We start from the raw sequence: 52,623 nt of genomic DNA on the forward strand, positions 1-52,623 counted from the left end.
TAATAAGATACCTGCATTATCTCCAGCCTCACCTCTATCTAAGATTTGACGGAACATTTCAATACCAGTAACTGTAGAAGCTAACTTCTCAGTACCCATACCGATAATATCTACAGCATCACCAGAATTGATGATCCCTGTTTCAATACGACCAGTTGCAACAGTACCACGACCAGTAATAGAAAATACATCTTCAATCGGCATTAAGAAATCCTTTTCAGTTTCTCTTAAAGGCTCTTCAATCCAAGCATCAACAGCAGCCATTAATTCTAAAACAGTGTTAACCCATTTTTCTTCACCATTTAAAGCTCCTAAAGCTGAACCTGAAACTACAGGACCATTATCTCCATCATATTCATAGAAAGATAATAATTCTCTTACTTCCATTTCTACTAACTCAAGTAACTCCTCATCATCAACCATGTCAACTTTATTCAAGAAAACAACCATACGAGGAATACCTACTTGACGACCTAATAAGATGTGCTCACGTGTTTGTGGCATAGGACCATCAGTTGCAGCTACTACTAAAATAGCTCCATCCATTTGAGCAGCACCTGTTACCATGTTCTTTACGTAATCCGCGTGACCTGGACAGTCTACGTGCGCGTAGTGACGGTTTTGAGTTGCATATTCAACGTGAGAAGAGTTAATTGTAATACCTCTCTCTTTTTCTTCTGGTGCATTATCGATTTGATCAAAATCTCTAGCTTCAGAGAATCCTGCATCAGCTAATACTTTTGTGATAGCAGCAGTTAATGTAGTTTTACCGTGATCTACGTGACCAATAGTTCCAACGTTTAAGTGGGGCTTCGAACGATCGTAAGTTTCTTTTGCCATGATATTAATTTTAATTCTTTAGTTAAATATTTAGTGTTACTTTAAATCTTTTTTCAAAAAAACTCTAAAAAAGAGCCAATGATCGGATTTGAACCGATGACCTCATCCCTACCAAGGATGCGCTCTACCAACTGAGCTACACCGGCGTAGTTTTAGAGCGAAAGACCAGGTTCGAACTGGCGACATTCAGCTTGGAAGGCTGACGCTCTACCAACTGAGCTACTTTCGCGTATTTTTAAAACCTTTCATCAATAATCAAAAGTTGAAGCTTAACTATTGACTAATCAGTTTTAAAAAAGTGGGGAGAGCAGGATTCGAACCTGCGAAGTCGTAAGACAACGGAGTTACAGTCCGTCCCAGTTGGCCGCTTTGGTATCTCCCCTATTTTTTTTTGGTACTTAATAAATAATGAACTTTTGTTTTATTGAGCCAATGGAGGGACTCGAACCCACGACCTGCTGATTACAAATCAGCTGCTCTAGCCAGCTGAGCTACATCGGCTTTTAATTGTCAATAAAAACAATCCGCTATTTCTAACGGATTGCAAATGTATAAAGTATTTTCTATATTTTAAAACTTTTTTGAAGTTTTTTTTAAAAAACTTTTATTTTTTTATTCAACCAAGGTGCTTCTTTGCTTCTCTTTTGACTTTTTTAAGCTTCTTTTTAAAGAGTCAATAGCAATGTTTACGCCCTCTTCAAAGGTTTTGGTTTGTTTTTTAACCATAAATTCATCACCTGGTATGTTTATTTTTATCTCCGTGATTTTATTTTCCTTCTCGCTAGCTTTTTGTACTTTTAAATATACTTCTGCATCAACTATTTTATCATGGAACTTTTCTAAACCTTCAATTTTCTTTTCAATATAATCGATTAAACTTTTATCTGCTGTAAAGTTTACTGACTGTGTGAATACTTTCATAATTTTCCAATCTTTATTTTGACTCTCTAGGATGAGCCTTATTATACACTTTTTTTATTTGCTCCAAGCTGCTATGCGTATACACTTGGGTCGAGGCTAAACTTGAATGTCCTAGTAATTCTTTAACCGAATTTAACGACGCACCGTTGTTTAATAGGTGTGTAGCAAAAGCATGCCTTAATATATGTGGGCTTTTTTTTGCTTTCGTAGACACTTTACTAAAGTACACATTTATTATTCGGTACACAAGTTTTTCGTAAATTTTAGCACCTCTTTCAGTTATCAAAAGTGCTTCTTCCCCTGCTACCTCGTATGTTTTCTTTAAAATTAAATACTCCTTTAACGTTTTTAGTACTGTTGAAAGCAGCATTACATAGCGTTCTTTATTTCTTTTACCTAGTACTTTTATGGCTTGTTTGCTAAAATCGATGTCTTTTTCTTTAATATTAATCATTTCAATTCGCCTCATTCCTGTGGAGTAGAGCAATTCTACAATTAATTTATTTCTTACCGATTCAAAATTATCAGGTTCACTTAAAAGCGCAATTACTTCCTGTATTTCATCAACATCAAAAGGTGTTTGTATTTTTTTTTGAACTTTTAATGCTTTGTGTTTTGCCATTGGATTGTTTTCAATGGCGGCTATTTTTTGCAAAAAAGTATAAAATGTTTTTAAAGAACTCATTTTTCGATTTACACTTCTGTTTGATATTTGAGCATCAATAAGTGAAACGATCCAGGTTCTTATTTGATTGTAATGAATAGTTGCCAAATCTTCTTGGTCAAATTCGGTGATGCAAAAATCTTTAAAACCAAGTAAATCTATCCGATAGGCATTAATCGTGTTTTTTGAATAGTTTTTTTCGTGTTCTAGGTAGTCTAAGAAAGCTGTTAGTAGCATAAAGCCTATTTTAATATTTTAATGCTGCTACTCTAACAGCTTTTGAAAAATAAAGGTACAAAAAAAACCTGCATTGAAATTAATCAATACAGGTTCTGTAAATTAATAAACTATTTCTAGCTTACTTCTTCTTTAGTTCTTAGTCCTTGAACGTAAGACGCTTTCTTCATTTGAGCACGTTTAACAACAGACGGTTTATTGAACTGTTTTTTATCACGTAGTTGTCTTAAGATTTTTACATCTCTAAACTTTCGTTTGTAACGTTTTAACGCTCTATCGATATTCTCTCCCTCTTTAATTGGAATAATTAACATATATTAGCACCTCCCTTCATTGTAGTCTCTAAATTTTTATTTTTAGGACTGCAAATGTACTGAGTCTTATTTTAATCTACAATTATTTTTATACTTATTTTAAAGTTGGTTACCGCATTAGCGATTGAAACGGCATCCTTTTTTATTTTTTATAAAAAAGATATAGTGGAAAGCGCGACCTGCAAGGGAATGCCCAAAACATCTTTTTTATAGTAATTCAAAAATTAGGTTACCGGCTTATACTCTTTTTTATCGATAATCATTTTAGCGATAATCTCTTTTAGAATTTCTGAAGTTCCGCCACCAATAGGACCTAAACGGCTATCGCGTAACAAACGTGCCAACGGATATTCTTCCATATACCCATAACCACCCAATAATTGCAAGGCATCATAAATTACTTCATCCGCCATTTTAGTAGATAGCATTTTACTCATACTCGCCTCTTTTACTACGTAAACGCCATCGTTGAGTCTTTTTGTAATCGAATAATTATATTCTCGACACATATCAACTTTTGATGCCATTTCTGCCACCTTATGACGCAGCGCCTGAAACTTGTCTAAAGTTTTACCAAAAGCCTGCCTTTCACTCATATATTGCAACACATAATCAACCGCATATTCGGCTCTTGCATGGGCGTTAATTGCCATAATTAAACGCTCTAAAGCGAAATGTTGCATAATATAAGGAAATCCTTTTCCTTCTTCGCCCATTAAATTTTGAGCAGGAATTACCACGTTATCAAAGGCAATTTCGGCGGTGTCGGATGCTCTCCATCCTAGTTTGTCTAATTTAGTTGCTGATATTCCTGGAGTATCTCTATCAACAATAAAAATACTCATTCCTTTATGTTTTTCCTGCGGATTTGTTTTAGCAGCAACCACCAAATAATCGGAATATATTCCGTTGGTAATAAATGTTTTTGAACCGTTAATTACATAGGTATCGTCTTTTTTAACAGCCGTAGTACGCATTCCTGCAACATCGCTTCCGCCAAAAGGTTCTGAAATACATAGACAGCCAATTTTATCGCCGTTAATACTTGGTGTTAAATAGTCTTTTTTTATACGAGCGTCTCCTTCTTTATTTAAATGTGTCATTGCCAAGTAAGCGTGTGCCCACATTGCAGCGGCAAAACCTCCTGAGTTTACTTTCTGTAATTCTTCTAAAAAAATTACGGTATAAAAAAGATCTAAACCTAAACCGCCATGTTCTTCTGGCTGATTTAATCCGAAATAACCCATTTCACCAAATTTCTTCCAAATAAAACGTTCTACAGCTCCATCTTTTTCCCATTTATTTATATGAGGAACTACTTCTTTTTGTAAAAAGCTTTTAAAACTTTCACGAAAAGATTCGTGCTCTTCAGTAAAGTACATATTGTTCATAATTGTATATGCGTTTATTGTTTGTTTATTCTGCTTTCAAATATAAAACTATTCTATCATATTTATCAATTGGAAATTGAGCGATATTTTTTATTTCTGATATATCTTGAAGTTCTGCAACTTCTTCTCGGTATTCCATAATTTTTTTACAAAGCTGGTAATTAATATGAGGGATTTTTAATATTTGTTTAAATGAAGCAGTATTTATATTGATTTTAACGATTCGTTTTGCTGTTTTTGATGCAGCTTTCTCTGAAAAATTTACAGTAGAAAAATCAGAATAATTTGAAGTGCGTCTTTTTTTTGCTGCTTCTTTTTTGCGTTTTAGTACCCAATCTGGGAATTTAAAATACGGCGAAATTTTACCGAGTAAACTATCTGATACTTTTGTTATTTGTTGAAATTCTTTTGCTGAATTCACAAATTTACCTTGTTTTCTGTACGCGTGTAATTTATCAATTTCTAGCAGACTCATACCTAATTTACTTCCTTTAAAATCGGTAATATAATTGGGATTAAAAGGGTATGTTTTTGGTTTTTTAGCTGCTAAAGCAATTGTTTTTAAACTGTCTATTTTTTGTTGAAAAGCACGTATTTCTGTTGAAGTTGTAGCTGTTTTTTTATCCGAAGAAAAATAAAGGTAAAAATAGATAATCTGAAGGATAAAAAGGATAAGGCATAAAAAGAAAATCCCATTTCTTTGGCGTTTGTGATACCAGAAATGGGATTTAAATAATTTCATTTTTATGTTTTTTTAGCTGTAATAAAAACGCTTTAAAATCTTATAAATTCTATAAGTTTTTTGCCTTAATCGCATCTAAATAAATGGTTAATTCTTCTTTTACCTTTGGATATAAGAAAAACAATCCAATTACGTTTGGTACTGCCATGGCAAAAATCATTGCATCAGAAAAATCTGTTACCGCTCCTAAACTTGCTGCTGAACCAATAATTACGAATAAACAAAATAATATTTTATAAGTATAATCGGCTGCTTTTGAACGACCAAATAAGAACATCCATCCTTGTAATCCGTAGTAAGACCATGATAACATGGTTGAAAAAGCAAACAATACTACCGCCATTGTTAATACGTAAGGAAACCAAGGAATTACCGAAGCAAATGCTTTTGAGGTTGCCAAAACACCGTCTGGAGATTTTGTTCCGTAGGTCATAATACTTCCATCACTATTGGTAATAATAATTACTAAAGCGGTCATGGTACACACCACAACGGTATCAATAAAAGGCTCTAATAAAGCCACTAAACCTTCTGATGCTGGATATTTTGTTCTTACTGCTGAATGGGCAATTGCTGCCGACCCAACTCCTGCTTCGTTTGAAAATGCTGCTCTTTGAAAACCAATAATTAACACTCCTAATATACCTCCTGAAATTCCTTTTGCATTAAAAGCGCCATCCCAAATTTGACCGAAAGCGTTTCCTATTAACGAAAACTTAGCAACTAAAATAATTATAGCAGCTAACACATAAATTCCTACCATAAAAGGTACGATTTTTTCTGTAATATTTCCAATTCTTTTAATTCCTCCGATAATTACAACACCTACTAAAACAGACATTACAATACCGAATGTTAAAGCAGTTGATAAATCTGTTGAACCAATCATACTACCAAATTGCTGTGCTGCTTGGTTTGCTTGAAACATGTTTCCTCCTCCAAAAGAACCACCAACAACCATAATAGCGAAAATAACGGCTAATATTTTACCTAAAGTACTTTTACCTACATCGGCTAATCCTTTTCTTAAATAATACATCGGTCCACCGTAAATGGTACCATCTTCGCCTACATCTCTATATTTTACTCCTAAAGTACACTCTACGAATTTTGATGACATTCCTATTAAACCTGCTATAACCATCCAAAAAGTTGCTCCTGGTCCTCCTAATGATAACGCCACCGCTACCCCTGCAATATTACCTAAACCAACAGTTCCTGAAAGTGCTGCTGTTAACGCTTGAAAGTGAGATACTTCTCCTTCTGTTCCTTCTACTCTAATGGTTTCAATCGCATCACCTCCTGGTGTTGGATCTCCTTCCATAACATCTGTTGTTACATGGTCAATTTCGTCATACTTTCCACTAACAATGTTTATAGAAGTTGGAAATAATCGGATATTTACAAATTTGAATAATATTGTAAATATTAACCCCGACATTAATAACATTATTATTACTAGAGGCATTTTTACTCCTCCTCCTAATTCTATTGAGTAAAAAACAAAACCACCCCAAGCATCAGCAACAGGTTTAAACCCTTCATTTATCTTTTCAGCTAAACCTTTTTCTTGTGCGAACGTGAACATCGGTATTATTAATAATAACAATGTAAGAAGTCTTTTATTCATATAAATATGTTTATTTTTAGTTTGTAATTCGCAATATCATAAAAAATTGTACTTTCAACAAGTTTTTGTGCGTTAAATATACTCTTTAAGTTAGTTTTTCTTTAAATTTCTGTAAATTTTCTTGGAATGATTTTGGATAAAATTGCAATACTTCAGTAGTCTTTTTTAGGTTAAAACCTGTTTTAGAGGGTCTTGTTGCCGCCTGCTGTAATTCACTTGTTTTTATAGGCTTAATTAGGCTTTTATCTAACTGAAAAACTACTGCTATTTGCTGGGCTATTTCATAAATACTCAACAATGTGTTTGATGAAATATTAAAAATTCCTGTGGCTTTTTTATCGAGTGCTAATTTACAGGCAAGTGCCAAATCATCTACATAGGTTGGCATGCGGTACTGATCATTAACAATGGTAATTTCTTTTTTATCTTCTAATGATTTTTTTACCCAAAGCACAATATTAATTCGCGACATATCAAAAACTTTTCCATACACTAAAACAGTTCTAAGAATGGTGTAATCTATGTTTGATTGGGTTAAAATTTGCTCTGCTTTTAATTTTGATATTCCATAATAATTAACAGGATTTGGTGCATCAGTTTCTTTATAAAAGCCTTTTTTACCGTCAAATATAAAATCGGTAGATATGTGAATCAAGTGTGTGTTATTAGCTGATGAAAAAAAACTCAAAGTATCAACGACATCAATATTTAAAAGATCGCAGGCTGTTTTATTGGTTTCACAAGCATCAACGTTTGTCATTGCAGCGGTATTTATAATAACATCTGGTTGATATTCTTCTAAATTTTTTAATAGGTTTTTTTTATCTGTAATATCAATAGAACTATATTCAAAATCGGTTCTTCCGCTTCTATTTTTTCCTTTCGAAAAACCAATTACTTGATATTTTTGTGGTTCTTCTAATAATAAATTAACCAAACTTTGCCCTAACAATCCATTACTTCCTGTAATAACTACTTTTTTCATTTTACTTTTCATTAAAATAACTCCCTTAGCTTAATAATTTGCTCAGGACGACCTAACACAATTAAACTTCCCCCAGCTTTAAGACTTAAAGAGGCTTCCGGATTAATAATATACTCCTTGTTCTTTCTGCGATATCCGATAACGGTACAGCCTGTTTTTTTTCGTATATCTAAATCTAAAATTGTTCTATTTAAATATTCTGTAGGCAGGTTATCAATCTGTATTTCTTCCAAATTAGCCGTCGTGTCGCCTTCTATAGTTAACCGATCTACAAATTCAATAACATCAGGAGTTACCACTAATGACGCCATGTGTGCACCGCCTAATTTATCGGGCATAATTACATTATCGGCCCCTGCAATTTTAAGTTTACTGCAAGATGACTCTTCCGAAGCTCTGCTAATTATTTTACATTTTTTATTTAACTGACTAGCGGTTAATACCACAAATAAATTGTCGGCATCTGAAGGTAAAACCGTTATTAAATAATCGGCATTTAAAATCCCTGCCTTTAGCAATGCTTCATCGGTAGTAGCATCGCCTTGAATATTTAAAATTTCATGTTCGTCTAATTCTTTAATAATATCGTCATACTTTTCAATAACTACTAATTTTTGATTGTAGCTATGTAATTTTGAAATAGCTTGTTTTCCGTTTCTTCCATACCCGCAAACAATGGTATGCCCTTGTAATTTTTCAATTTTTTTTTGCACTTTTTTTGTTTTTAATTGATCAAAAAATTGCCCACTTATTAAATATTCTGAAAATAACGAAACGGCATATCCGAAGGTAAATAAACTCGATACTATTAAACCGATCGTAAATATTTTTTCGCCAGTTCCGAACGGATGAACTTCACCAAAACCAATAGTGGTAATGGTAATTATAGTCATGTATAAAGCATCAATAAAAGAATACTTAAATAGCCACATATACCCGACTATTCCTATTAGTAAAATAAGTAACGAGAATAAAACCGCCTTATATAATTTTGATTTAAAGAGGCTCTTTATCATAAATCAAAAACAGAGGTTCGTTTGGTGTAAATCATATCTTTTAATCGCAATAAAAAAGCGAGCGTTAAATACACGCCAAACGATAAACCGATGGTTACAAATGATATGTAAATAAAAAATAACCGCACATTGGTGGCACGCATTCCTAATTTATCGGCAAAGCGAGAAGATACCGCAAAACCATGGCGTTCAAAAAAATGACGCACCGCATGAATGAGTTTCATATTAACTTGTTTTAACTGCAAGATACCAATTTACAGCCATTTGTTTATAACATCGGCTTTAAAATAAATTTGGTTTCTGTAACTTTGCTTCTTTGGTTTAAATTAGGGTTTAATTTGGGCTTAATTTAGTAAAAACAGCACTTTTGAAAAAACAAGAATATATTGAAGTTTACGGAGCTAGGGTTCACAACTTAAAAAACATTGACGTTAAAATTCCTCGTGAAAAACTCGTGGTTATTACTGGGCTAAGCGGTAGCGGGAAATCATCGCTTGCTTTTGATACTATTTATGCCGAAGGACAGCGCCGATATATTGAAACTTTTTCGGCATATGCACGGCAGTTTTTAGGCGGATTAGAACGCCCCGATGTTGATAAAATTGATGGTTTATCGCCCGTAATTGCTATCGAACAAAAAACTACGAATAAAAGCCCGCGCTCAACAGTAGGAACAATTACTGAAATTTATGATTTTTTACGATTGTTATTTTCTCGTGCCTCGGATGCTTACTCGTATAATACCAACGAAAAAATGGTCAGTTATTCTGATGAACAAATCAGACAATTGATTTTAAAAGATTTTAACGAAAAACGCATTGCTGTTTTAGCGCCTTTAATTAGAAGTAGAAAAGGACATTATCGCGAGCTTTTTGAGCAAATTGCCAAGCAAGGTTTTGTTAGAGTTCGTGTAGATGGTCAAATAAAAGAGCTTGAAAAAGGCATGAAACTTGACCGTTACAAAAACCACGATATTGAAGTGGTTATTGATCGGTTGGTGGTTAATGAAAAATCAGAAAAACGCTTAGAAGAGACTATTAAAACTGCTTTATATGCAGGTGATAATATTTTAATGGTAATTGATGTTGATGCTGATGATAAACCTCGTTATTTTAGTCGTGAATTAATGTGTCCAACCTCAGGGATTGCCTACCCGAACCCCGAACCAAATTCATTTTCTTTTAACTCCCCAAAAGGAGCTTGTTTAAAGTGTAACGGCTTAGGAATTACCGATCAAATTAATATAAAAAAATTAATTCCTGATGATAATATCTCTATCAAAAATGGTGGGATTATTCCGTTAGGAACTCAAAAAAGTAGTTGGATTTTTAAACAAATCCAAACCATTGCCGACAGGCATAATTTTAAATTGACCGATCCAATAAATAAAATTCCAGCAACAGCGATCGACATTATTTTACATGGAGGAAATGAAAAATTCGAAATAAATTCGAAAGAACTTGGTGTAACTCGAAATTATGAAATTGATTTTGAAGGAATTATCGCTTTTATAGAAAATCAATATAAAAATGCCGAAAGTGCGACTATAAAACGCTGGGCAAAAGATTTTATGGATGAAGTTACTTGCTCAGATTGCGAGGGAAAAAGATTAAAAAAAGAAGCGCTTCATTTTAAAGTTACCGATAAAAATATCAGCGATTTAGCACAAATGGATATTACCGAGCTTGCCCTTTGGTTTGAAAATATTGAGGATGATTTATCAGAAAAACAACGCTTAATTGCTTCTGAAATAATCAAAGAAATTCGCACAAGAATTCAGTTTTTATTAGATGTTGGCTTGGATTATTTAACCTTAGATAGAACCTCAAAATCATTATCGGGTGGTGAAGCGCAACGCATTCGATTAGCTACTCAAATTGGGTCGCAATTGGTGGGTGTTTTGTATATTTTAGATGAACCAAGTATCGGTTTACATCAACGAGATAACGAAAAATTGATAAAATCGCTTATAAAACTTCGTGATATTGGAAATTCTGTTTTAGTGGTCGAACATGATAAAGATATGATTGAACAGGCCGATTTTGTACTAGATATTGGCGCAGGAGCAGGAATTTTTGGAGGCGAAATTGTCAGCCAAGGAACCTATCAAGATTTAAAAAAACAAGCTACTTTAACAGCTGATTATCTAACAGGGAAAAAGAAAATTGCCGTACCTAAAGAACGTAGAAAAGGCAACGGAAACTTTATTAAACTTTCGGGAGCTTCGGGGAATAACCTAAAAAATGTTACGGTACAATTTCCTTTAGGACAAATGATTTGCGTTACCGGAGTTTCTGGTAGTGGAAAATCGACCTTAATTAATGAAACTTTATATCCTATTTTAAATGCACATATTTATAATGGTGTAAAAAAACCAATGCCCTACAAAAAAATTGAAGGCTTAGCACATATTGATAAAATAATTGCCATCGACCAATCGCCAATTGGTAGAACGCCACGTTCAAACCCCGCAACTTATACGGCAACGTTCACCGAAATTAGAAGTTTATTTGCTAAAACTCCCGAAGCATTAATTAGAGGCTACAAACCTGGGCGTTTTAGTTTTAATGTAAAAGGCGGACGTTGTGAAACCTGTCAAGGTGGTGGTGTTCGTGTTATTGAAATGAATTTTTTACCCGATGTTCAGGTGGAATGTGAAACCTGTCAAGGGAAGCGTTTTAATAGAGAAACTTTAGAAATTCGCTATAAAGGAAAATCAATTGCTGATGTTTTAAATATGACCATCGATCAAGCAACTGATTTTTTTGAGTTGATTCCTAAAATACATCGAAAATTAAAAACCATTAAAGATGTCGGCTTAGGATATATCACTTTAGGGCAGCAATCCACCACGCTTTCTGGTGGTGAGGCGCAACGTATTAAATTGGCTTCCGAATTATCAAAAAGAGATACAGGAAACACCTTTTATATTTTAGATGAACCTACCACGGGCTTGCATTTTGAAGATATTCGGGTGTTAATGAATGTTTTAAATAAACTTACTGATAAAGGAAATACGGTGTTAATTATTGAGCATAATATGGATGTTATCAAGCTTGCCGATACTATTATTGACATCGGTATGGAAGGTGGTAAAAATGGTGGCGAAGTGTTAGCTATTGGTTCTCCTGAAGAAGTTTCCAAACATAAAACGAGTTATACTGCGAAGTTTTTGAACAAGGAATTAAACCAACCAATAATATAAATGTATAAAACATCAAAAAAACAATGAAAAAGTTAATTTTAGAAATAGAAAAAAAATTACCAAGCAATATAAATGTATATATATTTTTATCTTGTACTATTCTGGGGATGTTAATCGGTGTTTATTTTTCTGTTCTATTTTTTTTCATATGAAATTTAAAATCACTATAAAACAACACGATATTTCTTACAAACTAATTTGCTCGTTGCAAGTTAATTGCAGTGAACACAGTTATGTTTGTGGTATCAAAACAAATAAATAGGTGCACATATATAATTTGAATTGATATCGATTGTTATTAATTAAAAAAATACAATCAAAAAAAGAAATAGTAATTTTATGAAAAATTTAAATGATTTTGGAGTTTTAGAAATAAGTAAATCTGAGCAACAGATAATTGATGGAGGAGAATGGATTTCTGAAGCTTGGAAGGTACTAAAAGAAATCGACAAAGGATGGGATGATTTCAAAGATAGATTAGGTAATGGTTGGGATTCTTATGGAGACTGTGCTTGTTAAATATTTAAAATTATAAAAAATGAAAAATTTAGATTTTTGTAAAGAGTTAAGTTCAGTAGAATTAGTTGAGATAAATGGAGGTGGTTTAGTAGAGGATATCGGTTACGCAGCTCATGCAGTTAGTGATGGTATATGTACTGCTGGTAGATGGGTTGCAGATAGGGCATCTGATGCTTGGGATTGGTGTTGTAACTAAAAACAAAAGGCTCTTTTGTTATAATAACAAAAGAGCCTTTCTTCTAATTTATAAATTATGTTTTCTTTTAAAGATAAAAATATTCAGTTTGATTTTATTTATTTATTTATATTTGTTTTTACTTTCAACATGTTAATTTTGAAAATTATTAATCATATATATAAAAAACCTTTTATAGATGAAGATGATTTTTCAAAATTAACTATTGGCATTTTTGTAACATATGTTTTTTTGATTCCTTTAATAGAAGAGTTGTGTTTTAGAGGTGTTTTAAGTTTATCAAAAAAAATATTTTTTGTATCGCTTGTAGCGATTTTAATTGTCCTTTTATGTTTTTTTAAGTTCAATTTTATTTCATTATCAATTATTAGTTTAATAATTATTTTAGGTATTCTAACTTTAGTTAATAATGATTTAATTTTCCGAATTAAACGTTTCGTTGATGAAAATATTATTATTGTAATAATAATAACTGCTATATTGTTTTCTATTGCTCATCTTAAAAATTATGAAAGTATAAACGTAGAAGCTTACTTAAAAATTATACCAAAATTTACTGGAGGTCTTTATTTAGGGTATATTGCTTATAAATATGGAATATCTAGGTCGTATATTCTTCATGGAATAAATAATTTAATTCCTTTTATTATTATTCTAATTGTAAAATATTTTAGGTTTTGATTATTTAAACTAGAAAAAACTCTTCCCTGCAAATAAATTGCAGTAAACAAAGCTTTCTTTGTCGTTCTTAAATTGAAAAAGAATGGCAAAAATCACTATAAAATAACACGATATTACCGATTGCGGGGCAGCATGTTTAGCATCTATTTCGGCACATTATAACTTACAACTTCCTATTGCACGTATTCGCCAATATGCAGGTACTGATAAAAAAGGAACGAATGTATTAGGCTTAATAGAAGCATCAGAAAAATTAGGTTTTGAAGCAAAAGGTGTGCGTGGTGAAACCTGCCAAGGAAAGTCAATTTCTGATGTTTTAAATATGACCATCGATCAGGCGACCCATTTCTTTGAATTAACACCAAAAATACATCGAAAATTAAAAACCATAAAAGATCTTGACTTAGGAATATCACTTTAGGGCAGAAATCCACCACGCTTTCTGGTGGCGAAGTTTTAGTAACAGGAACTCCCGAAAAAGCAGCCAACTACACAACACCTTAAAAAACAATAAATTAAGCAATAAAACTACCTTTAAAAAAACTAAAAGCCCCTATTTATGTTAATGAAATGTTAACAAAAATAGGGTTAACCCTATTTCAATTAGGGTTAACCCTAAAGCTCAATTAGGGGTATTGGGTATTGACAGGAGCTTTTTTAAAATTTACTTTTACAAAAACTTATCAGAAAAAAAACAATCTTATTTTAAAACAAAACTATATTCCTTTACCCACAGTATCTGTAAAAAGCAGAAAACTTTCTTTAAATTAAAAAATTGTTAGGCAAAAAAAATATGAAACAAATATTTCCAAAAGAGATTATAGAAAACAGTGTTGAAGTACATCAATTCAAACATTCTAAAAAAAGCAAAATTGTTTACAATGTAATATTGCTAGCAATACTATTGGCTTTAATATCATTACCTTTTATTAAAATTACAATTTACAACACTTCTCAAGGATTGATAAGGTCAGATAAAGAGAGAATGGCAATACAAAGTAGTACTAGTGGAAATGTTTTTTTTCATCAACTTAAAAATAATTTAAAGGTACAAAAAGGAGATACCTTGTTGATTATTGATAATATAGCGATGAATCATAAAATTGAAAATACTACAAGTCAATTAAATGAAACCAAGGTTTTTATTGAAGATTTAAAATTATTATTTAGCCCTAAAAAAAACAGAATTAAATTACAATCTTTAAAATATCAACAAGAATATAGCTTTTATCAACAAAAGTTAAGTGAATTTAATACTCGTTTTTTTAAAATTAAGCAGGATTATCAGCGTAATCAAAAATTATTTAAAAAAGGTGTTATTGCTAAAGTAACGCTTAATGATAGTAAACTACTATATGATTTAGCTTTAAACGCAACTACGCAACATAAAAAACAACAATTTAGTACTTGGCAAAATCAGTTAGTAAACTCTCAGAATCAATTAAAAGAATTAGAAAATAATCAAATTCAATTGAAAGAAAGTAGTAATTTATCCATAATAAAAGCCCCGATTACAGGTACTTTATTAAATGTGAAAGGAATTGAAAAAGGAAGTTTTATTCCTAACGGATTACAATTAGCCGACATTTCACCGCAATCAGATTTAATCGTAGAATGCTATATAAACCCTACGGATATTGGTTTATTAAAGAAAGGAAACAAAGTAAAGTTTCAAGTAACTGCTTTTAATTATAACCAATGGGGTTTGGCTACTGGCAGTATCACTGCAATTGGTAATGATGTAGAAATGGTTAATAATACACCAATGTTTAAAGTTTTATGTTCGTTAAATCAAGATTTTTTACAACTTAAAAATGGTTTTAAAGGACATTTAAAAAAAGGAATGTTTGCTAATGCTCGTTTTGAACTTACAGAACGCACACTTTTTGACCTACTCTACGATAAAATGGATGATTGGTTAAATCCTATTACATAATTATTACCATTTTTTTAATCGAAAAATCGAAAATTATTTCATCTATAAACTTACATGAAATAATCAAGTTTCAAAAAATCCTTCTATGAAAAATTTAAAAAATTTAGAACGCTTACAACAATTACATAATTTAATTACCAATCAAAATACAGGTACACCAAAAGAACTCGCTAACTTACTTCAAATAAGCCAGCGTTCTGTATATTTATTGGTAGAACAACTGAAAGATTACAATGCGAATATTTGTTATAGTAGAAGTAGAAAAACCTATCATTATTGTAATGATTTTGATTTAAAAGTATCTATTTCAGTAAGTGTATTAACAAATAACGAGGTTACTAAAATTTTTGGAGGTAGTTATTTTTTACAAACTAATTTATTCGTTGCAAGTTAATTGCAGTGAACACGGTTATGTTTGTGGTATCAAAACAAATAGGTGCACATATAATTTGTTTTGATGCCGATTGTTATTAATTAAAAAAAATACAATCAAAAAAAGAAATAGTAATTTATAAAAATGTAATTTTATGAAAAATTTAAATGATTTTGGGGTTCAGGAATTGAGTGCTAATGAAATGGAAAATATCGATGGAGGAATTTTACCTCTTTTATTTATAGCTGCAGATATTTTTATATATTCAACAACAGCTAGTTATATCTATCATAAATATATACAAAACTAAGCTATGGAAAATTTAATTGAATTATCAGAAAAAGAATTAAAGGAAATTAATGGAGGAAGATTACCTTTCCCTACTTTGAATAGATTCAACTTTTTTTGGGATGTAGCCAAAGCTGGTTGGAGTTTTGGAAAATATTTAGCAGGATAATAATACTTTTAGGCTTTTAAACTCCATCATTTTCGGTTTTCAGACTAAAATGATGGAGTTTAAAAGCCTTCATTAGAAAATTACAGGTAAAAAAACTTTTAAATAATCTGTTTTTTGTGAATTTTAGAAATATGAAAAAAAAAATCCGTATTATAGTATTAGGAGTAATTTTAATATTAGGAATAATTTTTGGTAAATTACTAGCAACTTAAATTTATGATAATAAATAGTTTTCATTCAGAGGGAATTGATTTACATAAAAAGAAAATAAAAGAAGAGTTAGATTTGCTAATTTTTCAAACTAAAATGTCTAATCTATTTTCTCAAGAAATAAAAGATAAAAAAATTCTTGACTTAAAAAAAGAATATAAAAGAAAAATTACAGATATTGATTTTTATTTTTTCTAATTTACCTTTTAAGAGCCTGTTTAAATTTTAAAGGAAATGTTTTTCTAAAGAGATAAACGTCGTGCTGAATTTATTTCAGCATCGCATCAAAAGGAGAACTACGGCAAATCAGGATGCGAACCTAAAATAATTTTAGGTTAACAATGCGATTTCTTATTTTTCTGTTATATTTTTTTTCAGATGAAATTTAAACAGCCTCTAAATAAAAAAAAAATAAGAATTTGAAATAATAAATTTTGCAATCACCTTTATTAATGGTTATTAGCTATATTAATATATATTCTTCTGGTTATACAATTTTACACTAATTAGTTAATAGACCAAATAATCAATAACACTATTATAATTCCCCTTCCCTGCAAATAAATTGCAGTAAACAAAGCTTTCTTTGTCGTTCTTAAATTGAAAAAGAATGGCAAAAATCACTATAAAACAACACGATATTACCGATTGCGGGGCAGCATGTTTAGCATCTATTTCGGCACATTATAACTTACAACTTCCTATTGCACGTATTCGCCAATATGCAGGTACTGATAAAAAAGGAACGAATGTATTAGGTTTAATAGAAGCATCAGAAAAATTAGGTTTTGAAGCAAAAGGTGTCCGTGGTGAATTAGATAGTTTGTTTAAAATACCAAAACCAGCCATAGCCCATATAATCGTTAAAGAACAATTACAACATTATGTGGTTATTTACGAAGTTACTAAAGAGTATATAAAAATTATGGACCCAGGAGATGGGAAAATCCATAAAAAAACACATTCAGCATTTTTAAAGGAATGGACAGGCGTTTTGGTATTGCTTTTACCAAAAGAAGATTTTGTTATAGGTAATGAAAAAGTATCTGTTTTAAAGCGGTTTTGGTTTTTATTAAAACCTCATAAATTTGTGTTATTACAAGCTTTCGTAGGTGCTGTTATTTATACTTTATTGGGGTTTTCAATGTCTATTTATATACAGAAAATTACCGACCACGTATTAATAGGCGGTAACACTAAGCTTTTAAATTTGTTGAGTATAATAATGCTTGCATTGCTTGTACTTCGTATAATAATTGGTGTTTTTAAAGATGTATTTTTGATTAAAAGTGGGCAACAAATAGATGCTCGTTTAATTTTAGGATATTATAAACATTTACTAAAATTACCACAGCAGTTTTTTGATACCATGCGAGTAGGAGAAATTATTTCTCGTATTAACGATGCCGTTAAAATAAGAACATTTATTAATGATGTTTCTTTAAGTTTAACGGTTAATGTGCTTATTTTGTTCTTCTCTTTTGGTATTATGTTTATGTATTATTGGAAGTTAGCATTAATTATGTTGCTGGTTATTCCATTATATTTAGTCATTTATTTAATTATAAATAAGCTAAATAAAAAAACAGAACGTAAAATAATGGAAAGCTCTGCCGATTTAGAAAGTCAGTTAGTAGAATCTTTAAATTCCGTAGGAACTATTAAACGTTTTGGTTTAGAAAGTTTTGCAAATGTAAAAACAGAAACACGATTTATCAGTTTGTTAAATGTTGGATATAAATCGGCTTTAAACTCCGTTTTTTCGGGAACATCTACTACTTTTATAGCTCAATTATTTACGATTATTTTACTTTGGAGTGGTTCTTATTTTGTAATTGAAAGAGAAATCACCACAGGAGAATTAATGTCTTTTTATGCTATTATTGGATATTTTATGAATCCTGTGGCAAGTTTAATTGGTGCTAATAAACAAATACAAAGTGCTTTAATTGCAGCAGATCGTTTGTTTGAAATAATGGATTTAGAGCGTGAAGAGAACTCGGAAAAAGTAGTGCTTACAAAAGAAAAAATTGATGATATTGAATTTAAAAATGTCGCTTTTAGATACGGTACAAGAGTACAAGTTTTTACTGATTTTAATTTAAAACTTAAAAAAGGAACTATTACCGCTATTATTGGCGAAAGTGGTTCAGGAAAATCGACTTTAATTTCGTTATTACAAAATATATACCCGATACAAAAAGGGGGAATTACTATCGGAAATTTAGATTTGAAATATATTCAACATGAAAGTTTGCGTGAATTAGTAAGTGTCGTTCCTCAAAAAATAGATTTATTTGCAGGAAATGTTATTGATAATATTGCTGTTGGAAGTTTTGCTCCTAATATGGAATTAATCATTGATATTTGTAAATCAATAGGAATTTTAGACTTTATAGAAAGTTTACCAAACGGATTTAATACCTATTTAGGTGAAAATGGCGCAACATTATCAGGAGGGCAAAAACAACGAATCGCTATTGCACATGCTTTGTACAAGCAACCCGAAGTTTTAGTTTTAGATGAAGCAACTTCTTCGTTAGACTCGACCTCTGAAAATTATATTCAAAAAGCGATAGAAAAACTACGTAAAGAAAATAAAACAATTATAATTATCGCTCATAGATTAAGTACAGTAATTAATGCCGATGAAATAGTCGTTTTAGAAAAGGGAAAAGTATTAGAACAAGGAAATCATGCGGTTTTATATGCTAAAAAAGGACATTATTATAATTTATGGCAACAACAAATTCCGAAGATAATTTTATAAGAAACTTCCTCTGCGTATTTCTCTATCAAAAAAACAGTTTTAAGTTAAAAAATAAATTCTTTTTTAAAAAAAATCATTTTTTTATTGCTATTCTCATTAAAAAAAGTACATTAGTAAGCTTGCTAAAAAAGTAATTTTAGCAGTGTTACTTAGTACATAAATTATAAAAAACGAGAATATGAGCCCGAATGATGATAGAAAAATTAAAGAAAAATTACAACCAAAAACCTGGAACGAAATAAAAACAAACGACTCTTGGGCTATTTTTAAAATTATGGCTGAGTTTGTAGAAGGATATGAAAAATTAAGTAAAATTGGTCCTTGTGTGTCTATTTTTGGTTCTGCAAGAACAAAACCTGAAGATAAATACTACAAACTAGCTGAAGAAGTTGCTTTTAAATTAACACAAAATGGTTTTGGGGTAATTACTGGTGGAGGTCCAGGAATTATGGAAGCTGGTAATAAAGGCGCACATCGAGGTAAAGGAGTTTCCGTAGGTTTAAATATTGAATTACCTTTCGAACAGCACGACAATCCTTGGATTGACCAAGGAAAAAGTTTAGATTTCGATTACTTTTTTGTTCGTAAAGTAATGTTCGTAAAATACTCACAAGGTTTTGTGGTAATGCCTGGAGGTTTTGGTACTATGGATGAATTATTTGAAGCAATTACCTTAATTCAAACTAAAAAAATTGGACGTTTTCCGATTGTTTTAGTAGGTAAAAAATTCTGGGGTGGTTTATTAGATTGGATCAAAAACACCTTAATTGAAGAAGGAAATATTAGCGAAAAAGACCTAAATTTATTTAGAGTTGTCGATACTGCCGATGAAGCGATTGATCACTTAAATAAATTTTATGCGAAACATCAATTAAAACCAAATTTCTAAAAATACCAAAAGCTCGTTGTACTAAAATTCAACGAGCTTTTTAATTTTCACTTTTAAATTATTTTTAAATTTGAAACACCCATTACACCTTTTTATACAACTCCTATTTTTGTACTGTTATACACTAACGGCACAAACAAATTCTATTGAAATAAAAGCAAAGCTAGAGGTTACAAAAAACCTACTTTATATTCAGCAGAAAATCGTTTTCTATAATAATTCACCCGATAACCTTAGGGCTGTTTTTTTACACAACTGGGCAAATAGTTTTAAAAATAATGACACTCCTTTAGCAAAACGTTTTATTAATAATGATAATAAAAACTTTTATTTCGCTAAAGAAAAAGAGAAAGGAAATACTCATTTTTTTAGCATCAATGTAAATTATCAGCAAGTGCTATTAAAAGAAACAGCAGCAGATATAATTGAAGTTGTTTTAAATAAAACCTTAAAACCAAAAGATAGTATATTAATTTCAGCCACCTATATTGTAAAAATTCCGAACGCTAAATTTACCCGATACGGAAAAACAAAAAATGGGTATCATTTACGATTTTGGCACCTCACCCCTGCTGTTTACAACAATAAATGGCATTTAATGAGTAATTTAAATATTGATGATTTATATGAAAACCCCACCAATTATAGTATCAATATTGATATTCCTAAAAAATACACGCTTGAAAGTAATTTATATCAGCAGAAAACAACTCTAAAAAAACGACATAATTATTATTTAATCGGAAAACAGAAAAAAGATATTATTATTCATATTGACACTATTAATAATTTCACTTCTTTTAAAGCAAAAAATAAAGAAATAAAAACAGATGCTTATCTACATAAAATCTCTTATAAAACAACCTCAAAAATTATCAACAAACAAATTGAGTTTATTGAAAAATTACTAGGAAAGCATCCGCATTCAAAAATTTTTGTTGATGCTAGTACCGTTACTAAAAATTCACTCCATGAAATTTACAAGCTTCCACGTTGGTTAGATCCATTTCCTAAAAATTTTAAGTGGGAAATTAACTTTTTTAAAGCACTTACCCGAAAATACATTGAAGATGTTTTGCTATTAAATAAACGCAATGATTATTGGCTAACCGATGGTTTAGAAACTTTTTTAATGATAAAATATATGAAAGAATATTATCCTGAAGTAACTGTTTTAGGTAAATATTCTAATTATTGGCCTTTAAAAACATATAATATAGCTAAATTAAAACAGTTAGAAAAACATGCTTTTGTGTATCAACTTAATGCCCGAAAATTTCATGATCAAACCTTAAATACACCTGCCGATTCTCTTTCAAACTTCAATCGTAAAATTGTTAATAAATACAAAGCGGGCTTAGGATTATTATATCTTCAAGATTTTATCGGTGGAAATACTTTAGTGAAATCAATACAGGAATTTTATGAGAAAAAGCAATTAAAATTAAGTACAACACGGCAGTTTCAAAAAATACTTCAAAAAAATACCTCAAAAAATTTAGATTGGTTTTTTAATGAATATATTAAAACAACGAAAAAAATTGATTACAAAATTACCAAAATAAAAAGCAGCAAAAGTAACGATTCTTTAGAGATTACTATAAAAAATAACCGAAATTACGCGGCGCCAATTGCCCTATACGGATTACAAAAAAAGGACATAAAATTAAAAAAATGGCTTACAGGAACAAATACTATAAAAACAATTAAAATTAAAAAAGGCAATTTTGATAAATTGGCTTTAAATTTTGAAAAAATATATCCTGAATACAACTATTTAAATAATTTTAGAAAAATAAACAATCATTTAATTAATAAGCCGCTACAATTTCGGTTTTTTCAAGATATAGAAAACCCTTATTATCATCAATTATTTTATTATCCTAGTTTTAATTACAATTTATATGATGGAGCTATACTGGGAATTAAAATTAACAATCAATCACTACTTACTAAAAATTTTGAATATAGCCTCAAACCTAATTATAGCACAAAAAGTAATAATTTAACAGGTTCTTATTCCTTTTCTTATAATCATTTTATAAAAGATGCACGTATTTACAAAATACATTACAGCTTTAGCGGTAGTCGATTTCATTACGCTCCAGAACTTGAATACACTACTTTTTCACCTGCTGTAAGCGTAATTTTTAAGCAAAATGTACTTCGTAAAAATAATTTTAAACTAATACATGCAAAATTAATTAGCATAGATAAAGACCCTGAAATTAACAAACCTAAAAAAGAGCAAGACAAATACAATATTGTAAGTTTAAAATACATTTACGCATATTCTAACGCCATTACAAGCACTACTCACGCTATTAATACAGAGTTTAATTCAAAATTCAGTAAAATAACAACCGATTTTAGATACCGTACATTTTTTACAGAAAACAAAAGCTACGAGCTGCGTTTTTTCGGAGGTTACTTTTTACACAATATATTGAAAAGTAATTATTATAATTTTGCATTAAATAATGGTTCTGATTATTTATTTGAACAAAAATTATTCGGTCGTTCAGAAAGTCAAGGTTTTTTTAGCCAGCAATACATTGTAGATCAAGGCGGTTTTAAATCTAAGTTTAAAAACCCTCAATTTTCAAATGAATTAATCACTGCTATAAACACTAGTATTTCTGTTTTTAAATGGACTGAAATTTATACTAATTTTGCCCTATTAAAAAATAAAAATACTGCGCCAAAATATTATTACGAAAATGGCATCCGACTAAATTTTATTCCAAATTTTCTTGAATTTCACTTCCCTATTTACACAAATCAAGGCTTTGAAATAACAAAACAAGCCTATCCTACAAAAATAAGATTCGTAATTACAACGAGTATTGATAAAATTTACAACTTTATAAGTAGGGATTTTTTATAAACAATTCTGTCAGTTCGAGCGGTTTTTTTGTTTATAAAAAAATTACGCCTCTAAAAACCCGAACTCTTTTTAGCAGCTAAACACAAACTGACAAGAATAAATAATTGAAGTATTTATAAAACAACTGTATTGTCCATCGTTTTAAATTAAAAAAAGTATTAAAGGCATTACATAACTTTGTTTTTTACAGATAATTCAATAATTTTATTAAAAAAACATATTAAAATGAATAATAGTCAATAAATGCGTAAATTTTTAAATTTAGACTAAAAAAGCTATCTTTGTAACCAGACCAAAAAATAGATAATTATGACGCAAAAAACCGAAATAGCCAGTACAAAACAACTTTCTTTTGAAGATTTTAAAAACGATGTTTTAAACGATTATCGAATTGCACGCTTGAGTAGAGAATGTAGTTTGTTAGGGCGTAGAGAAGTTTTGACAGGTAAAGCAAAATTCGGAATTTTTGGTGATGGTAAAGAAGTGCCTCAATTGGCAATGGCTAAGGCGTTTAAAAATGGTGATTTCAGATCAGGGTATTACCGTGATCAAACCTTTATGATGGCGATTAACGAACTAACTCCGCAACAATTTTTTGCAGGTTTATACGGGCATAATAGCATCGAGGTTGAGCCAATGTCGGCAGGTAGACAAATGGGTGGTCATTTTGCTACACATTCGTTAGATGAAAACGGAAAATGGAAAAACTTAACGGCTCAAAAAAATTCATCATCAGATATTTCACCAACCGCAGGACAAATGCCTCGTTTATTAGGTTTGGCACAGGCTTCTAAAATTTATCGAAATGTAAAAGGTTTAGAACATTTTACTGATTTTTCTGATAAAGGAAACGAAGTTGCTTGGGGAACTATCGGAAATGCAAGTACTTCAGAAGGCTTGTTTTTTGAAACAATTAATGCTGCCGGTGTTTTACAAGTGCCAATGGTAATGAATGTTTGGGATGATGAATACGGTATTTCGGTACATGCAAAATATCAAACAACCAAAGAAAGTATTTCTGAAATTTTAAAAGGATTTCAAAAAGAAAACGATACCAATGGTTATGAAATTTTTGTGGTAAACGGTTGGGATTATGTACAGTTAATTGACATCTATAATAAAGCAGGAAAAATTGCTAGAGAACAGCATATTCCTGTATTAATTCATGTAAAAGAATTAACACAGCCTCAAGGACATTCAACTTCAGGGTCGCATGAGCGTTATAAATCGACAGAAAGATTGCAGTGGGAACAAGAGTTTGACTGTATTTCTCAAATGCGAAAATGGATTTTAGAATTTGAATTAAAAGATGAAAATGGGGCTATTTTAAAATTTGTTAATTCTGAAGAAGAGTTAATGGATATCGAAAAACAAGCTAAAAAACAAGTAAGCAAAGCAAAACGTGATGCTTGGAGCGCTTATACAAACGAAATAAAAGCGGAAGTTGTCATGGCTGTTTCTTTACTAGAAACCGTTGCTGAAAAAAGTAACAATGGCTCTTTTATTACCAAATATAAAAATGATTTAGCAAGTGTTGTTGAACCAATTAGAAAAGATATTTTAATTGCAACGCGTAAAAGTTTACGTTATTTAAAAGACGAAGATTTTGCCGAAAAGAAAATACTTCAAAAATTTATTAAAGATGCTATTGATAATGCGGCTGTTAAGTTTTCGTCACATTTACTAAGCGAAACCACTTTTTCTCCTGAAAAAATAGCCGCGGAAGCGCCTAAATATGCCGCTGAAGAGAATTTAGTAGATGCGCGTCTTATTATGCGTGATAATTTTGATGCTATTTTCAAAAAATATCCTGAAGCCTTAATTTTTGGTGAAGATGCTGGTTATATTGGTGATGTAAATCAAGGTTTAGAAGGTTTACAGGAAAAATATGGCGAGCTAAGAGTTTCAGACACAGGAATTCGTGAAGCTACTATTTTAGGACAAGGTATTGGAATGGCAATGCGTGGTTTACGCCCAATTGCTGAAATTCAATATTTAGATTACCTATTATATGCCTTACAAATTATGAGTGACGATTTGGCAACACTTCGTTACCGTACTTTTGGAAAGCAAAAAGCGCCGTTAATTATTAGAACTCGTGGGCATCGTTTAGAAGGAATTTGGCATTCAGGTTCTCCAATGGGTGGAATTATAAATAATATTCGTGGAATTCACGTTTTAGTGCCTAGGAACATGACCAAAGCAGCTGGTTTTTACAATACTTTATTACAAGGTGATGACCCAGCTTTAGTTGTAGAATGTTTAAATGGATACCGATTAAAAGAAGAATTACCAATTAATTTAGGTGATTTTAAAACGCCAATCGGTATAGTGGAAATCATTAAAGAAGGAACTGATATGACGGTAATTTCTTACGGTTCTACCTTGCGAATTGTAGAAGAAGCAGCAAAAGAATTAGCCCAAGTTGGTATTGATATCGAAATTATTGATGCCCAAAGTTTACTTCCTTTTGATATCAATCATGACACGGTAAAATCGGTAGCAAAAACAAATCGTTTGTTAGTAGTTGATGAAGATTTACCTGGTGGAGCATCGGCGTATTTATTACAAGAAATTGTAGAAAATCAAAATGGATATAAACATTTAGATAGCAAGCCACAAACCTTAACAGCAAAGGCACACAGACCTGCTTATGGTACCGATGGTGATTATTTTTCAAAACCATCTGCTGAAGATATTTTTGAAAAAATATATGCTATTATGAATGAAGCAAATCCTAGTAAATATAAGAGTTTATATTAAATTTTTTCTTTTAAGAAACAAAAAAGATGTAACATCAATGTTACATCTTTTTTGTTTATAGATACTACGAATTAATTATTCCGAAACCTCTATATTATTATCTATCTTTTGATTTTTAGCTTTGTAATCCTCTATTTTTGCTTGTAATACAGCTATAAGACTTGATGATGAAAAATCAGCATTATTAGTAATTTTCTCTAATGCTTTTATTTTATCGGTCATTGATCCTGAAGCTATTGCTAGTCCTGCAAATTTAGCAACAGCAACATCTACTGAAGCTTCAGATAAATTTCCTGATTTAATCCAAGCCTCTTCAATATACTGTCCTTCAGCTCTTTTACCTTTAACATGCATCCAATCATCTTGCGTTTTTAAAACAGCAATAATATCCATTGCACTATATTTTTTATTCGTTTTAGTTAATAAATCAGGTCTTTTATAAACATTTGCTTCTTTAAGTAATGTTGAAACCTTACCATTAACAGCTAAAAAAGTTGCTCTAGTCCAACCTTCTTTTCCATCAATTAACCTAACCTTGTAATATAATTTTTTAGAAACAGAATCAGTCACTTCCTCCCCTGTAAATTCAATTTTTTCCCCTAAACTCATCGAGGTAATCCATTTTCCTTTTGATTTAGGAGTAACTCTTACTGAAAGCTTTTCTAGCAAACAAACAGCAGGTGTTAAAACTTCTTTTTTTTGCGATTCCACAATTGTTTCTCCATTTTGAGAATTCGTTGTTTCCTTATCATTTTTACAACTTAATAAAACAAAAGCTGCCGAAATTACAGTAATAAATATTTTTTTCATAATAATAATTTATAACAAATATATACTCTTTATTACTCATTTTGAAGCTTAAAACATTTTAGTTGATTTTTCTGATGTCATTATTTTTTCTACCGCTTCTTTTTTCACTCTTTTTTTAAGCAGTTTATTTCCCCTTTAAACCACTTTAAACTGCGTTACAAAATCATCCGTAATATCTTTATAACTATTGGTACAATAAATATGATTGATATTTTCTTTTAACTCATCAAAACCATAATTAAACTGTCCGTGTGTTACATATAAAAATACTTTAGTAGCTCCTTGATTTTTCAATTCCTTGGCTAAAAAATTAAACGTTCTTCCGCCATCGGCTAAATCATCCACAATTAAACATTCTTTATTTTTAACAGCTCCTTGAATTGTTATTTTTGGTGCTCCCGCTATTCGTACTTTATTTGACGGAATTAAATCTGCTTCTAATTTTTCTGCTATTTCGTGCGTTGTTTTGTATGCTCCTGCGTCTGGGCTTATCAATACGGGGTTTCCAATAGCATGATAGGCTTTTTTTACATATTCATAACTTTTTAATTCTACAGAATTATCAATCAACGCTAAACTTATTGAACTGTGCGGATGTAAAATTTCCACTTTATCAAAACCCATTGAATTTATAAAATTAGCAATTACTTTTAAATCAAAAGATTCTTTTTCATTAAACCGTCTGTCAGAACGCTGCCCTATCAAACAATACATCGTTAGTATCGCTGTGGCTGTTTTATGTAAACGATTCTCGGCATCCCAAGCTTCTTTTATCGATGCAATACGGAATAAATCTTCATAAGTATTTCCTCTTATTTTAACATGTAAATTTCCTTTTTCAAGGATTTTAGCAGTTACCTGCCCGTCATTAAATTTCTTTATTTCGTAATTCATAACTTATTTTTAAACTAAAACAGTACTATTTATATTTTGATTGATGCGTTCTCTAATTTCATTTAAGGTTGTAGTATTATAAAATTGACCGTCTTTGTAAATTTCTTTTAACTCACCTTCATTTTCTTGAGCTACTGAAACTTGGTCAATTAAATTATATTCTCCATTTTCTATAACAACTTTAACCAAACCTTTTGCTGATTTTTTAATTCCATCATCCGTAATTGGATCTTTAAATATTTCTCTTCTTTCGCCATTAACAACAACCGAAGTCGCTTTCATTGCAAAACCAAAAGTATCTCTAGTATTATATTGATAGGTAAATGAACCGATTCCTAACACAATATTTGTCGAAGCAAAACCTTTATCGTGTAATTGTTTACAGATCTGTTCGGCGCTGTCAGTAGTGATGCTATCGCCATAAATAGCGCCAATATGAGTATCTAATACTTTAAAACCTTGTGCATTTACTAAAAATAAAAAAATTATCACTGTAAATCAATTAATTGTGTTTTTTAAATAAAGGTAATAAACTCTTTAAATACTTTTTTTGAGTTGTGTAACAATCATGTCGGTGTTAGCAACTAGATTTAATTGTCTTTAACCCTAGAGATTAAGTCTGATACCATTTGTAAATCTTTATCATAATCTTCTTTTGATTGTATATGATAACCACTATTATCCCATTTTATGTAGAATAGTTTTATGTTATTTTTGGTTGTAAATTCAATAAACCGTTTATCTGCAAAATTGGATAGATTTTTTCTTGAAACTATTATTGCTTTTAAACTATTTCCAATATTTAAATAGGTTTCTGAATTTGAAAAAGAAATAAAACGGTATTCATTTTCGCCAGAATAATCTTTATGTTTTAAAAAACTTACGTTTTTAATTTTTTCTAGGATATCTCTACAATATTCATTTAATCCAATCTTATAAAGATTATTTAAGTCAATACTTATATTACTCCTAAAGAACTCTTCATAATTAATATATTCGATGTCATTTGAATAAGTATCTGGGTTATTTTCTTTTAGTATTTTTTTATCGAAAACTAAACAAACACCATTATATTTATCTCCGTATTGATCCCACATTCTTGGTTTAAGAAAACCATAATATTCAGAAGGTAATATCATGAATTTTTGCAATTCAGGATTATCATTGTTTTTGCAAAAACATAATTGTTTACAGTTATTAATCTTTTCTAAAATATATTTAGAAACTTTATCTGCTGTTTCATTGTCTGCTTTTTTAGTATCTAAATAACCATAAGAACTTTTAACGATACATCTATCTATTACATTTTCTATTGGGTCATTTGAGGTTTTTCTATCTGAAAGTCTTAATTTTTTAGTATGTAATATGTGTTCATACACAGTTTGTGTTTTAGTATAATGATAGATTATTTCATCTGAAATAAAAATGTCATCAATTTTATTTTTCATATCTTTTTGTGATTGCTTATTGCTAACAAACCAATAACAAAACCTGTTCCTTTTGGATATTGTTGATGATGCCCTGTTTTGTAACCGTCCGTTAATAATAATCCGTTCATAGCCTACATTTTTAGCGTTATTTTGCGTAATTATGACACAAATATATTTCATATTATTATATCTCACAACTAATTTGCGTAAAAACAACACTAACTATGTTTTTAACTGTTTAAATATCGAAGATAATTCCTTCTTTTTTTAGTTGAAAAAAACGTTTTTCATTAAATTGAAACAGTTTAGCGGGTCGTCCTGAGCCTTTTGATGTTTTTTCATCCAATTCATCTAAAATATTCAAGTTCTTTATTTTTTTTCGAAAATTACGTCTATCAACCGCTCTTCCTAAAAGTGTTGCGTAGAGTTTTTCTAAATCTGAAAAAGGAAATTTACTTTCTAATAGTTCAAAACCAATCGGTTCATAGGTTATTTTTGCTCGTAAACGATTTATTGCTTTGTCTAAAATATCTTGATGATCGAAAGATAATTCTGGCAATTTATCAATAGAAAACCATTGGGCTTGCTCAGCATCAGTACTGGCTTTTAGTTTAAAACAATTTGGTTTTACAAGCCCAAAATAAGCAACAGTTACCACTCTTTTTCTAGGATCTCTTTCTGGGTTTCCAAAAGTATATAACTGCTCTAAATAATTAATTTTAACACCTGTTTCTTCTAATAATTCTCTTTCAACAGCGGTTTCTAACGATTCGTCAGCAAGTATAAAACCCCCTGGAATTGCCCATTTTCCTTTAAAAGGTTCGTATTTTCTTTTTATCAATAATATAGAAATATTCCCCGCTTCATAGCCAAAAACTACGGCATCTACAGCTAATTTTATTTCTTGTTTTAGTATCATTATTATTAGGTGTTATTTGTACGCAAAAATACATTATTTCGATAATAAATGATTTAACTATTAATCTGTTTAAATTTTAAAAAAGTATTTTTCAAAACAGATAAACGTTAATAAATTCAGGTTGACGGATTCGGTTTTTTAGCTATAAAATGTTTTTAAATAAAATTAAAAAACAACTATAAATATTAAATAAATTCAACTATTAATTTTTATAATACTCAAATACTAATTTTCCTAAAAAGCAATTGTATTTTTGCCTGATAAATAAATTCAAAAAAATGAATAGTATAGAAAATTTAAAATGGCGATATGCTGTTAAAAAATTTGACGAAAATAAAACACTTTCAAACACACAAATAACAACCTTAAAAGAGGCTTTTAATTTAACGGCAACTTCTTTCGGATTGCAGCCTCTTAAAATGCTGGTTATTCAAAATAAAGAAATCCAACAAAAATTAGTAGCCCATTCTTGGAATCAGCCACAAATAGCACAAGCTTCTCATGTATTGGTTTTATGTATTCCAAAAAAATATGAGGTATCGGAAGTGGAGGCTTATTTTTCATTGGTAAAAAAAGTAAGAAACACGCCTGATGAAATTTTAGCACCGTTTAAAAAAATGCTAACAGATACTATTAGCAGTAAAACTCAAGAAGAATTAACCATCTGGAATAAAAATCAAGCCTATATTGCCTTAGGAAATTTAATGACCGTTGCGGCAAACCAGCAAATAGATTCTTGCCCAATGGAAGGTTTTATCCCTAAAAAATACGATGAAATTTTAGGTTTAGACAAGCATAATTTAACATCAGTATTAGTATTACCTGTTGGTTTTAGAGCCGAAGATGATTATATGAAAGATCTAAAAAAAGTGCGTAAAAACACTGCCGAAGTTATTATCGAAATGTAATTTTATCGGTATAAGTTATGAATTACGATGCACAAAATTAGTACTTTCGTAATTCATAATTTTTTAATTAAATTACATGCAACCACTACATATATTGCTTCTTATTATTGCCTATTTTGGGGTTTTAATGCTCATTTCATACTTTACAGGTAAATCGGCAAATAATGCTACTTTTTTTAAGGCTGATAATTCCTCGCCTTGGTATTTAGTTGCCTTCGGGATGATTGGCGCTTCACTCTCTGGCGTTACTTTTATTTCCGTTCCAGGCTGGGTTGAAGGGCAGCAAATGAGTTATATGCAAATGGTTTTTGGCTATGTGGTAGGGTATGCCGTAATTGGTTTGGTGTTACTTCCGCTTTATTATCGCTTAAATTTAACCTCTATTTACACCTATTTAGAAACTCGTTTTGGGCGATATTCTTATAAAACTGGTGCTTCTTTTTTCTTATTATCAAGAACTATTGGTGCGGCTTTCAGGTTGTTTTTAGTAGCCAATGTTTTACAATTAATTTTGTTTGATGCCTACGGAATTCCATTTTGGCTAACCGTAACAATTACCATTTTATTAATTTGGTTATACACTTTTAAGGCAGGAATCAAAACCATCGTTTGGACCGATACTTTACAAACATTATTCATGCTAATTTCGGTAGGTATTTGTATCATCATGATTAAAGACAGCCTACAAATTGACAGTTTATTTAGCTATATATCTGAAAGTAAATCGGCTAAAATGTTCTTTTTTGAGGATATAAAAGCAGGAAATTATTTTTGGAATCGGTTTTTATCAGGGGCATTTATAGCCATTGTAATGACAGGATTAGACCAAGATATGATGCAAAAAAACTTAACCTGTCGTAATTTAAAAGATGCTCAAAAAAATATGTTTTGGTTTACGATTGTTTTAGTAATCGTTAATTTTTTCTTTTTAGCTTTGGGTGTTTTACTGACAGATTATGCCAATATTAACGGATTAGACGCACATAAAGACCAATTATTTCCGATGATTGCCATGAGTGGCGATTTAGGTTTAGTAACTTCTTTATTCTTTTTATTAGGATTAATTGCCGCCGCCTATTCAAGTGCCGATAGTGCTTTAACCTCCTTAACCACCTCTTTTAGTATTGATATTTTAGAGATTGATAAAAAAGAAGATCATCAGCAACAAGAAAAAACCCGTAAGAAAATACATGTTTTATTTTCATTTGTACTTATCGCAACTATTTTAGTTTTTAAATATTTTATTGCAGATGCCAGTGTAATTGCTAAAATATTTCAATTTGCAGGCTATACTTATGGTCCTTTATTGGGGTTATATGCCTTCGGATTATTTACAAAACTGAATATAAAAGATAAATTAGTTCCTATCATTTGTATTGCATCGCCTATTCTTACTTTTTTAATAAGCCACTTTAGTAAAACACAATTCAATTTCGACTTCGGATTTTTCGTATTAGTTTTAAACGGAATCCTTACTTTCTTCGGATTATTAATGATAAAATCATCAAAATAAATTAAAATATTTCTTTTAAAAAAAACATATAAAATATAAAATGCCTAAAAAAGGAAAAGCCAAAAACACGGCAAACAAAGCAAAACATACCCGTTTAATGAAGCAAAAATTAAACAAGGTGAAATTAGAGAAATTACAAAATAAAGAGCGTTTAAAAGCTTTGGTTAGAAAGATGAATGAGCAGAAGAGTGTGGAGGAATAAAAAAATATTGCATACATGAAATTTAAAATATCTGACTACCCTAGTTCTTATTTAGGAATTGAATTTGAAAAAAACGAAAAACTAATTGCAGAAAAAGGAACTCTAATTTATTGTGATGGAGAATATTCGCTTAACAGTAAAATTGAAGCTAAAAATTATAAAAACTGGATCGCTAAAATATTTGGCGGAAAAAGTTTAACCTATAACGTTTATACCGCCAAGGAAAACCTAAAACTAGCTTTATCAACAAAAGATAGCGCTGAAATTTTCAGTATTGATATTTTAGAAGACAGCCCTATTTTAATTGAGCCTAATTTACATTTCGCAAGAACCATAGGATTAGAATTTATCCTCGAAAAAAAAGATTGGAAAACCACATTAAATGATGGCTTAAAGCTAAAAACGATCGGTAATGGAACATTGTTTCTAAAAGGTTATGGAAAAATTATTGAACAAGAAATTAATTCTGAAAAACCAATTTTTATTGATGAAGATGCCCTAATTGCTTTTGAAGATAGTTTAGAGGTGAAAACTATTTCAAAAAACCTTAAAGAATTTATAACAAGTGGTGAGGGTTTATTATTTGAGATAAAAGGAAGTGGTAAAATTTGGATTCAAACAAGAAAAAAAAACGAACACGCAAGTAGTGGTGGAATATTAGATGGGATATTTAATTTTATGAAATAGAAAGCTATTTAAGAATAAACCTCTAAAGTAAATCAGCCTAATTTTTTTATGAATTTCAAAATTAAACGACTTAAAAATATTTCTGACACTTATTTTCCAGAAGCTTGGAAACTTTATCAAGAAGCTTTTCCTATAGAAGAACGGCGTTTATTAGAGGCTCAAATTAACATTTTAAAAAATTCAATATATCATTTTGATGTGATACTTCATCAAAATAAATTCATTGGTTTTTTACTCTGGTGGAATTTTGAAACTTTAAATTTTATAGATCATTTTGCTACCGTTTCAGCGCATCGAAATAAAGGTTTTGGTAAAAAAAATATTGAAAATTTCATAAAAAACAATCAAAAATTAGTTTTATTAGAAGTCGAATTACCCGATACTGAAATCAATAAACGTAGAATACAATTTTATGAAAGAGTTGGTTTTCATCTAAATTCACATTATTATGAAACACCTGATTTATCAAATAATCAAAAAGCTTTTCAATTACTTTTAATGTCTTATCCTAAAGAACTTACCTTTAAAAATATAGAACAGTTTACAACAATATATCAACCGATTATTTTTAATAAATAGCTAAAAAAACCTGCTTTAACAAAAAAATCCCAAGCCATACAGCTCGGGATTTATTATCTTTTAAACAATAGTATTATTTATCAATAGATCCTAAAACACGCTTCATAAAAGTATTCAACGCTTCTTTTTTAGGAGTACCGTCTTTTATCATTTTATCAACCTCGATAGCTCCGTACATATTGGAAATTAACTCACCAATAACGTCTAATTCTTCATCTTTTAAAGATGAAACCTCTGTTAAAGCCTCTAATGTTTCAATAGTTTCTAGTACGTAATCTTGATCGTTTTGCTCAATAAAAGAAGTCAAATGTTTTATTACTGGTAATTTCATAATGCTATTTTTAATTTAAAACTATATAACTTCTTTTACTTCTTTAACCTGACTAATTAACTCTTTTAAAGAATCAAATTTATTGGTTTGTACTTGATTTACAAATTTACCATCTACAAAAGTTGCAAAAGTAGGTAAGTTACTTACATCGGCTAATTTTCTGCTTTCTGGAAACTTTTCCGCATCAACAACTACAAAAGTAATTTCTTCATTTTCCGAAGCTAATTTTTTAAATTTTGGCTTCATTATACGACAATTACCACACCAAGTTGCTGAAAATTGTACCGCTACTTTTTTGTTGTTTGCTACTAAATTTTCTAAATTATCTTGACTTAATTCTTGTACCATAATTATAAGTTTTTAAGAGAAAGGAGTTCGTGCATATAATCCCCCAATCAGTACACGAACTAAGCCCTTTCATTATATTGTATTAGTGAGATGCTAAATATGCAGCAGTTCCTTTTGCATTTGGTTTCATAGCATCTTTACCTTCTTCCCAGTTTGCAGGACAAACTTCTCCGTTTGTTTGAACGTGTGCATACGCATCAATTAAACGTAAAAATTCGTTTACATTACGCCCAACTGGCATGTGGTTAATTCCTTCATGAAATACCGTTCCTTCTTCATCGATTAAATAAGTAGCTCTGTAAGTTACGTTATCACCAACTACTTGTACCGTTTGAGTTGCTTCGTCAAAAACCTCATCAGTAATATCTAAAATACCTAAGATTGATGATAAATTACGGTTACTATCTGCTAATAAAGGATACGTTACACCTTCAATACCTCCGTTATCTTTTGGCTGATTTAACCATGCAAAATGAACCTCAGGAGTATCACAAGAAGCACCAATTACAACCGTGTTTCTGTTTTCGAACTCACCTAAAGCAGCTTGAAAAGCGTGTAATTCGGTAGGGCACACAAATGTAAAATCTTTTGGATACCAAAATAACAATACTTTTTTCTTGTTCTTTACAGCCTCTTCTAATACATTTACTTTAAATGTATCACCCATTTCGTTCATTGCATCTACACTTAAACCTGGAAACTTTTTACCTACAATTGTTGACATTTTTTTATTTTTTTATTGATTATTATTCGTTTTCACAAGTACAAATATACCAAGCAAAACAACTATAAAATAAAAAACTTGATCCTAATTTTTTATATCATCATCAATTTTTCTTATACTTAATTAGTTTATAATTGCTTTATCTTATTTACTAGCAAATAATTTTACATCCTTTTCAGAAATTTCTTTTTCACCTAAAATAATTAAACGTTCTACGACATTTCTAAGCTCACGAATATTCCCTGTCCAGTCATATTCTTGTAATAATTTAATTGCTTGTTTTGAAAATGCTTTTTTAGGAGTTCCTTGTTCATCAGAAATTTTTGAAGTAAAAAAATCTATTAATAAAGGAATATCTGTTCTTCTATCGTTTAACGAAGGGACTTTAATTAAAATAACGGCTAAACGGTGGTATAAATCTTCTCTAAAACGTCCTTCGGATATTTCTTTTTTCAAATCTTTATTCGTTGCCGCTACAATTCGCACATTTACTTTGATGTCTTTATCAGAACCAACACGTTGTATTTTATTCTCTTGCAAAGCTCTTAATACTTTAGCTTGTGCCGATAAACTCATATCGCCAATTTCATCTAAAAAAATAGTTCCACCATTTGCAGCTTCAAATTTTCCTGCTCTGTCTTTATTTGCTCCTGTAAAAGAACCTTTTACATGTCCAAATAACTCACTTTCTATGAGTTCCGATGGAATAGCTGCACAATTTACTTCAATCATTGACGCTTTTACCCTGTCTGATTTTTCGTGTAACCAATGCGCTACTAATTCCTTCCCTGTTCCGTTAGGTCCGGTAATTAAAACACGAGCATCGGTTGTTGCTACTTTTTCAATAATTTCTTTAATATGGGTAATAGCATCACTATCGCCAATCATTTGGTAGTTTTTACTTACCTTCTTTTTTAAGCGTTTATTTTCAACAACAAGCGCTGTTTTATCTAACGCATTACGAACAGTATTTAATAAACGGTTTAAATCTGGTGGTTTTGAAATATAATCAAACGCCCCCAAACGCATGGTATTTACTGCGGTATCTAAATCGCCATGACCAGAAATCATGACCATTGCTGTTTCAGGCTTTATTTTTTTAGCCCTTTCTAATACCTCAACACCATCCATTTTTGGCATTTTAATATCACATAAAACCAAATCGTAGTCGTTATTTTTAATCATTTCAAGACCAATTAAGCCATCTTGGGCTTCCGATACTTGATAGGCATCATTTTCTTCTGAAATAATTTTCGTTAAAACTCTACGGATTGCCGCTTCATCTTCTATTATTAATATTTTGCTCATATTTTTCATTTTCTGCGCTACTATTGCCATACAATAATCACGCCATCTAATTTATTGTACTGTCTTTACTTTATAATATGAATATCTCGCTGTGGAAACGGAATTGAAATATGGTGTTCTCTAAATAGTTCATCAATTTTAAAACGCAAATCACTTTTAGGTATTTGCGCCTGAAAACTATCATTTAAGGTAAATATTAATTTAAAATCTAACGAGCTGTCTCCAAAATTTTCAAAAATTACTAAAGGAGCAGGACGCTGATATACCTTCGGATGTTCGGTTGCTGCTTTTAATAATAATTCTTTTACCAATTGAACATCGCTACCATAAGCAACCCCTACTTTTACACTTTCACGCGTTGTAGTACCGTTTTGCGTCCAATTATACAGGCTACTTGTTAAATATTTATGATTCGGAATTACCAGCACTTTATTATCAATAGTAACGGCACGAGTGGTTCTTAATTTTATCTCTTCTACCCTACCTACTTTATCATCTAACTCAATAATATCGCCTACATGCACACTTTGATCTACAATAATAAAAATACCTGATATTATATCTTGAAAAAAAGTTTGCAATGCCAAACCAACTCCAATTAATAAGGCTGCTGAAGCTGCAAATATAGCCGTTACATTTACGCCTAATGAATTTAAGGTGGTTAAGAAAATAATAATATATAACAACCAACTAGCAAAAGAAAAAACAGTGCTAAACTTATTTTCGTCTTCATTTTGAAGTCTTTTTTTAACAAATTTCTCAAAATATTTTAATAAAAAAGATGCCAAAATTAGTATAACGATTAGCATTAAAACTGCTTTAATACTAATGCCTATTTCTTTGTTAAATTGAAGCGTATAGTTCAATATTTTATTCAATTCTTTCATGGAACTAAAATTATAATAAATTGTTCATTTTAGCCACAAAAAAAGCAGTTATTTTAATAATAACTGCTTTTCATATTTAATTAATTTAGTACATCGATTTTAACTACCGTAACGCATCCATTTCCATAAATCTTTATAGGTTGGTTTTTTACCATACATTAAAATACCTACTCGGTAAATTTTTGCAGCAACCCACACAATTGCTATAAAACTAAGGACTAACAATAGCATTGACAACGCAATTTCCCACCAAGCAACACCAAAAGGCACACGCATTAGCATTACAATTGGCGATGTTAACGGAATGTAAGAAAAAATTACAGAAACAGGACCATGTGGGTCATTAACTACCGTAAAAGCACCCACATAAACAGCTAACATTAAAGGAAGCATAATTGGCGTCATAAATTGTTGGGTATCGGTTTCGTTATCTACTGCTGCTCCAACGGCTGCAAATAAAGAACTGTACAGCATATATCCTCCTAAAAAGTAAAATATAAATAAGAAAAATAAGGTAAACCAAGGTAATTTTCTGATTTCTAAAAATAACTCGGCTTTATTTCCCATTAATGCTTGCATTTTTGCCGCTTGATTGGCATCAATATCTTGCGAAAAAACCTGTGAAGTATCAATTCCTATAAATAAAGAAACGACGACAGCTCCAAGTAATAATAAAACTCCCCATATAAAAAACTGTAACAATCCTGCGGCTCCGTTTCCTACAATTTTACCCAACATTAATTGAAAAGGCTTTACTGATGATACAATTACCTCTACAATTCTACTGGTTTTCTCTTCAATAACACTACGCATTACCGATGTTCCGTACAAAATCATAAACATCATTAATAAATAACCAGCAATGGTTCCTACACCAATTTTCATGTTATTAATCATTTTTGATGATTTTTCACCCGAAAAATTATACATTTTTATATCCGAAGAAATTTTAGCGGCTTTTATTTTTTCTAAATTAATGCCTAATTCCTTCATCTTTAAATTTCGTAAATGCGTATTTACGTTGCGTTCTATGTTTTCTATGGTATTTAAACCTGGCGTATCTTTTGAATAAAATTCTACTGAATTTGCCAGCAATTCTAAACTATCTTGTTTGGAGATAATTAAAACACCAAAATGATCGCCTGCTTCTACCTTCTTTTTAGTTTCTTCGATGCCAAAAGTGGTAAAATCTTTGTATTTTATGGTTTCGGTATCTTTAAAATTATCTTTTGAAAAAATACCTGAATTATCGACATATACAATGTCTTTAATTTTCTGATCGTTTTGTTTCATCAAAAAAACAATCAACGCCATCATGGCAATCATTATTACTGGGCTTAAAAAAGTCATCATAATAAATGACTTATTTTTAACCTTCGCTTTAAATTCTCTTGCTATTATTAATTGTAACTTACTCATTTTCTTTTAACTATTTTTACGTATTGACTCAATAAAGATATCGTTGGCAGTTGGTATTAATTCTACAAAATGTTGCACCTGTCCTTGGGTGGTTAAAAATGACAACAAATCGTTTGCTGAATTTCCTTGGGTTAATTGTATTTTTAATTTCAAACCGTCATTTAACAATTTAAAATCGGCAGGTAAAACCTTAAAGTTTTCTTTTAATTTTGCTTCTACTTCGGATGGATTTGCCGTATTTACACCTACTTGAAAGGTATTTGTTCTAAATTGACGCTTAATATCGTGTAATTTACCGTCTAATATTTTGTTTGATTTATGAATCAAGGCAATTTCATCACACATTTCTTCTACCGATTCCATTCTATGGGTCGAAAAAATAATCGTTGCCCCTTCGTCACGCAATTGCAAAATTTCTTTGGCGATTAGTTGCGCATTTATCGGGTCGAAACCAGAAAAAGGCTCATCAAAAATTAATAATTTAGGCTGATGCAATACTGTAACAATAAATTGTACTTTTTGCGCCATTCCTTTTGATAGCTCTTCTAATTTTTTATCCCACCAACTACTTATTTCAAATTTATCGAACCAATATTTAAGGCGTTTTTTTGCTTCGGATTTAGTCATCCCTTTTAACTGTGCCAAATATAAAGCCTGCTCGCCTACTTTCATCGATTTGTATAAACCACGCTCTTCAGGTAAATATCCGATGTGCTCTATATGATGTGGTGCTAATTTTTCGCCATCTAAAATAACTTCACCACTATCGGGCATGGTAATTTGATTGATAATTCGAATCAACGATGTTTTTCCTGCTCCATTAGGACCCAATAAACCGAAAACACTTCCTTTTTCAATACTAAGCGATACATTATTTAACGCCGTATAATCGCCATAACGCTTTACTACATTTTTAATTTCTAATAAATTACCCATTCTTTTTATCGTGATTTTTTTTTAGTTATTTTTTTAAGCTTGTAACACAAACTTACATATTTTTATACGGATTAGTCATAAGTTTACGCCAAACGTTACACTTTACGTAAATGTTAAATTTACTATGCACGCATAATTTTTACAAAAAAATACTATGCACGCATAATAAATTTCTGTATCTTTGGACGAACATGGATAAAAATAAATCAATCGATCATCAATTAAGAGCCACTTGGCAAGCTGTTGCAAAAATGTACAATGAGCAAGCTGCAAAGCATGACAGTACCATGGCAACTGCTTTTGTATTATTAAATATCGATTTTGAAACAGGAACTCCTTCCACCGCACTAGGTCCTTTAATGGGCATGGAACCAACAAGCCTTTCTCGCTTATTAAAAACAATGGAAGACAAAGGCGTTATCTGCCGAGAAAAAAATCCCAATGACGGAAGAAGCGTAATTATTAAGCTGACCGATCATGGTAAGGAGATGCGTAAAATTTCAAAAGGACATGTCTATCAGTTTAACAATCAAGTAAAAAAACATATTACTGAAGAAGAACTAAACCTTTTCTTTAAAGTAACATCAACCATAAACAAACTTATTACAGAAAAGAAGGTGTATATTGATGCCAACAATAAAACTGTATAAAAAAACCTAAAAACAAATGACAAGAAGAATTAAAAAAGTAGCAATTATCGGTTCGGGTATTATGGGAAGCGGTATTGCATGTCATTTTGCCAACATTGGCGTTGAAGTCTTATTATTAGACATCGTTCCTAGAGAACTTAACGACAAAGAAAAAGCAAAAGGACTTACGTTAGAAGATAAAGCTGTTCGTAATCGTTTGGTTAATGACGCTTTAACGGCTTCTTTAAAATCGAAACCATCGCCAATTTATGCTAAAAAATTTGCTAGTAGAATTACTACAGGTAATTTAGAAGACGATATCGCCAAAGTTGCCGATGTTGATTGGATTATGGAAGTTGTTGTTGAACGATTAGATATTAAAAAAATCGTTTTTGAAAAATTAGAAAAATACCGTACTCCTGGTACGATTATTTCGTCAAACACTTCAGGGATTCCTATCAAATTTATGAACGAAGGACGAAGCGAAGATTTTCAAAAGCATTTTGCGGTAACTCACTTTTTTAATCCTCCACGTTATTTAAAATTATTTGAAGTTGTTCCTGGTCCTGACTGTAAACAAGAAGTTACTGATTTCTTAATGGATTATGGTTCTAAATTTTTAGGAAAAACTTCGGTTTTAGCTAAAGATACGCCTGCTTTTATTGGTAACAGAATTGGAATCTTCGGGATTCAATCTTTATTTCATCAAGTAAAAGAATTAGGTTTAACCGTTGAAGAAGTTGATAAATTAACAGGCCCTGTAATTGGTCGCCCAAAATCGGCAACTTTTAGAACTGTTGATGTTGTAGGTTTAGATACTTTAGTACATGTTGCGAACGGTATTTACGAAAACTGCCCGAACGACGAAGCACACGATTTATTCAAATTACCAGGTTTCATCAACACTATGATGGAAAATAAATGGTTAGGAAGTAAAACAAAACAAGGTTTTTATAAAAAAGTAGTAAACGCTGAAGGAAAGAAAGAAATTTTGACCTTAGATTTAGAAACGATGGAATATCGCTCTAAAAAACGTGCGAAATTTGCTACTTTAGAATTAACAAAAACTATTGATAAACCAATTGACAGATTTAAAGTGTTGGTTGGCGGAAAAGATAAAGCGGGAGAATTTTACCGTAAAAACTTCGCAGCAATGTTTGCGTATGTTCAAAATAGAATTCCAGAAATTTCTGACGAATTGTATAAAATTGACGATGCCATGAAAGCTGGTTTCGGTTGGGAAAACGGGCCTTTCGAAATTTGGGATGCCGTTGGTATCGAAAAAGGTATCGAATTGATGAAAGCCGAAGGAAACCAACCTGCTGCTTGGATTAGCGAAATGGTTGCAAATGGGCAAAAATCTTTTTATTCTGTTAAAGAAGGAGCTACTTATTTTTATGATGTTTCTGCAAAAGCACAACTAAAAAAACCAGGGCAAGATGCTTTTATCATTTTAGATAATATCAGAAAAACAAAAGAAGTCTTTAAAAATTCTGGCGTTGTTATTGAAGATTTAGGTGATGGTATTTTAAACTGTGAATTCCAATCTAAAATGAACACCATTGGTGGCGATGTTTTAGCGGGATTAAATAAAGCAATTGATTTAGCTGAAAAAGATTTCCAAGGATTAGTTGTTGGTAATCAAGGCGCAAATTTCTCGGTTGGCGCAAATATCGGAATGATATTTATGATGGCTGTTGAACAAGAATATGACGAATTAAACATGGCTATCAAGTATTTTCAAGATACCATGATGCGTATGCGTTATTCTTCAATTCCTACTATTGCTGCGCCTCACGGAATGTCGTTAGGTGGTGGATGTGAATTATCATTACATGCCGATAAAGTTGTTGCCGCTGCTGAAACTTACATGGGATTAGTAGAATTTGGTGTTGGCGTTATCCCTGGTGGTGGTGGTTCAAAAGAAATGGCGTTGCGTGCTTCCGATACGTTCCGTACAGGAGATGTTCAATTAAACGTATTGCAAGAATATTTCTTAACTATTGGTATGGCTAAAGTAAGTACTTCGGCACATGAAGCTTTCGATTTAGGCTTATTACAAAAAGGAAAAGATGTGGTGGTTGTAAACAGAGAGCGTCAAATTGCACAAGCTAAAAAACACGCCGTATTAATGGCAGAAGCTGGTTATACACAACCTGTAAAACGTGAAGATGTTTTAGTTTTAGGAAAGCAAGCCTTAGGTGCTTTTATGGTCGCTACCGATTCTATGCATGCAAGTAGATTTATATCAGAACACGATCAAAAAATCGCTAATAAACTAGCGTATGTAATGGCTGGTGGAGATTTATCAGAACCAACAAAAGTTTCTGAACAGTATTTATTAAACCTAGAGCGTGAAGCATTTTTAAGCTTAACAACAGAGCGTAAATCATTAGAACGTATTCAGCAAATGTTGAAAACAGGAAAACCATTACGTAACTAAGATTCACTCTAAAACATCTACAGAAAAATGAAAACAGCATATATAGTACAAGGATATAGAACCGCTATCGGAAAATCAAAAAAAGGGGCATTTCGCTTTAAAAGAGCCGATGAATTAGCAGCCGAAACCATTGAATATTTAATGGAAAAGTTACCTGATTTCGATAAAACTCGTATTGACGATGTTATTGTTGGTAACGCAATGCCTGAGGGTTCGCAAGGATTAAATATGGCACGTTTAATTTCTTTAATGGGATTAAAAATTGATGACGTTCCGGGAGTAACAGTAAATCGTTTTTGTTCATCAGGATTAGAAACTATCGGTATGGCAGTGGCTAAAATTCAGTCAGGAATGGCAGAATGTATTATCGCTGGTGGTGCCGAAAGCATGAGTTCTGTACCAATGACAGGTTTTAAACCTGAATTAAATTATGATGTAGTTGCCGATGGGCATGCTGATTATTATTGGGGAATGGGAAATACTGCCGAAGCGGTTGCTGAAAAGTATAATATTTCTCGTAAAGACCAAGATGAATTTGCGTTAAATTCACATTTAAAAGCATTAAGAGCGCAAGCTGAAAATCGTTTTCAAGACCAAATAGTTCCTATTGAAGTTGAAGAAACGTATGTAGATGCAAACGGAAAAAAAGCGACAAGAAAATATACGGTAACAAAAGATGAAGGACCTCGTAAAGGTTCAAATATTGCTGGTTTAGAGCGTTTACGCCCTGTATTTGCTACCAACGGAAGTGTTACCGCTGGAAATTCATCGCAAACAAGTGATGGAGCAGCATTTGTAATGGTGATGAGTGAAGATATGGTTAAAGAATTAAACATCAAACCAATTGCTCGTATGGTAAGTTATGCCGCTGCTGGTGTACCGCCAAAAATTATGGGGATTGGTCCTGTTGCAGCTATTCCAAAAGCATTAAAGCAAGCAGGATTAAAGCAAGAAGACATCAGTTTAATTGAATTAAACGAAGCTTTTGCATCGCAATCATTAGCGGTAATTCGTGAGTTAAGTTTAGATGCCGACATTATTAACGTAAATGGAGGTGCTATCGCTTTAGGACATCCTTTAGGTTGTACAGGTGCTAAATTATCGGTACAATTATTCGATGAAATGCGCAAACGTAACATGCAAGGAAAATACGGAATGGTAACTATGTGTGTAGGAACTGGGCAGGGTGCTGCTGGTATTTTCGAATTCTTAAACTAAACTAACAATTAAAACAAAACAAAAAATGGCAGATTTATTAAGAGGAGGTCAATTCCTTGTTAGAGAAACAAAGTGTGAAGACGTTTTTACTCCTGAGGATTTTACCGAAGAGCAAAAAATGATGAAAGAAGCGGTTGGTGAATTTAACGACCGTGAAATTATCCCTCATAAAGCACGTTTTGAAAAGAAAGATTACGCATTAACCGAAGAAACCATGCGTAAAGCTGGTGAATTAGGGTTTTTAGGTATTTCTGTTCCTGAGGCTTACGGCGGATTAGGAATGGGCTTTGTTTCTACCATGTTAACCTGTGATTATATTTCAAGCGGAACAGGTTCTTTTAGTACTGCTTTCGGAGCGCATACAGGTATTGGAACGATGCCAATTACTTTATACGGAACCGAAGCTCAAAAACAAAAATATGTTCCAAAATTAGCAACAGGAGAATGGTTTGGTGCTTACTGTTTAACAGAACCAGGTGCTGGATCGGATGCTAATTCAGGAAAAACAACTGCTACCCTATCGCAAGATGGAACGCATTATAAATTAAACGGACAAAAAATGTGGATTTCAAACGCAGGTTTTTGTAACGTTATGATTGTGTTTGCTCGTATTGAAGATGATAAAAATATTACTGGTTTTATCGTTGAATATGACAAAGACAACAACAATGGTATTGTTTTAGGTGAAGAAGAGCATAAATTAGGAATTCGTGCTTCTTCTACCCGTCAGGTATTTTATAATGATACTATTGTACCTATTGAAAATATGTTATCAGCAAGAGGAAATGGTTTTAAAATTGCCATGAATGCCTTAAATGTTGGGCGTATTAAATTAGCTGCTGCTTGTTTAGATTCTCAAAGAAGAATTACCACTACGGCAATTAATTACGCAAATGAGCGTAAGCAATTTAAAACGGCTATTTCAGAATTTGGTGCTATCAAAATGAAATTAGCCGATATGGCAACTAATGCCTATGTAGGAGAATCAGCATCATACAGAGCTGCTAAAAATATTGAAGACCGTATTGCGTTACGTGAAGCCGAAGGAAATACGCATCAAGAAGCGGAATTGAAAGGTGTGGAAGAATATGCTATTGAATGTTCTATTTTAAAAGTAGCTGTTTCTGAAGATGTACAAGCGTGTGCTGATGAAGGAATTCAAATTTTTGGTGGAATGGGATTCTCAGAAGAAACTCCTATGGAATCGGCTTGGAGAGATGCTCGTATTGCTCGTATTTACGAAGGAACAAACGAAATTAACAGATTACTTTCTGTTGGAATGTTGGTTAAAAAAGCCATGAAAGGTCATGTAGATTTATTAAATCCTGCAATGGCTGTTGGCGAAGAATTATTAGGTATTCCTTCTTTTGATACGCCTGATTATTCTGAATTATTTGCGGAAGAAAAAGAAATGGTTGCTAAATTAAAGAAAGTTTTCTTAATGGTTGCAGGGTCTGCAATTCAGAAATTTGGTACAGAATTAGAGCAGCATCAACAATTATTAACGGCGGCTTCTAATATTTTAATTGAAACATATATGGCAGAATCTGCTATTTTGAGAACTGAAAAGAACGCCAAACGTTTTGGTAAAGATGCTCAAAAAGAACAGATTGCAATGACGCAATTATATTTATATAATGCGGTAGATATCATCATTAAAAACGCTAAAGAAGGTATTGTTTCTTTTGCCGAAGGTGATGAGCAACGTATGATGTTAATGGGCTTAAAACGTTTTACAAAATACGCAAATCAGCCAAACGTAATTGGATTACGTAACATGATTGCTGAAAAATTAAAAGCAGAAAATAAATACTGTTTCTAAATAAATAAGATATCAGGCAGTAACTGTTTTGATATCTTATATAAAAAATCTTCTAAAACTCTTCATAATAAGTTTTAGAATTTAGTTGTTTGTTTAAAAGGTCGTCAATTTATTTTGACGACCTTTTTTTTGTTGAAGGAATTAAAATTTCTTAATTATTTTTTAAACGATAAGAAAAGGAATATAATTATACTAATTAGTTAGATTTACACTACAAAAAACATTTTATAAGCTATTTTTTACACTAATTTTTATACACTTGTAAAAATATAATTTTTATGTGAGCGCTTTTTTACATAGTTTTCCTAATCAAATAAAAAGAGATAAACAACCACTCAACTGCATCAAATAAATGAAAAAAAATATTATTTTATTAATTATAGGAGTCACATTAATTTTAATTGGATACGGTCAAAAAAATGAAAAAATTTCTAATTTTAAAGAAAATAAAACTAGTATTATAATTATAGATTTATCAAAAGAAAAAACAAATTACTTTAATTATTATTTAATTTCAGGAATGTTATTTATTGCAAGCAGTGTACTTTTTTCAAATAATATCTTTAAAGAAAAACCTACCGTAAAAGAAAAAAAAGAAACGGTAGATCTCCTTGAAAAATTAACAAACCAAGAAAAAAAAGTTGTTCATTTAATAAACCAAACAAAAAGCAATAAAGAAATTGCTGCTCAATTGGCTATTAGTTTAAGTACCTTAAAAACTCACATAAATAATATTTATAAAAAACTAGACATAAAATCGAGGGCTGAATTGTTAAATTCTCTTAAAAATAAGGGGACTAGTACCAAAATCAACCCATAAAAAATAGTTTATTGCTTTAAAAGTGGTTGATTTGCAAAAAATAAATAAAACATGAATAAATTATTCGCAATAACATTACTCTTTTTTTTCACTCAAATTATTTCTGCACAAAATATAAATAAACACCAAAAAATAGCAGATACAACAATTAAAGCCATTAATAATAACCAAGATACCGACACAATTAACTTACTTGCGAATAAAAAAAATGATAAAAACATTATAGAAATCCCTTTTGAACTTGCAGGGAAATTAATAGCTGTAGACCTTTTATTAAACGGAACGAAACGAAAATTTATTTTAGACACCGGAGCTCCTTTTGTTATATTAAATTCCGCATATATTATAGCCGACACCACTAAAACAAGTAGCACTTCTATTAAAGGTGTTAATGGAAATATTTCGAGTATTGGTTTTAAAAAGACTAAATCAATTAATTTTAGTGGGTTAAAAATGAATAATCAAGATATTATGACCATGAATTTAGCCCATTTAGAAAAATCTTTAGACTATAAATTCTATGGATTAATAGGTTATGATTTAATTAAAGAATATGATATCATGTTTGATTATCGAAAAAAAATAATCACCTTAATAAACCCGGATATTTTTGATGATTATAAGAAACATAATTTATTAAATAATAGCTTAGAAACAATTCCTGTTAAATTAAACAAGCATATCCCTGTCGTTGATGTAAAAATTAATAACAAAATTTTAAAACTAGGAATTGACTCAGGAGCTTCAAGTAATTTAATTGATAATGATTTATTTAGCAATCTAAAAAAAGAAATACGTAAAATTAAAACAGATAAATTAGAAGGTGCTGATAAACATAGTCAACAAGTAAAAAAAGGTAAAATTAAAAAAGTGCGCATTGGAAATAAATTGTTTAAAAGAGTAAAAACTTCTTTTAGTGATATTTCTCATTTAAATAGAGACCCTAATATTAACATTGATGGTTTAATTGGCTACCCTATTTTATCTAAACAAAGAACATTAATTTCTTTTCTGCGAAAAGAAATTATCTTCATTAAATAACAACAAAAATTCCCACAAAAAAAGCCTCCGTCAAACGGAGGCTTTTTTCATCTATATAAAACACTTTTAGTTAATAATTAAAAGTACCAAACTCACTATTTATAGTTAATTTTTTAGTTTCTGATGCCTCTACCCTACCTACAATTTGAGCATTTACATTGTACGATTTTGAGATCGCTATAATATCGTCAGCAACCTCTGGCGATACATAAATTTCCATTCTATGCCCACAGTTAAATACCTGATACATTTCTTTCCAATCTGTTTTAGATTGCTCTTGTATCAACTTAAATAAAGGCGGAACAGCAAACATAGTATCTTTTATAATATGTAACTCATCAACAAAATGTAAAATTTTAGTTTGCGCGCCACCAGAACAATGAATCATTCCGTGAACCGTATCAGCATTAAATTTCGATAAAATCTCTTTAATAATTGGTGCGTATGTTCTTGTTGGCGATAACACTAACTTACCTGCATCGATTGGCGAATTTTCAACAGCATCTGTTAATTTTGCTTTTCCAGAATATACTAAATCCGCAGGAACAGCAGCATCATAACTTTCAGGATATTTAGCTGCTAAATAGTTATCAAAAACATCATGACGAGCAGATGTTAATCCATTAGAACCCATTCCACCATTATACTGTGTTTCATAAGTTGCCTGCCCAAAAGATTCTAAACCTACAATTACATCGCCAGCTTTAATGTTTGCGTTGTCAATAACATCGCTACGTTTCATACGAGCTGTTACGGTAGAATCTACAATAATAGTACGTACTAAATCACCAACATCGGCAGTTTCACCACCTGTTGAATGAATAGTTACACCAAAACCTTTTAAATCGTCGATTAACTCTTCAGTTCCGTTGATAATTGCTGATAAAACCTCTCCAGGGATTTTACTTTTGTTACGTCCAATTGTGCTAGAAAGTAGTATGTTATCGGTTGCTCCAACGCATAATAAATCATCAATATTCATGATTAACGCATCTTGTGCAATTCCTTTCCAAACAGAAATATCGCCTGTTTCTTTCCAATACATATAGGCTAATGATGATTTTGTTCCTGCACCATCGGCGTGCATTATTAAACAATAATCTTCATCATTGGTTAAATAATCAGGTACAATTTTACAAAAAGCCTTTGGAAATAACCCTTTGTCAATATTTTTTATAGCATTATGAACATCTTCTTTAGATGCCGATACGCCTCGTTGTGCGTAGCGTTTAGATACTTCGTTACTCATGTGTTATGTTGTTGTTGACTGCAAATTTAACAGAATTCAAAAGGGTTTCCTATTTAATTTTTAGTTAATTGTTTTTATTGTTTTATCTGATAAATAATAATTCTCTATATTTTGTTAAAGGCCATAAATTATCATCTACCAATAATTCTAACTTATCACAATGATAACGGATTTCATCAAAAAACGGTTTTACTTTATTACAATAATTATCGGCATTTTTTTGCCCAAAAAATTTGTTCGTTTTTTTACGTTCTTCGGTCATTTTTTCAATTTTAGAATTGATTTCAGCAAGATGCCCCGATATTTTTTTAATTAAATCAAGCTGCTCTTTAGCGTATTGCTCAAAGCCGTTTCCAAAAATTTCTTTCAAGCCTTTTACATTTTCGATTAAGGTGTTTTGATATTGAATAGCCGTAGGAATTACATGATTCCTGGCAACATCTGCTAAAACTCTACTTTCAATTTGAATTCGTTTTGAATACTCTTCTAATTCAATTTCATGACGAGCCACCACCTCTATTTTATTCATCACATTCATCTCTTCAAAAAGTGAAATTGATTTTTCAGAAACTTTTGCTTTCAGAGCCTCAGGTGTTGTTTTATGATTGCTTAATCCGCGTTTTTCAGCTTCTTTTTCCCATTTAATTCCGTAGCCATCGCCTTCAAATCTAATTTTTTTAGACGCCTTTATATACTCTCTTAATACATTAAAAATAGCCTCATCTTTTTTCAAGCTTTTTGCCTCTATTAAGGTATCTACCTCAATTTTAAATTCTTTTAGCTGTTTTGCTATAATCGTATTTAAAACCGTCATCGGTCCTGCACAATTAGCCCACGAACCAACGGCACGTAATTCGAATTTATTTCCTGTAAAAGCAAAAGGAGATGTTCGGTTTCTATCGGTATTATCTAATAATATTTCTGGAATTTTACCGACAATATTTAATTTTAAATCTGTTTTTTCTTGAGGCGATAATTTTCCTTTGGTAACGTTTTCTAATTCGTCTAATACTTCGGATAATTGCGAGCCAATAAACACCGAAATAATTGCTGGTGGCGCTTCATTTGCTCCTAACCTGTGGTCATTACTAGCACTTGCCATCGATGCTCTAATTAATGCTTCATAATCATGAACTGCTTTAATGGTATTTACAAAAAAGGTTAAAAACTGTAAATTTTTCATCGGAGTTTTTCCTGGGCTCAATAAATTAACACCTGTATTTGTTTCTAAAGACCAGTTATTATGTTTCCCTGAACCGTTAATTCCTTCAAAAGGTTTTTCATGAAATAATACTTTAAACTGATGACGTTGCGATACTTTTTCCATCACATCCATTAATAATGAATTGTGGTCAACCGCTAAATTAGCTTCTTCAAAAATAGGCGCTAACTCAAACTGATTCGGTGCTACTTCATTATGACGGGTTTTTACAGGAACACCTAATAACATACATTCTTGCTCTAAATCGCGCATAAAACTCAGTACTCTATCAGGAATTGACCCAAAATAATGGTCATCTAATTGCTGTCCTTTTGCAGGAGAATGCCCTAAAAGCGTTCTTCCTGTCATCATTAAATCAGGGCGGGCAGCAGCTAACGCAGTATCAATTAAAAAATACTCTTGCTCCCAACCTAAAGTTGCACTTACTTTTGATACGTTTTTATCAAAATATTTGCAAACTGCGGTTGCCGATGTATCAACAGCTTGTAAGGCCTTTAATAAAGGCGCTTTATTATCTAAAGATTCGCCAGTATAAGCAACAAAAACCGTTGGAATACACAACGTTGTACCATACACAAATGCTGGCGATGTAGGATCCCAAGCCGTATAACCACGGGCTTCAAAGGTGTTTCTTATCCCGCCATGCGGAAAACTAGACGCATCAGGTTCTTGCTGTACCAATTGCCCACCATCAAAACGCTCCATAGCGCCACCGCCTTCAATAGTTTCAAAAAAAGCATCGTGTTTTTCCGCCGTTGCCCCCGTTAATGGCTGAAACCAATGCGTATAATGAGTCGCATTTTTAGACAGCGCCCAATCTTTCATACTTACCGCAATTTGATCGGCAATTTTTCTGTCAATTTTAGTTCCAAATTCAATGGCGTTCATCACACTTTTATACGCATCTTTTGTCATGTACTGACGCATTGCTTGTTCGTTAAAAACATTTTTCCCAAACAATTCTGAACGACGCCCTTTTTGTTCTATAAAAACAGGTTTTCTGTGTAAAGTTTCTTTTAAAGCGCTAAATCTTAAAGTTGACATAATATAAGGTGTGAATTTGAGGTCAAAAATACATAAATTTATCAAAATTAAAGAACACCCCCTAAAAAAACAGGGGTTGCACAGGTAAAAACTAATATTAAATATTTTACCCCTATAAATTTTAGCATATAATATAAATTATTTATTTTTGCTTTGAATTCAATTCTAAATAATAGATTCTAGTATCATGGCAAAAATTAAGTTAGAGTATATCTGGTTAGATGGTTACAAACCGACTCAAAACCTACGAAGTAAAACAAAGGTTGAAGAGCATGAAAATTTTCAAGGAACTTTAGAAGAGCTAAAAAATTGGTCTTTTGACGGGTCTTCTACAAAACAAGCTTCAGGAGGCGCTTCTGACTGTGTTTTAAAACCTGTTGCAATTTATCCTGATCCTGCTCGTGTTAACGGATATTTAGTAATGAATGAAGTAATGAATGCTGACGGAACTCCGCATGAATCTAACGCTCGTGCTACTATTAATGATGACAATAACGATTTCTGGTTCGGTTTTGAACAAGAATATTTTATTATGGACAACGCAACACAACTTCCTTTAGGATTTCCTGTTGGCGGATATCCAGGACCTCAAGGAATGTATTATTGTTCAGTTGGCGGAAAAAATACACATGGAAGAGATTTCGTAGAACAACATGCTGATTTATGTATCGATGCAGGTTTAAATTTTGAAGGAATTAATCAAGAAGTTGCTTCAGGACAATGGGAATTTCAATTATTTGCAAAAGGTGCTAAAATAGCTGGTGATGAAATTTGGATCGCTCGTTATTTATTAGACAGATTAACAGAACAATATGGTTATTATATTGAATATCATCCAAAACCTGTAAAAGGAGATTGGAATGGTTCAGGAATGCACGCAAATTTCTCTAACACTACCTTAAGAACTTGTGGATCAAAAGAAATTTACATGAAAGTATGTGAAGCTTTTAGACCTGTAACCAAAGAACATATTGACATTTACGGAGCTTACAACGACCAACGTTTAACAGGTTTACACGAAACTGCTTCAATTACCGATTTTAGTTACGGAATTTCTGACAGAGGCGCTTCAATTCGTATTCCTATTTTAACAGTTGACAACGATTGGAAAGGATATTTAGAAGACAGAAGACCTGCTTCAAACGGAGATCCTTACAAAATTGCTTCAAGAATTATACAAACAGTAAAGCCTGTTTGCGATAACTTATAATATATTTTCCATTACAACATACCAACAACAACAACAACAACAACAACAACAACAAAAGAGGCCTTTAAATTCGTTTAAAGGCTTTTTTGTGCGATATATTTTATAAGAAAAAGGATTATTTGAAGCTATTTCCCGCTTTACGCACTCGCTTTTTTTATTTTTCAAAAGAAAAAAATAAAAAAGAGCTCAAACAATTGCTTCAATCGGGGCTAGGGATTTTGCTAATTTTCATAATTTCAGAAATTAATTATAATTTTACTGCAAAAACTCATAAATAAACTGTCAGTTCGAGTGATTTTTTTCCTTCAAAAAAAATGGTATCGAGAACTTTTTTATCTTCAAAATCAATATAAAACAATTCAAATTCTCGATACAATTTCAATTCCTTCTAGTCATTAAAATCA

At 31.2% G+C, this 52,623-nt stretch carries 50 protein-coding genes, 4 tRNA genes and 1 pseudogene (1 of these 55 cut by a window edge); 26 read left to right on the forward strand and 29 right to left on the reverse strand.

Going from position 1 to position 52,623, the window contains the following annotated elements; all coding sequences use genetic code 11:
- The 14 genes from tuf to DPIF8902391_RS05430 form a co-directional block, all read right to left on the reverse strand.
- Window positions 1-840: the 5' portion of an elongation factor Tu gene (gene tuf, locus DPIF8902391_RS05365; protein WP_058885601.1), read on the reverse strand. Its footprint begins 348 nt before the window's first position; 840 of the gene's 1,188 nt are visible here — the first part of the coding sequence; it begins with the start codon at window positions 838-840; its stop codon lies beyond the left edge, outside the window.
- 73 nt (window positions 841-913) lie between these two features.
- Window positions 914-986: transfer RNA gene (locus DPIF8902391_RS05370), tRNA-Thr, on the reverse strand.
- A 10-nt stretch (window positions 987-996) separates the two neighbouring features.
- A tRNA-Gly gene (locus DPIF8902391_RS05375) sits at window positions 997-1,069 on the reverse strand.
- Between the two features lie 70 nt (window positions 1,070-1,139).
- Window positions 1,140-1,222, reverse strand: a tRNA-Tyr gene (locus DPIF8902391_RS05380).
- A gap of 45 nt (window positions 1,223-1,267) precedes the next feature.
- Window positions 1,268-1,341 (reverse strand) — tRNA-Thr (locus DPIF8902391_RS05385).
- Window positions 1,342-1,452: 111 nt separating this feature from the next.
- On the reverse strand, window positions 1,453-1,761 hold the full coding sequence (locus DPIF8902391_RS05390) for an HPF/RaiA family ribosome-associated protein (protein ID WP_058885602.1): 309 nt from the start codon (window positions 1,759-1,761) through the stop codon (window positions 1,453-1,455).
- A 13-nt stretch (window positions 1,762-1,774) separates the two neighbouring features.
- Complete coding sequence (locus DPIF8902391_RS05395; protein WP_144430062.1) at window positions 1,775-2,662, reverse strand: tyrosine-type recombinase/integrase; 888 nt, start codon at window positions 2,660-2,662, stop codon at window positions 1,775-1,777.
- Between the two features lie 116 nt (window positions 2,663-2,778).
- Entirely contained in the window at window positions 2,779-2,976 is a 198-nt protein-coding gene (gene rpsU, locus DPIF8902391_RS05400) for a 30S ribosomal protein S21 (RefSeq protein WP_028888499.1), read from the reverse strand.
- 224 nt (window positions 2,977-3,200) lie between these two features.
- Window positions 3,201-4,367 (reverse strand): acyl-CoA dehydrogenase family protein, encoded by a 1,167-nt coding sequence (locus DPIF8902391_RS05405; protein ID WP_172505244.1) that lies wholly within the window; start codon window positions 4,365-4,367, stop codon window positions 3,201-3,203.
- Between the two features lie 25 nt (window positions 4,368-4,392).
- The gene (locus DPIF8902391_RS05410; RefSeq protein ID WP_172505245.1) at window positions 4,393-5,109 is read right to left on the reverse strand and encodes a helix-hairpin-helix domain-containing protein; all 717 of its coding nucleotides are present in this window, start codon (window positions 5,107-5,109) and stop codon (window positions 4,393-4,395) included.
- Window positions 5,110-5,158: 49 nt separating this feature from the next.
- On the reverse strand, window positions 5,159-6,739 hold the full coding sequence (locus tag DPIF8902391_RS05415) for an alanine/glycine:cation symporter family protein (protein ID WP_058885606.1): 1,581 nt from the start codon (window positions 6,737-6,739) through the stop codon (window positions 5,159-5,161).
- An 85-nt stretch (window positions 6,740-6,824) separates the two neighbouring features.
- Entirely contained in the window at window positions 6,825-7,724 is a 900-nt protein-coding gene (locus DPIF8902391_RS05420; protein ID WP_058886292.1) for an SDR family oxidoreductase, read from the reverse strand.
- Window positions 7,725-7,735: 11 nt separating this feature from the next.
- Complete coding sequence (locus DPIF8902391_RS05425) at window positions 7,736-8,740, reverse strand: potassium channel family protein (RefSeq protein WP_172505246.1); 1,005 nt, start codon at window positions 8,738-8,740, stop codon at window positions 7,736-7,738.
- Window positions 8,737-8,964: a hypothetical protein gene (locus DPIF8902391_RS05430; RefSeq protein ID WP_058885608.1), complete on the reverse strand. Its 228-nt coding sequence runs from the start codon at window positions 8,962-8,964 to the stop codon at window positions 8,737-8,739. Before DPIF8902391_RS05430 ends, DPIF8902391_RS05425 begins: the two co-directional genes overlap by 4 nt.
- A 143-nt stretch (window positions 8,965-9,107) precedes the next feature.
- Here DPIF8902391_RS05430 and uvrA point away from each other — a divergent pair, with 143 nt between their 5' ends.
- The 14 genes from uvrA to DPIF8902391_RS05500 all read left to right on the forward strand — a co-directional run bounded on the left by uvrA (window position 9,108) and on the right by DPIF8902391_RS05500 (window position 25,626).
- Window positions 9,108-11,945, forward strand: a complete 2,838-nt coding sequence (gene uvrA / locus DPIF8902391_RS05435) for an excinuclease ABC subunit UvrA (RefSeq protein WP_058885609.1) — start codon at window positions 9,108-9,110, stop codon at window positions 11,943-11,945.
- 339 nt (window positions 11,946-12,284) lie between these two features.
- The gene (locus tag DPIF8902391_RS05440) at window positions 12,285-12,464 is read left to right on the forward strand and encodes a hypothetical protein (protein ID WP_172505247.1); all 180 of its coding nucleotides are present in this window, start codon (window positions 12,285-12,287) and stop codon (window positions 12,462-12,464) included.
- 19 nt (window positions 12,465-12,483) lie between these two features.
- Complete coding sequence (locus DPIF8902391_RS05445) at window positions 12,484-12,660, forward strand: hypothetical protein (protein WP_158508519.1); 177 nt, start codon at window positions 12,484-12,486, stop codon at window positions 12,658-12,660.
- 57 nt (window positions 12,661-12,717) lie between these two features.
- Window positions 12,718-13,341 carry a CPBP family glutamic-type intramembrane protease gene (locus tag DPIF8902391_RS05450; RefSeq protein ID WP_058885611.1) on the forward strand — a complete coding sequence of 208 codons (624 nt, stop codon included), beginning with the start codon at window positions 12,718-12,720 and terminating at the stop codon, window positions 13,339-13,341.
- A 112-nt stretch (window positions 13,342-13,453) separates the two neighbouring features.
- A complete protein-coding gene (locus DPIF8902391_RS05455) occupies window positions 13,454-13,762 on the forward strand; it encodes a cysteine peptidase family C39 domain-containing protein (RefSeq protein WP_239772101.1) in 309 nt (102 codons plus the stop codon).
- A 372-nt stretch (window positions 13,763-14,134) separates the two neighbouring features.
- Entirely contained in the window at window positions 14,135-15,277 is a 1,143-nt protein-coding gene (locus DPIF8902391_RS05460; RefSeq protein WP_172505248.1) for an HlyD family secretion protein, read from the forward strand.
- An 85-nt stretch (window positions 15,278-15,362) separates the two neighbouring features.
- Complete coding sequence (locus DPIF8902391_RS05465) at window positions 15,363-15,671, forward strand: DNA-binding protein (RefSeq protein WP_101902926.1); 309 nt, start codon at window positions 15,363-15,365, stop codon at window positions 15,669-15,671.
- A gap of 133 nt (window positions 15,672-15,804) precedes the next feature.
- Window positions 15,805-15,960 (forward strand): class IIb bacteriocin, lactobin A/cerein 7B family, encoded by a 156-nt coding sequence (locus DPIF8902391_RS05470; RefSeq protein WP_172505249.1) that lies wholly within the window; start codon window positions 15,805-15,807, stop codon window positions 15,958-15,960.
- A 3-nt stretch (window positions 15,961-15,963) separates the two neighbouring features.
- Window positions 15,964-16,107, forward strand: coding sequence for a bacteriocin (locus DPIF8902391_RS05475; protein ID WP_172505250.1), 144 nt, complete (start codon window positions 15,964-15,966; stop codon window positions 16,105-16,107).
- 216 nt (window positions 16,108-16,323) lie between these two features.
- Window positions 16,324-16,515, forward strand: a complete 192-nt coding sequence (locus DPIF8902391_RS05480; protein WP_172505251.1) for a hypothetical protein — start codon at window positions 16,324-16,326, stop codon at window positions 16,513-16,515.
- Window positions 16,516-16,927: 412 nt separating this feature from the next.
- Window positions 16,928-19,087: a peptidase domain-containing ABC transporter gene (locus DPIF8902391_RS05485; protein WP_172505252.1), complete on the forward strand. Its 2,160-nt coding sequence runs from the start codon at window positions 16,928-16,930 to the stop codon at window positions 19,085-19,087.
- A 178-nt stretch (window positions 19,088-19,265) separates the two neighbouring features.
- Window positions 19,266-19,976 (forward strand): LOG family protein, encoded by a 711-nt coding sequence (locus DPIF8902391_RS05490; protein ID WP_101902931.1) that lies wholly within the window; start codon window positions 19,266-19,268, stop codon window positions 19,974-19,976.
- 109 nt (window positions 19,977-20,085) lie between these two features.
- Window positions 20,086-22,863 carry a gluzincin family metallopeptidase gene (locus DPIF8902391_RS05495; protein WP_172505253.1) on the forward strand — a complete coding sequence of 926 codons (2,778 nt, stop codon included), beginning with the start codon at window positions 20,086-20,088 and terminating at the stop codon, window positions 22,861-22,863.
- A 309-nt stretch (window positions 22,864-23,172) separates the two neighbouring features.
- Window positions 23,173-25,626 (forward strand): alpha-ketoacid dehydrogenase subunit alpha/beta, encoded by a 2,454-nt coding sequence (locus tag DPIF8902391_RS05500; RefSeq protein WP_172505254.1) that lies wholly within the window; start codon window positions 23,173-23,175, stop codon window positions 25,624-25,626.
- 75 nt (window positions 25,627-25,701) lie between these two features.
- Here DPIF8902391_RS05500 and DPIF8902391_RS05505 read toward each other — a convergent pair whose 3' ends face one another.
- The 6 genes and pseudogenes from DPIF8902391_RS05505 to DPIF8902391_RS05530 form a co-directional block, all read right to left on the reverse strand.
- A complete protein-coding gene (locus DPIF8902391_RS05505) occupies window positions 25,702-26,436 on the reverse strand; it encodes an SH3 domain-containing protein (protein ID WP_058885615.1) in 735 nt (244 codons plus the stop codon).
- Between the two features lie 135 nt (window positions 26,437-26,571).
- Complete coding sequence (locus DPIF8902391_RS05510) at window positions 26,572-27,330, reverse strand: phosphoribosyltransferase family protein (RefSeq protein WP_172505255.1); 759 nt, start codon at window positions 27,328-27,330, stop codon at window positions 26,572-26,574.
- 9 nt (window positions 27,331-27,339) lie between these two features.
- Window positions 27,340-27,816, reverse strand: a pseudogene (locus tag DPIF8902391_RS05515) (nicotinate phosphoribosyltransferase); the annotation flags it as partial.
- Window positions 27,817-27,920: 104 nt separating this feature from the next.
- Window positions 27,921-28,709, reverse strand: a complete 789-nt coding sequence (locus DPIF8902391_RS05520) for a DUF2971 domain-containing protein (RefSeq protein ID WP_172505257.1) — start codon at window positions 28,707-28,709, stop codon at window positions 27,921-27,923.
- A 65-nt stretch (window positions 28,710-28,774) separates the two neighbouring features.
- The gene (locus DPIF8902391_RS05525; RefSeq protein ID WP_159459682.1) at window positions 28,775-28,888 is read right to left on the reverse strand and encodes a nicotinamide phosphoribosyltransferase domain-containing protein; all 114 of its coding nucleotides are present in this window, start codon (window positions 28,886-28,888) and stop codon (window positions 28,775-28,777) included.
- 110 nt (window positions 28,889-28,998) lie between these two features.
- Window positions 28,999-29,679: an NUDIX hydrolase gene (locus DPIF8902391_RS05530; RefSeq protein ID WP_058885618.1), complete on the reverse strand. Its 681-nt coding sequence runs from the start codon at window positions 29,677-29,679 to the stop codon at window positions 28,999-29,001.
- A gap of 278 nt (window positions 29,680-29,957) precedes the next feature.
- Here DPIF8902391_RS05530 and DPIF8902391_RS05535 point away from each other — a divergent pair, with 278 nt between their 5' ends.
- From DPIF8902391_RS05535 to DPIF8902391_RS05555, 5 genes are all read left to right on the forward strand, one after another.
- A complete protein-coding gene (locus DPIF8902391_RS05535) occupies window positions 29,958-30,587 on the forward strand; it encodes an NAD(P)H-dependent oxidoreductase (protein ID WP_172505258.1) in 630 nt (209 codons plus the stop codon).
- 76 nt (window positions 30,588-30,663) lie between these two features.
- Window positions 30,664-32,100: a sodium:solute symporter gene (locus DPIF8902391_RS05540; RefSeq protein ID WP_172505259.1), complete on the forward strand. Its 1,437-nt coding sequence runs from the start codon at window positions 30,664-30,666 to the stop codon at window positions 32,098-32,100.
- A 40-nt stretch (window positions 32,101-32,140) separates the two neighbouring features.
- A complete protein-coding gene (locus tag DPIF8902391_RS05545) occupies window positions 32,141-32,302 on the forward strand; it encodes a hypothetical protein (RefSeq protein ID WP_172505260.1) in 162 nt (53 codons plus the stop codon).
- Between the two features lie 15 nt (window positions 32,303-32,317).
- Window positions 32,318-32,989, forward strand: coding sequence for an AIM24 family protein (locus DPIF8902391_RS05550; protein ID WP_058885621.1), 672 nt, complete (start codon window positions 32,318-32,320; stop codon window positions 32,987-32,989).
- A 48-nt stretch (window positions 32,990-33,037) separates the two neighbouring features.
- Window positions 33,038-33,568 (forward strand): GNAT family N-acetyltransferase, encoded by a 531-nt coding sequence (locus DPIF8902391_RS05555; protein ID WP_058885622.1) that lies wholly within the window; start codon window positions 33,038-33,040, stop codon window positions 33,566-33,568.
- A 73-nt stretch (window positions 33,569-33,641) separates the two neighbouring features.
- Here the strand turns inward: DPIF8902391_RS05555 and DPIF8902391_RS05560 are convergent, their stop codons facing one another.
- From DPIF8902391_RS05560 to DPIF8902391_RS05590, 7 genes are all read right to left on the reverse strand, one after another.
- Window positions 33,642-33,899: a DUF6952 family protein gene (locus DPIF8902391_RS05560; protein WP_058885623.1), complete on the reverse strand. Its 258-nt coding sequence runs from the start codon at window positions 33,897-33,899 to the stop codon at window positions 33,642-33,644.
- Window positions 33,900-33,920: 21 nt separating this feature from the next.
- Window positions 33,921-34,247 carry a thioredoxin family protein gene (locus DPIF8902391_RS05565; protein WP_058885624.1) on the reverse strand — a complete coding sequence of 109 codons (327 nt, stop codon included), beginning with the start codon at window positions 34,245-34,247 and terminating at the stop codon, window positions 33,921-33,923.
- Between the two features lie 82 nt (window positions 34,248-34,329).
- Window positions 34,330-34,971: a peroxiredoxin gene (locus DPIF8902391_RS05570; protein WP_172505261.1), complete on the reverse strand. Its 642-nt coding sequence runs from the start codon at window positions 34,969-34,971 to the stop codon at window positions 34,330-34,332.
- Between the two features lie 144 nt (window positions 34,972-35,115).
- Entirely contained in the window at window positions 35,116-36,279 is a 1,164-nt protein-coding gene (locus tag DPIF8902391_RS05575) for a sigma-54-dependent transcriptional regulator (protein WP_058886293.1), read from the reverse strand.
- A gap of 65 nt (window positions 36,280-36,344) precedes the next feature.
- Window positions 36,345-37,166: a mechanosensitive ion channel family protein gene (locus DPIF8902391_RS05580; RefSeq protein ID WP_172505262.1), complete on the reverse strand. Its 822-nt coding sequence runs from the start codon at window positions 37,164-37,166 to the stop codon at window positions 36,345-36,347.
- 99 nt (window positions 37,167-37,265) lie between these two features.
- Window positions 37,266-38,585 (reverse strand): ABC transporter permease, encoded by a 1,320-nt coding sequence (locus tag DPIF8902391_RS05585; protein WP_172505263.1) that lies wholly within the window; start codon window positions 38,583-38,585, stop codon window positions 37,266-37,268.
- Between the two features lie 6 nt (window positions 38,586-38,591).
- Window positions 38,592-39,521, reverse strand: a complete 930-nt coding sequence (locus DPIF8902391_RS05590) for an ABC transporter ATP-binding protein (RefSeq protein WP_058885628.1) — start codon at window positions 39,519-39,521, stop codon at window positions 38,592-38,594.
- 191 nt (window positions 39,522-39,712) lie between these two features.
- On the opposite strand from DPIF8902391_RS05590, the gene DPIF8902391_RS05595 reads away from it, so the two are divergent.
- From DPIF8902391_RS05595 to DPIF8902391_RS05620, 6 genes are all read left to right on the forward strand, one after another.
- On the forward strand, window positions 39,713-40,171 hold the full coding sequence (locus DPIF8902391_RS05595; protein ID WP_101915943.1) for a MarR family winged helix-turn-helix transcriptional regulator: 459 nt from the start codon (window positions 39,713-39,715) through the stop codon (window positions 40,169-40,171).
- A gap of 16 nt (window positions 40,172-40,187) precedes the next feature.
- Window positions 40,188-42,593, forward strand: coding sequence for a 3-hydroxyacyl-CoA dehydrogenase/enoyl-CoA hydratase family protein (locus DPIF8902391_RS05600; RefSeq protein WP_172505264.1), 2,406 nt, complete (start codon window positions 40,188-40,190; stop codon window positions 42,591-42,593).
- A 27-nt stretch (window positions 42,594-42,620) separates the two neighbouring features.
- A complete protein-coding gene (locus tag DPIF8902391_RS05605; RefSeq protein ID WP_172505265.1) occupies window positions 42,621-43,811 on the forward strand; it encodes an acetyl-CoA C-acyltransferase in 1,191 nt (396 codons plus the stop codon).
- Window positions 43,812-43,836: 25 nt separating this feature from the next.
- Window positions 43,837-45,633 (forward strand): acyl-CoA dehydrogenase family protein, encoded by a 1,797-nt coding sequence (locus tag DPIF8902391_RS05610; protein WP_198912919.1) that lies wholly within the window; start codon window positions 43,837-43,839, stop codon window positions 45,631-45,633.
- A 352-nt stretch (window positions 45,634-45,985) separates the two neighbouring features.
- Complete coding sequence (locus DPIF8902391_RS05615; RefSeq protein ID WP_172505266.1) at window positions 45,986-46,453, forward strand: response regulator transcription factor; 468 nt, start codon at window positions 45,986-45,988, stop codon at window positions 46,451-46,453.
- A 51-nt stretch (window positions 46,454-46,504) separates the two neighbouring features.
- Complete coding sequence (locus DPIF8902391_RS05620) at window positions 46,505-47,494, forward strand: retropepsin-like aspartic protease (RefSeq protein ID WP_172505267.1); 990 nt, start codon at window positions 46,505-46,507, stop codon at window positions 47,492-47,494.
- A 70-nt stretch (window positions 47,495-47,564) separates the two neighbouring features.
- Here DPIF8902391_RS05620 and DPIF8902391_RS05625 read toward each other — a convergent pair whose 3' ends face one another.
- Together DPIF8902391_RS05625 and DPIF8902391_RS05630 are read right to left on the reverse strand one after the other, a co-directional pair.
- A complete protein-coding gene (locus DPIF8902391_RS05625; RefSeq protein ID WP_172505268.1) occupies window positions 47,565-48,743 on the reverse strand; it encodes an AIR synthase related protein in 1,179 nt (392 codons plus the stop codon).
- Window positions 48,744-48,825: 82 nt separating this feature from the next.
- Window positions 48,826-51,009: a glutamine synthetase III family protein gene (locus DPIF8902391_RS05630; protein WP_172505269.1), complete on the reverse strand. Its 2,184-nt coding sequence runs from the start codon at window positions 51,007-51,009 to the stop codon at window positions 48,826-48,828.
- A 187-nt stretch (window positions 51,010-51,196) separates the two neighbouring features.
- On the opposite strand from DPIF8902391_RS05630, the gene DPIF8902391_RS05635 reads away from it, so the two are divergent.
- The gene (locus DPIF8902391_RS05635; RefSeq protein WP_172505270.1) at window positions 51,197-52,219 is read left to right on the forward strand and encodes a glutamine synthetase beta-grasp domain-containing protein; all 1,023 of its coding nucleotides are present in this window, start codon (window positions 51,197-51,199) and stop codon (window positions 52,217-52,219) included.
- The last annotated feature ends 404 nt before the right edge of the window (window positions 52,220-52,623 follow it).

Source organism: Tenacibaculum finnmarkense genomovar ulcerans (assembly GCF_900239495.1).
Taxonomy (GTDB): domain Bacteria; phylum Bacteroidota; class Bacteroidia; order Flavobacteriales; family Flavobacteriaceae; genus Polaribacter; species Polaribacter ulcerans.

What these genes read in the sequence shown, in the direction of transcription:
- DPIF8902391_RS05390 (WP_058885602.1), bottom strand. Translation starts at nt 1,761, where the DNA reads ATGAAAGTATTCACACAGTCAGTAAACTTTACAGCAGATAAAAGTTTA.
- DPIF8902391_RS05395 (WP_144430062.1), bottom strand. Translation starts at nt 2,662, where the DNA reads ATGCTACTAACAGCTTTCTTAGACTACCTAGAACACGAAAAAAACTAT.
- rpsU (WP_028888499.1), bottom strand. Translation starts at nt 2,976, where the DNA reads ATGTTAATTATTCCAATTAAAGAGGGAGAGAATATCGATAGAGCGTTA.
- DPIF8902391_RS05405 (WP_172505244.1), bottom strand. Translation starts at nt 4,367, where the DNA reads ATGAACAATATGTACTTTACTGAAGAGCACGAATCTTTTCGTGAAAGT.
- DPIF8902391_RS05410 (WP_172505245.1), bottom strand. Translation starts at nt 5,109, where the DNA reads ATGAAATTATTTAAATCCCATTTCTGGTATCACAAACGCCAAAGAAAT.
- DPIF8902391_RS05415 (WP_058885606.1), bottom strand. Translation starts at nt 6,739, where the DNA reads ATGAATAAAAGACTTCTTACATTGTTATTATTAATAATACCGATGTTC.
- DPIF8902391_RS05420 (WP_058886292.1), bottom strand. Translation starts at nt 7,724, where the DNA reads ATGAAAAAAGTAGTTATTACAGGAAGTAATGGATTGTTAGGGCAAAGT.
- DPIF8902391_RS05425 (WP_172505246.1), bottom strand. Translation starts at nt 8,740, where the DNA reads ATGATAAAGAGCCTCTTTAAATCAAAATTATATAAGGCGGTTTTATTC.
- DPIF8902391_RS05430 (WP_058885608.1), bottom strand. Translation starts at nt 8,964, where the DNA reads ATGAAACTCATTCATGCGGTGCGTCATTTTTTTGAACGCCATGGTTTT.
- DPIF8902391_RS05440 (WP_172505247.1), top strand. Translation starts at nt 12,285, where the DNA reads ATGAAAAATTTAAATGATTTTGGAGTTTTAGAAATAAGTAAATCTGAG.
- DPIF8902391_RS05445 (WP_158508519.1), top strand. Translation starts at nt 12,484, where the DNA reads ATGAAAAATTTAGATTTTTGTAAAGAGTTAAGTTCAGTAGAATTAGTT.
- DPIF8902391_RS05450 (WP_058885611.1), top strand. Translation starts at nt 12,718, where the DNA reads ATGTTTTCTTTTAAAGATAAAAATATTCAGTTTGATTTTATTTATTTA.
- DPIF8902391_RS05460 (WP_172505248.1), top strand. Translation starts at nt 14,135, where the DNA reads ATGAAACAAATATTTCCAAAAGAGATTATAGAAAACAGTGTTGAAGTA.
- DPIF8902391_RS05465 (WP_101902926.1), top strand. Translation starts at nt 15,363, where the DNA reads ATGAAAAATTTAAAAAATTTAGAACGCTTACAACAATTACATAATTTA.
- DPIF8902391_RS05470 (WP_172505249.1), top strand. Translation starts at nt 15,805, where the DNA reads ATGAAAAATTTAAATGATTTTGGGGTTCAGGAATTGAGTGCTAATGAA.
- DPIF8902391_RS05475 (WP_172505250.1), top strand. Translation starts at nt 15,964, where the DNA reads ATGGAAAATTTAATTGAATTATCAGAAAAAGAATTAAAGGAAATTAAT.
- DPIF8902391_RS05480 (WP_172505251.1), top strand. Translation starts at nt 16,324, where the DNA reads ATGATAATAAATAGTTTTCATTCAGAGGGAATTGATTTACATAAAAAG.
- DPIF8902391_RS05485 (WP_172505252.1), top strand. Translation starts at nt 16,928, where the DNA reads ATGGCAAAAATCACTATAAAACAACACGATATTACCGATTGCGGGGCA.
- DPIF8902391_RS05490 (WP_101902931.1), top strand. Translation starts at nt 19,266, where the DNA reads ATGAGCCCGAATGATGATAGAAAAATTAAAGAAAAATTACAACCAAAA.
- DPIF8902391_RS05500 (WP_172505254.1), top strand. Translation starts at nt 23,173, where the DNA reads ATGACGCAAAAAACCGAAATAGCCAGTACAAAACAACTTTCTTTTGAA.
- DPIF8902391_RS05505 (WP_058885615.1), bottom strand. Translation starts at nt 26,436, where the DNA reads ATGAAAAAAATATTTATTACTGTAATTTCGGCAGCTTTTGTTTTATTA.
- DPIF8902391_RS05510 (WP_172505255.1), bottom strand. Translation starts at nt 27,330, where the DNA reads ATGAATTACGAAATAAAGAAATTTAATGACGGGCAGGTAACTGCTAAA.
- DPIF8902391_RS05525 (WP_159459682.1), bottom strand. Translation starts at nt 28,888, where the DNA reads ATGAACGGATTATTATTAACGGACGGTTACAAAACAGGGCATCATCAA.
- DPIF8902391_RS05530 (WP_058885618.1), bottom strand. Translation starts at nt 29,679, where the DNA reads ATGATACTAAAACAAGAAATAAAATTAGCTGTAGATGCCGTAGTTTTT.
- DPIF8902391_RS05535 (WP_172505258.1), top strand. Translation starts at nt 29,958, where the DNA reads ATGAATAGTATAGAAAATTTAAAATGGCGATATGCTGTTAAAAAATTT.
- DPIF8902391_RS05540 (WP_172505259.1), top strand. Translation starts at nt 30,664, where the DNA reads ATGCAACCACTACATATATTGCTTCTTATTATTGCCTATTTTGGGGTT.
- DPIF8902391_RS05545 (WP_172505260.1), top strand. Translation starts at nt 32,141, where the DNA reads ATGCCTAAAAAAGGAAAAGCCAAAAACACGGCAAACAAAGCAAAACAT.
- DPIF8902391_RS05550 (WP_058885621.1), top strand. Translation starts at nt 32,318, where the DNA reads ATGAAATTTAAAATATCTGACTACCCTAGTTCTTATTTAGGAATTGAA.
- DPIF8902391_RS05555 (WP_058885622.1), top strand. Translation starts at nt 33,038, where the DNA reads ATGAATTTCAAAATTAAACGACTTAAAAATATTTCTGACACTTATTTT.
- DPIF8902391_RS05560 (WP_058885623.1), bottom strand. Translation starts at nt 33,899, where the DNA reads ATGAAATTACCAGTAATAAAACATTTGACTTCTTTTATTGAGCAAAAC.
- DPIF8902391_RS05565 (WP_058885624.1), bottom strand. Translation starts at nt 34,247, where the DNA reads ATGGTACAAGAATTAAGTCAAGATAATTTAGAAAATTTAGTAGCAAAC.
- DPIF8902391_RS05570 (WP_172505261.1), bottom strand. Translation starts at nt 34,971, where the DNA reads ATGTCAACAATTGTAGGTAAAAAGTTTCCAGGTTTAAGTGTAGATGCA.
- DPIF8902391_RS05575 (WP_058886293.1), bottom strand. Translation starts at nt 36,279, where the DNA reads ATGAGCAAAATATTAATAATAGAAGATGAAGCGGCAATCCGTAGAGTT.
- DPIF8902391_RS05580 (WP_172505262.1), bottom strand. Translation starts at nt 37,166, where the DNA reads ATGAAAGAATTGAATAAAATATTGAACTATACGCTTCAATTTAACAAA.
- DPIF8902391_RS05585 (WP_172505263.1), bottom strand. Translation starts at nt 38,585, where the DNA reads ATGAGTAAGTTACAATTAATAATAGCAAGAGAATTTAAAGCGAAGGTT.
- DPIF8902391_RS05590 (WP_058885628.1), bottom strand. Translation starts at nt 39,521, where the DNA reads ATGGGTAATTTATTAGAAATTAAAAATGTAGTAAAGCGTTATGGCGAT.
- DPIF8902391_RS05595 (WP_101915943.1), top strand. Translation starts at nt 39,713, where the DNA reads ATGGATAAAAATAAATCAATCGATCATCAATTAAGAGCCACTTGGCAA.
- DPIF8902391_RS05600 (WP_172505264.1), top strand. Translation starts at nt 40,188, where the DNA reads ATGACAAGAAGAATTAAAAAAGTAGCAATTATCGGTTCGGGTATTATG.
- DPIF8902391_RS05605 (WP_172505265.1), top strand. Translation starts at nt 42,621, where the DNA reads ATGAAAACAGCATATATAGTACAAGGATATAGAACCGCTATCGGAAAA.
- DPIF8902391_RS05610 (WP_198912919.1), top strand. Translation starts at nt 43,837, where the DNA reads ATGGCAGATTTATTAAGAGGAGGTCAATTCCTTGTTAGAGAAACAAAG.
- DPIF8902391_RS05615 (WP_172505266.1), top strand. Translation starts at nt 45,986, where the DNA reads ATGAAAAAAAATATTATTTTATTAATTATAGGAGTCACATTAATTTTA.
- DPIF8902391_RS05620 (WP_172505267.1), top strand. Translation starts at nt 46,505, where the DNA reads ATGAATAAATTATTCGCAATAACATTACTCTTTTTTTTCACTCAAATT.
- DPIF8902391_RS05625 (WP_172505268.1), bottom strand. Translation starts at nt 48,743, where the DNA reads ATGAGTAACGAAGTATCTAAACGCTACGCACAACGAGGCGTATCGGCA.
- DPIF8902391_RS05630 (WP_172505269.1), bottom strand. Translation starts at nt 51,009, where the DNA reads ATGTCAACTTTAAGATTTAGCGCTTTAAAAGAAACTTTACACAGAAAA.
- DPIF8902391_RS05635 (WP_172505270.1), top strand. Translation starts at nt 51,197, where the DNA reads ATGGCAAAAATTAAGTTAGAGTATATCTGGTTAGATGGTTACAAACCG.